This is a genomic window from Klebsiella sp. KTE92 (assembly GCF_000398905.1).
Taxonomy (GTDB): Bacteria; Pseudomonadota; Gammaproteobacteria; order Enterobacterales; family Enterobacteriaceae; genus Klebsiella; species Klebsiella variicola.
Genome location: NZ_KB976100.1, coordinates 4,615,621 through 4,672,256 on the forward strand (window position 1 = coordinate 4,615,621; position 56,636 = coordinate 4,672,256).

The 56,636-nt window shown below is 58.5% G+C and carries 52 protein-coding genes, 1 tRNA gene and 2 pseudogenes (2 of these 55 only partly in view); 35 read left to right on the plus strand and 20 right to left on the minus strand.

The window, feature by feature from the left end:
* Positions 1-29 carry the final stretch of a hypothetical protein gene (locus A1WC_RS28455; protein WP_046881937.1) on the plus strand. 67 nt of this gene lie to the left of the window's left edge, so 29 of the gene's 96 nt are visible here — the last part of the coding sequence; its start codon lies beyond the left edge, outside the window; its stop codon occupies positions 27-29.
* 10 nt (positions 30-39) lie between these two features.
* On the opposite strand, the gene A1WC_RS26705 is transcribed toward A1WC_RS28455, so the two are convergent.
* Positions 40-186, minus strand: coding sequence for a hypothetical protein (locus A1WC_RS26705; protein ID WP_012540536.1), 147 nt, complete (start codon positions 184-186; stop codon positions 40-42).
* On the opposite strand from A1WC_RS26705, the gene A1WC_RS03970 reads away from it, so the two are divergent.
* The 8 genes from A1WC_RS03970 (at position 176) to A1WC_RS03935 (ending at position 6,886) form a co-directional block, all read left to right on the plus strand.
* The gene (locus A1WC_RS03970; RefSeq protein ID WP_012540535.1) at positions 176-1,000 is read left to right on the plus strand and encodes an urease accessory protein UreD; all 825 of its coding nucleotides are present in this window, start codon (positions 176-178) and stop codon (positions 998-1,000) included. The genes A1WC_RS26705 and A1WC_RS03970 overlap by 11 nt on opposite strands.
* A 9-nt stretch (positions 1,001-1,009) precedes the next feature.
* A complete protein-coding gene (locus tag A1WC_RS03965; RefSeq protein ID WP_002916871.1) occupies positions 1,010-1,312 on the plus strand; it encodes an urease subunit gamma in 303 nt (100 codons plus the stop codon).
* Between the two features lie 9 nt (positions 1,313-1,321).
* Positions 1,322-1,642 (plus strand): urease subunit beta, encoded by a 321-nt coding sequence (locus tag A1WC_RS03960; protein ID WP_008806532.1) that lies wholly within the window; start codon positions 1,322-1,324, stop codon positions 1,640-1,642.
* A complete protein-coding gene (gene ureC, locus A1WC_RS03955; protein WP_016161844.1) occupies positions 1,635-3,338 on the plus strand; it encodes an urease subunit alpha in 1,704 nt (567 codons plus the stop codon). Before A1WC_RS03960 ends, ureC begins: the two co-directional genes overlap by 8 nt.
* 9 nt (positions 3,339-3,347) lie before the next feature.
* A complete protein-coding gene (ureE, locus tag A1WC_RS03950) occupies positions 3,348-3,824 on the plus strand; it encodes an urease accessory protein UreE (protein WP_008806534.1) in 477 nt (158 codons plus the stop codon).
* Between the two features lies 1 nt (position 3,825).
* Positions 3,826-4,500, plus strand: a complete 675-nt coding sequence (locus A1WC_RS03945) for an urease accessory protein UreF (RefSeq protein ID WP_008806535.1) — start codon at positions 3,826-3,828, stop codon at positions 4,498-4,500.
* A gap of 8 nt (positions 4,501-4,508) precedes the next feature.
* Positions 4,509-5,126, plus strand: coding sequence for an urease accessory protein UreG (gene ureG / locus A1WC_RS03940; RefSeq protein ID WP_002916877.1), 618 nt, complete (start codon positions 4,509-4,511; stop codon positions 5,124-5,126).
* A 152-nt stretch (positions 5,127-5,278) separates the two neighbouring features.
* The gene (locus tag A1WC_RS03935; protein ID WP_004181356.1) at positions 5,279-6,886 is read left to right on the plus strand and encodes a purine-cytosine permease family protein; all 1,608 of its coding nucleotides are present in this window, start codon (positions 5,279-5,281) and stop codon (positions 6,884-6,886) included.
* A 44-nt stretch (positions 6,887-6,930) separates the two neighbouring features.
* On the opposite strand, the gene tsaD is transcribed toward A1WC_RS03935, so the two are convergent.
* Complete coding sequence (gene tsaD / locus A1WC_RS03930) at positions 6,931-7,944, minus strand: tRNA (adenosine(37)-N6)-threonylcarbamoyltransferase complex transferase subunit TsaD (protein ID WP_008806537.1); 1,014 nt, start codon at positions 7,942-7,944, stop codon at positions 6,931-6,933.
* A gap of 237 nt (positions 7,945-8,181) precedes the next feature.
* Here tsaD and rpsU point away from each other — a divergent pair, with 237 nt between their 5' ends.
* From rpsU to rpoD, 3 genes are all read left to right on the plus strand, one after another.
* Positions 8,182-8,397, plus strand: coding sequence for a 30S ribosomal protein S21 (gene rpsU, locus A1WC_RS03925; protein ID WP_001144069.1), 216 nt, complete (start codon positions 8,182-8,184; stop codon positions 8,395-8,397).
* 111 nt (positions 8,398-8,508) lie between these two features.
* Positions 8,509-10,254 (plus strand): DNA primase, encoded by a 1,746-nt coding sequence (gene dnaG, locus A1WC_RS03920; protein ID WP_008806538.1) that lies wholly within the window; start codon positions 8,509-8,511, stop codon positions 10,252-10,254.
* Positions 10,255-10,472: 218 nt separating this feature from the next.
* Positions 10,473-12,314, plus strand: a complete 1,842-nt coding sequence (gene rpoD / locus A1WC_RS03915; RefSeq protein WP_008806539.1) for an RNA polymerase sigma factor RpoD — start codon at positions 10,473-10,475, stop codon at positions 12,312-12,314.
* Between the two features lie 99 nt (positions 12,315-12,413).
* Here the strand turns inward: rpoD and mug are convergent, their stop codons facing one another.
* Complete coding sequence (gene mug, locus A1WC_RS03910) at positions 12,414-12,920, minus strand: G/U mismatch-specific DNA glycosylase (protein ID WP_002917636.1); 507 nt, start codon at positions 12,918-12,920, stop codon at positions 12,414-12,416.
* 124 nt (positions 12,921-13,044) lie between these two features.
* Between mug and A1WC_RS03905 the strand changes: the two genes are divergently transcribed.
* Positions 13,045-13,120, plus strand: a tRNA-Ile gene (locus tag A1WC_RS03905).
* Between the two features lie 159 nt (positions 13,121-13,279).
* On the opposite strand, the gene A1WC_RS03900 is transcribed toward A1WC_RS03905, so the two are convergent.
* The gene (locus A1WC_RS03900) at positions 13,280-13,852 is read right to left on the minus strand and encodes a GNAT family N-acetyltransferase (RefSeq protein WP_008806541.1); all 573 of its coding nucleotides are present in this window, start codon (positions 13,850-13,852) and stop codon (positions 13,280-13,282) included.
* A 92-nt stretch (positions 13,853-13,944) separates the two neighbouring features.
* Positions 13,945-14,172: a hypothetical protein gene (locus A1WC_RS26715; RefSeq protein WP_223168545.1), complete on the minus strand. Its 228-nt coding sequence runs from the start codon at positions 14,170-14,172 to the stop codon at positions 13,945-13,947.
* 755 nt (positions 14,173-14,927) lie between these two features.
* Between A1WC_RS26715 and A1WC_RS03895 the strand changes: the two genes are divergently transcribed.
* Both A1WC_RS03895 and A1WC_RS0125370 read left to right on the plus strand, forming a co-directional pair.
* Entirely contained in the window at positions 14,928-15,773 is an 846-nt protein-coding gene (locus A1WC_RS03895) for an MBL fold metallo-hydrolase (protein WP_008806543.1), read from the plus strand.
* 309 nt (positions 15,774-16,082) lie between these two features.
* Positions 16,083-16,355: a hypothetical protein gene (locus A1WC_RS0125370; protein WP_032691249.1), complete on the plus strand. Its 273-nt coding sequence runs from the start codon at positions 16,083-16,085 to the stop codon at positions 16,353-16,355.
* A 68-nt stretch (positions 16,356-16,423) separates the two neighbouring features.
* On the opposite strand, the gene A1WC_RS03890 is transcribed toward A1WC_RS0125370, so the two are convergent.
* Positions 16,424-16,789 (minus strand): HdeA/HdeB family chaperone, encoded by a 366-nt coding sequence (locus A1WC_RS03890; RefSeq protein ID WP_163613462.1) that lies wholly within the window; start codon positions 16,787-16,789, stop codon positions 16,424-16,426.
* 300 nt (positions 16,790-17,089) lie between these two features.
* Between A1WC_RS03890 and evgA the strand changes: the two genes are divergently transcribed.
* A complete protein-coding gene (evgA, locus tag A1WC_RS03885) occupies positions 17,090-17,704 on the plus strand; it encodes an acid-sensing system DNA-binding response regulator EvgA (protein WP_008806546.1) in 615 nt (204 codons plus the stop codon).
* A 4-nt stretch (positions 17,705-17,708) separates the two neighbouring features.
* Positions 17,709-20,951: an ATP-binding protein gene (locus A1WC_RS03880; protein WP_016161848.1), complete on the plus strand. Its 3,243-nt coding sequence runs from the start codon at positions 17,709-17,711 to the stop codon at positions 20,949-20,951.
* 90 nt (positions 20,952-21,041) lie between these two features.
* On the opposite strand, the gene A1WC_RS03875 is transcribed toward A1WC_RS03880, so the two are convergent.
* Positions 21,042-21,704, minus strand: coding sequence for a YfdX family protein (locus A1WC_RS03875; protein ID WP_162493302.1), 663 nt, complete (start codon positions 21,702-21,704; stop codon positions 21,042-21,044).
* 237 nt (positions 21,705-21,941) lie between these two features.
* Here A1WC_RS03875 and A1WC_RS03870 point away from each other — a divergent pair, with 237 nt between their 5' ends.
* The 3 genes and pseudogenes from A1WC_RS03870 to A1WC_RS27665 form a co-directional block, all read left to right on the plus strand.
* On the plus strand, positions 21,942-22,517 hold the full coding sequence (locus A1WC_RS03870; RefSeq protein ID WP_012540525.1) for an HdeD family acid-resistance protein: 576 nt from the start codon (positions 21,942-21,944) through the stop codon (positions 22,515-22,517).
* A gap of 26 nt (positions 22,518-22,543) precedes the next feature.
* A complete protein-coding gene (gene hdeB, locus A1WC_RS03865) occupies positions 22,544-22,849 on the plus strand; it encodes an acid-activated periplasmic chaperone HdeB (protein ID WP_016161849.1) in 306 nt (101 codons plus the stop codon).
* Positions 22,850-22,925: 76 nt separating this feature from the next.
* A pseudogene (locus A1WC_RS27665) lies at positions 22,926-23,003 on the plus strand (cobalamin adenosyltransferase); the annotation flags it as partial.
* Here A1WC_RS27665 and dhaR read toward each other — a convergent pair.
* Both dhaR and A1WC_RS03855 read right to left on the minus strand, forming a co-directional pair.
* Complete coding sequence (gene dhaR / locus A1WC_RS03860; RefSeq protein ID WP_016161850.1) at positions 22,981-24,906, minus strand: dihydroxyacetone kinase operon transcriptional regulator DhaR; 1,926 nt, start codon at positions 24,904-24,906, stop codon at positions 22,981-22,983. The pseudogene A1WC_RS27665 and the gene dhaR sit on opposite strands and share 23 nt — an antisense overlap.
* 101 nt (positions 24,907-25,007) lie before the next feature.
* Complete coding sequence (locus A1WC_RS03855; protein ID WP_008806556.1) at positions 25,008-26,105, minus strand: glycerol dehydrogenase; 1,098 nt, start codon at positions 26,103-26,105, stop codon at positions 25,008-25,010.
* Positions 26,106-26,357: 252 nt separating this feature from the next.
* Here A1WC_RS03855 and A1WC_RS27670 point away from each other — a divergent pair.
* From A1WC_RS27670 to A1WC_RS03835, 5 genes and pseudogenes are all read left to right on the plus strand, one after another.
* Positions 26,358-26,560 (plus strand): annotated as a pseudogene (locus A1WC_RS27670) (hypothetical protein).
* Between the two features lie 155 nt (positions 26,561-26,715).
* Positions 26,716-27,786: a dihydroxyacetone kinase subunit DhaK gene (dhaK, locus tag A1WC_RS03850; RefSeq protein WP_016161851.1), complete on the plus strand. Its 1,071-nt coding sequence runs from the start codon at positions 26,716-26,718 to the stop codon at positions 27,784-27,786.
* A 10-nt stretch (positions 27,787-27,796) separates the two neighbouring features.
* Positions 27,797-28,429 carry a dihydroxyacetone kinase subunit DhaL gene (gene dhaL / locus A1WC_RS03845; RefSeq protein ID WP_008806558.1) on the plus strand — a complete coding sequence of 211 codons (633 nt, stop codon included), beginning with the start codon at positions 27,797-27,799 and terminating at the stop codon, positions 28,427-28,429.
* A 10-nt stretch (positions 28,430-28,439) separates the two neighbouring features.
* Positions 28,440-29,861: a dihydroxyacetone kinase phosphoryl donor subunit DhaM gene (dhaM, locus tag A1WC_RS03840; protein ID WP_016161852.1), complete on the plus strand. Its 1,422-nt coding sequence runs from the start codon at positions 28,440-28,442 to the stop codon at positions 29,859-29,861.
* 75 nt (positions 29,862-29,936) lie between these two features.
* A complete protein-coding gene (locus A1WC_RS03835) occupies positions 29,937-31,586 on the plus strand; it encodes a glycerone kinase (protein WP_016161853.1) in 1,650 nt (549 codons plus the stop codon).
* A gap of 203 nt (positions 31,587-31,789) precedes the next feature.
* Here the strand turns inward: A1WC_RS03835 and A1WC_RS03830 are convergent, their stop codons facing one another.
* Positions 31,790-32,566: a siderophore-interacting protein gene (locus tag A1WC_RS03830; protein WP_016161854.1), complete on the minus strand. Its 777-nt coding sequence runs from the start codon at positions 32,564-32,566 to the stop codon at positions 31,790-31,792.
* Positions 32,567-32,803: 237 nt separating this feature from the next.
* Between A1WC_RS03830 and A1WC_RS03825 the strand changes: the two genes are divergently transcribed.
* Both A1WC_RS03825 and ygjG read left to right on the plus strand, forming a co-directional pair.
* Positions 32,804-33,358 (plus strand): PadR family transcriptional regulator, encoded by a 555-nt coding sequence (locus A1WC_RS03825; protein ID WP_012967200.1) that lies wholly within the window; start codon positions 32,804-32,806, stop codon positions 33,356-33,358.
* A gap of 257 nt (positions 33,359-33,615) precedes the next feature.
* Positions 33,616-34,995 (plus strand): putrescine aminotransferase, encoded by a 1,380-nt coding sequence (ygjG, locus tag A1WC_RS03820; protein ID WP_012540512.1) that lies wholly within the window; start codon positions 33,616-33,618, stop codon positions 34,993-34,995.
* 47 nt (positions 34,996-35,042) lie between these two features.
* On the opposite strand, the gene lsrG is transcribed toward ygjG, so the two are convergent.
* The 6 genes from lsrG to lsrA are packed head-to-tail and all read right to left on the minus strand — an operon-like array spanning position 35,043 to position 40,768.
* On the minus strand, positions 35,043-35,339 hold the full coding sequence (gene lsrG / locus A1WC_RS03815) for a (4S)-4-hydroxy-5-phosphonooxypentane-2,3-dione isomerase (RefSeq protein WP_002917723.1): 297 nt from the start codon (positions 35,337-35,339) through the stop codon (positions 35,043-35,045).
* The gene (gene lsrF, locus A1WC_RS03810; RefSeq protein WP_002917724.1) at positions 35,336-36,223 is read right to left on the minus strand and encodes a 3-hydroxy-5-phosphonooxypentane-2,4-dione thiolase; all 888 of its coding nucleotides are present in this window, start codon (positions 36,221-36,223) and stop codon (positions 35,336-35,338) included. The genes lsrG and lsrF overlap by 4 nt, the downstream gene beginning before the upstream one ends.
* 11 nt (positions 36,224-36,234) lie before the next feature.
* The gene (gene lsrB / locus A1WC_RS03805; protein WP_008806564.1) at positions 36,235-37,248 is read right to left on the minus strand and encodes an autoinducer 2 ABC transporter substrate-binding protein LsrB; all 1,014 of its coding nucleotides are present in this window, start codon (positions 37,246-37,248) and stop codon (positions 36,235-36,237) included.
* Positions 37,245-38,249: an autoinducer 2 ABC transporter permease LsrD gene (lsrD, locus tag A1WC_RS03800; protein ID WP_016161855.1), complete on the minus strand. Its 1,005-nt coding sequence runs from the start codon at positions 38,247-38,249 to the stop codon at positions 37,245-37,247. The genes lsrB and lsrD overlap by 4 nt, the downstream gene beginning before the upstream one ends.
* A complete protein-coding gene (lsrC, locus tag A1WC_RS03795) occupies positions 38,250-39,284 on the minus strand; it encodes an autoinducer 2 ABC transporter permease LsrC (protein ID WP_016161856.1) in 1,035 nt (344 codons plus the stop codon).
* Positions 39,281-40,768: an autoinducer 2 ABC transporter ATP-binding protein LsrA gene (gene lsrA, locus A1WC_RS03790; RefSeq protein ID WP_016161857.1), complete on the minus strand. Its 1,488-nt coding sequence runs from the start codon at positions 40,766-40,768 to the stop codon at positions 39,281-39,283. The genes lsrC and lsrA overlap by 4 nt, the downstream gene beginning before the upstream one ends.
* Before the next feature lie 218 nt (positions 40,769-40,986).
* Here lsrA and lsrR point away from each other — a divergent pair, with 218 nt between their 5' ends.
* The 3 genes from lsrR to A1WC_RS03775 all read left to right on the plus strand — a co-directional run bounded on the left by lsrR (position 40,987) and on the right by A1WC_RS03775 (position 45,797).
* On the plus strand, positions 40,987-41,958 hold the full coding sequence (gene lsrR / locus A1WC_RS03785) for a transcriptional regulator LsrR (protein WP_012540508.1): 972 nt from the start codon (positions 40,987-40,989) through the stop codon (positions 41,956-41,958).
* A 37-nt stretch (positions 41,959-41,995) separates the two neighbouring features.
* A complete protein-coding gene (gene lsrK, locus A1WC_RS03780; RefSeq protein ID WP_016161858.1) occupies positions 41,996-43,594 on the plus strand; it encodes an autoinducer-2 kinase in 1,599 nt (532 codons plus the stop codon).
* A gap of 181 nt (positions 43,595-43,775) precedes the next feature.
* Positions 43,776-45,797 (plus strand): NADPH-dependent 2,4-dienoyl-CoA reductase, encoded by a 2,022-nt coding sequence (locus A1WC_RS03775; RefSeq protein ID WP_016161859.1) that lies wholly within the window; start codon positions 43,776-43,778, stop codon positions 45,795-45,797.
* Between the two features lie 132 nt (positions 45,798-45,929).
* Here A1WC_RS03775 and rlmG read toward each other — a convergent pair whose 3' ends face one another.
* Complete coding sequence (rlmG, locus tag A1WC_RS03770; RefSeq protein ID WP_016161860.1) at positions 45,930-47,060, minus strand: 23S rRNA (guanine(1835)-N(2))-methyltransferase RlmG; 1,131 nt, start codon at positions 47,058-47,060, stop codon at positions 45,930-45,932.
* Between the two features lie 70 nt (positions 47,061-47,130).
* On the opposite strand from rlmG, the gene A1WC_RS03765 reads away from it, so the two are divergent.
* The 4 genes from A1WC_RS03765 to sstT all read left to right on the plus strand — a co-directional run bounded on the left by A1WC_RS03765 (position 47,131) and on the right by sstT (position 51,416).
* Entirely contained in the window at positions 47,131-47,631 is a 501-nt protein-coding gene (locus A1WC_RS03765) for a M48 family metallopeptidase (RefSeq protein WP_016161861.1), read from the plus strand.
* A 73-nt stretch (positions 47,632-47,704) separates the two neighbouring features.
* Entirely contained in the window at positions 47,705-48,694 is a 990-nt protein-coding gene (locus A1WC_RS03760) for a Gfo/Idh/MocA family protein (RefSeq protein WP_016161862.1), read from the plus strand.
* Positions 48,695-48,965: 271 nt separating this feature from the next.
* On the plus strand, positions 48,966-49,937 hold the full coding sequence (locus A1WC_RS03755; RefSeq protein WP_008806577.1) for a TerC family protein: 972 nt from the start codon (positions 48,966-48,968) through the stop codon (positions 49,935-49,937).
* Positions 49,938-50,168: 231 nt separating this feature from the next.
* On the plus strand, positions 50,169-51,416 hold the full coding sequence (gene sstT / locus A1WC_RS03750; protein WP_008806578.1) for a serine/threonine transporter SstT: 1,248 nt from the start codon (positions 50,169-50,171) through the stop codon (positions 51,414-51,416).
* A gap of 15 nt (positions 51,417-51,431) precedes the next feature.
* On the opposite strand, the gene A1WC_RS03745 is transcribed toward sstT, so the two are convergent.
* The 3 genes from A1WC_RS03745 to uxaC all read right to left on the minus strand — a co-directional run bounded on the left by A1WC_RS03745 (position 51,432) and on the right by uxaC (position 55,034).
* Positions 51,432-51,986, minus strand: a complete 555-nt coding sequence (locus tag A1WC_RS03745) for a YgjV family protein (protein ID WP_008806579.1) — start codon at positions 51,984-51,986, stop codon at positions 51,432-51,434.
* A gap of 129 nt (positions 51,987-52,115) precedes the next feature.
* Entirely contained in the window at positions 52,116-53,603 is a 1,488-nt protein-coding gene (locus tag A1WC_RS03740; protein WP_016161863.1) for a UxaA family hydrolase, read from the minus strand.
* Between the two features lie 18 nt (positions 53,604-53,621).
* Positions 53,622-55,034 carry a glucuronate isomerase gene (uxaC, locus tag A1WC_RS03735; protein ID WP_012967190.1) on the minus strand — a complete coding sequence of 471 codons (1,413 nt, stop codon included), beginning with the start codon at positions 55,032-55,034 and terminating at the stop codon, positions 53,622-53,624.
* 482 nt (positions 55,035-55,516) lie between these two features.
* On the opposite strand from uxaC, the gene A1WC_RS03730 reads away from it, so the two are divergent.
* Positions 55,517-56,636 carry the 5' portion of an MFS transporter gene (locus A1WC_RS03730; RefSeq protein WP_008806582.1) on the plus strand. 182 nt of this gene lie beyond the right edge of the window, so only the first 1,120 of its 1,302 coding nucleotides appear in the window; the start codon lies at positions 55,517-55,519; its stop codon lies off the right edge, out of view.

Here is a 56,636-nt window from a genome sequence, read left to right on the forward strand (position 1 = left end):
TTGACGGCAAAGATTATCCGGGTGAATAATCCGGAGCGGTTATACCGCTTTCCCCTCGCGCCCGTCGCGACGCGCCGGGTAACGAATGACATAAGCGTTTCGTATGACCGGGATAAACTCCCGCCGATCAATACTCATTGCTGCTGTTTTATCTTGATTTTGCAGGGGCGCAACATTGCACGGCACCGTGTTACCACCACTCAAAAAAGGCTGGCAGGCTACGCTGGATCTCCGCTTTCAGCAGGCCGGAGGCAAGACCGTTCTCGCCAGCGCCCAACACGTCGGCCCGCTGACCGTCCAGCGCCCGTTTTACCCGGAAGAAGAGACCTGTCACCTCTATCTGCTTCACCCGCCCGGTGGCATCGTCGGCGGTGATGAGCTGACAATTAGCGCCCACCTTGACCCCGGCTGCCATACGCTGATAACCATGCCTGGCGCCAGCAAGTTTTACCGCAGCAGCGGTGCGCAAGCGCTATTGCGCCAGCAGTTGACCCTCGCCCCGCAGGCGACCCTGGAGTGGCTCCCGCAGGATGCCATCTTCTTTCCCGGGGCCAATGCCCGGCTGTCCACCACCTTTCATCTTTGCGCCTCCAGCACGCTGCTGGCCTGGGATCTGCTCTGCCTTGGCCGCCCGGTGATTGGTGAAACCTTCAGCCACGGCACCCTCAGCAACCGGCTGGAAGTGTGGGTGGATGAGATACCGCTGCTGGTTGAGCGCCTGCACCTGCAGGAGGGAGAGCTGTCCAGCGTCGCCGAATGTCCCTGGGTCGGCACTTTGCTGTGCTATCCGGCTACCGATGCCCTGCTCGACGGGGTGCGCGACGCGCTGGCGCCGCTCGGTCTCTACGCTGGCGCCAGCCTGACCGACCGCCTGCTGACGGTGCGTTTCCTCAGTGACGATAATCTGATTTGCCAACAGGTGATGCGCGACGTCTGGCAGTTTCTGCGCCCTCATCTCACCGGCAAATCCCCCGTACTTCCCCGAATCTGGCTGACTTAAGAGAACGTTATGGAACTGACCCCCCGAGAAAAAGACAAGCTGTTGCTGTTTACCGCCGCGCTGGTGGCGGAACGCCGCCTGGCCCGCGGCCTGAAGCTCAACTATCCGGAGTCCGTGGCCCTCATCAGCGCCTTTATTATGGAAGGCGCCCGCGACGGCAAAAGCGTGGCCTCACTGATGGAGGAAGGCCGTCACGTCCTGACCCGCGAGCAGGTGATGGAGGGCGTCCCGGAAATGATCCCGGATATCCAGGTCGAAGCCACCTTTCCGGACGGTTCGAAGCTGGTCACCGTTCACAACCCGATAATCTGAGGTAGCGCCATGATCCCCGGTGAATATCACGTTAAGCCCGGTCAGATAGCCCTGAATACCGGCCGGGCGACCTGCCGCGTGGTCGTTGAGAACCACGGCGATCGACCGATTCAGGTCGGTTCGCACTACCATTTCGCCGAGGTCAACCCGGCGCTGAAGTTCGACCGTCAGCAGGTCACTGGCTATCGCCTGAATATCCCGGCCGGCACGGCGGTACGTTTTGAACCCGGCCAGAAACGCGAGGTCGAGCTGGTGGCCTTCGCCGGTCACCGCGCTGTCTTCGGCTTCCGCGGCGAGGTCATGGGCCCTCTGGAGGCAAACGATGAGTAATATTTCACGCCAGGCCTATGCCGATATGTTCGGCCCCACCGTCGGCGACAAGGTGCGCCTGGCCGATACCGAGCTGTGGATCGAGGTGGAAGATGATTTGACCACCTACGGAGAAGAGGTCAAATTCGGCGGCGGCAAAGTGATCCGCGACGGGATGGGTCAGGGACAGATGCTGGCCGCCGACTGTGTCGACCTGGTGCTCACCAACGCGCTGATCGTTGATCACTGGGGGATCGTCAAGGCCGATATCGGCGTGAAGGACGGCCGGATCTTCGCCATCGGCAAAGCCGGCAATCCCGATATCCAGCCCAACGTCACCATCCCCATCGGCGCCGCGACGGAAGTGATTGCCGCCGAAGGCAAGATCGTCACCGCCGGCGGGATCGATACCCATATTCACTGGATCTGTCCGCAACAGGCGGAAGAGGCGCTGGTCTCCGGCGTGACCACCATGGTCGGCGGCGGCACCGGCCCGGCCGCAGGCACCCACGCCACCACCTGTACTCCGGGCCCGTGGTATATCTCACGCATGCTGCAGGCGGCCGACAGCCTGCCGGTCAATATCGGCCTGCTGGGCAAGGGCAACGTTTCTCAGCCGGATGCCCTGCGCGAGCAGGTGGCGGCGGGCGTCATTGGCCTGAAAATCCACGAGGACTGGGGCGCCACGCCGGCGGCGATCGACTGTGCGTTAACCGTCGCCGATGAAATGGACATTCAGGTCGCCCTGCACAGCGACACCCTCAATGAGTCCGGTTTTGTGGAAGACACCCTCGCCGCCATCGGCGGGCGCACTATTCACACCTTCCATACCGAAGGGGCCGGCGGCGGCCATGCGCCGGACATCATCACCGCCTGCGCCCACCCGAACATTTTACCGTCGTCCACCAACCCAACGCTGCCCTACACCCTCAACACCATCGATGAACATCTCGATATGCTGATGGTCTGCCACCATCTGGACCCGGACATTGCTGAGGACGTGGCCTTTGCCGAATCGCGCATTCGCCGGGAAACCATCGCCGCGGAAGACGTGCTGCACGACCTCGGCGCCTTCTCGCTCACCTCCTCCGATTCGCAGGCCATGGGTCGCGTCGGGGAAGTGGTCCTCCGCACCTGGCAGGTGGCGCACCGCATGAAGGTGCAGCGCGGAGTGCTGGCGGAAGAGACCGGGGATAACGACAACTTCCGTGTGAAGCGCTACATCGCCAAATACACTATCAACCCGGCGCTGACCCACGGCATCGCGCACGAAGTCGGATCCATTGAGGTGGGTAAGCTGGCGGACCTCGTGGTTTGGTCACCAGCCTTCTTTGGTGTGAAACCGGCCACCGTGATCAAAGGCGGCATGATCGCCATCGCGCCGATGGGCGATATCAATGCCTCGATTCCGACCCCGCAGCCGGTGCACTACCGTCCGATGTTTGGCGCCCTGGGCAGCGCCCGCCATCACTGCCGCCTCACCTTCCTGTCGCAGGCGGCGGCGGACAACGGCGTTGCCGAACGGCTGAACCTGCGCAGCGCGATCGCCGTGGTAAAAGGCTGCCGTACGGTGCAGAAAGCCGACATGGTGCACAACAGCCTGCAGCCTAACATCACCGTCGACACGCAGACTTATGAGGTGCGGGTGGATGGCGAACTCATCACCAGCGAGCCGGCAGACGTTCTGCCGATGGCGCAACGATATTTTCTGTTTTAAGGAGAGCGGATGCTTTATTTAACTCAACGTCTGGAGACCCCCGCCGCCGCGACCGCCAGCGTTACGCTGCCGATTGACGTTCGCGTCAAAAGCCGGGTTAAGGTCACCCTCAACGATGGCCGGGAAGCCGGTCTGCTGCTGCCCCGCGGCCTGCTGCTGCGCGGCGGCGATGTGCTCAGCAACGAAGAAGGCACCGAGTTTGTGCAGGTGATTGCCGCTGATGAAGGGGTGTCGGTAGTGCGCTGCGACGATCCGTTTATGCTGGCGAAGGCCTGCTACCACCTCGGCAACCGTCACGTGCCGCTGCAGATCATGCCGGGCGAGCTGCGCTACCATCACGATCACGTGCTGGACGATATGCTGCGCCAGTTCGGCCTGACGGTGACCTTTGGCCAGCTGCCGTTCGAGCCGGAAGCCGGCGCTTACGCCAGCGAAAGCCACGGTCATCATCATGCTCATCATGCCCACCACGCTCACAGCCACTAGCATGTCGACAGCGGAACAACGCCTGCGGCTGATGCAGCTGGCCAGCAGCAACCTGCCGATAGGCGGTTACAGCTGGTCCCAGGGGCTGGAGTGGGCTGTGGAAGCCGGCTGGGTGCCGGACGTCGCGGCCTTCGAGCGCTGGCAGCGACGCCAGATGACGGAAGGCTTTTTTACCGTTGACCTGCCGCTGTTCGCCCGCCTGTACCGCGCCTGCGAACAAGGCGATATCGCTGCGGCCCAGCGCTGGACCGCCTATCTGCTGGCCTGCCGGGAAACTCGTGAACTGCGGGAGGAAGAGCGCAACCGCGGCGCGGCGTTTGCCCGTCTGCTGAGCGACTGGCAGCCGGACTGTCCGCCGGCGTGGCGCACGCTGTGCCAGCAAAGCCAGCTCGCCGGGATGGCCTGGCTCGGCGTGCGCTGGCGCATCGCGCTGCCCGAGATGGCCCTCAGCCTGGGCTACAGCTGGATTGAGAGCGCCGTGATGGCCGGCGTCAAGCTGGTGCCCTTCGGTCAGCAGGCCGCCCAGCAGCTGATTTTACGTCTTTGCGACCACTACGCGGCCGAGATGCCCCGCGCGCTGGCCGCGCCGGACGGCGATATCGGATCGGCCACCCCGCTCGCCGCTATCGCCTCGGCCCGGCATGAAACCCAATACTCCCGATTATTCCGTTCCTAGGAGAAGCCATGAACTCTTATAAACACCCGCTGCGCGTCGGCGTCGGCGGCCCGGTCGGCTCCGGTAAAACCGCTCTGCTGGAAGCGCTGTGCAAAGCGATGCGTGATACCTGGCAGCTGGCGGTGGTCACTAACGACATCTATACCAAAGAAGATCAGCGCATCCTCACCGAAGCGGGCGCGCTGGCGCCTGAACGCATCGTCGGTGTGGAAACCGGCGGCTGCCCGCATACGGCGATCCGCGAAGATGCCTCAATGAACCTCGCCGCCGTGGAAGCGCTGAGTGAAAAGTTCGGTAACCTCGACCTTATCTTCGTGGAAAGCGGCGGCGACAACCTGAGCGCCACCTTCAGCCCGGAGCTGGCGGATCTGACCATCTACGTCATCGACGTGGCCGAAGGGGAGAAGATCCCGCGCAAAGGCGGACCGGGGATCACCAAATCCGATTTCCTGGTGATCAATAAAACCGACCTTGCCCCCTATGTGGGCGCGTCGCTGGAGGTGATGGCAAGCGATACCCAGCGTATGCGCGGCGATCGCCCATGGACCTTCACCAACCTGAAGCAGGGCGACGGCCTGAGCACCATTATCGCCTTCCTAGAAGACAAAGGCATGCTCGGCAAATAGGCCTGTTGCACCAGCCGGGCGCAGGCGCGTCCGGATGGTGCAGCCCCTGCTCTCTCTTCTATCACCCTGCACCATCCTCCCCGCCACGCCTGCCCTGCAATATGGCATAAGGTTTGCTAATTCAAGTCATGCCTAACCATTAAGGAATGACTATGTCATCACTGGATCTCAACCCTGAATTACCTGCGACAACGCGGACTTCCGGCTCCCGGGAAACCTTAGAAGATTACACCTTACGTTATGCCCCGCTGAGCTTCCGCCGCTGGGGACCGGGCGTCGTCGCGGTCACGGCGCTGGGCGGCATCGCCTACCTGGCCGACTTTTCCATCGGCGCCAGCATCGGTATGGCCTGGGGCACCAGCAACGCCATCTATTCGATCCTGGTGGCGGCGCTGGTGATCTTCCTCACCGGCATTCCGCTGGCGATCACCGCCGCGCGCTACAACATTGACCTTGACCTGATCACCCGTAGCGCCGGCTTCGGCTATTTCGGCTCGGTGATCACCAGCATTATTTTTGCCGGCTTCACCTTTATCTTCTTCGCCCTCGAAGGCTCGATCATGGCCCAGGGGCTGCTGGTGGGCCTCGGGATCCCGCTGTGGATGGGGTATCTGATCGCCACCCTGATGGTGCTCCCGCTGGTGGTCTATGGCATGAAAGCCCTGACCCGCCTGCAGGTATGGACCACCCCGCTGTGGCTGGTGCTGATGGTGGTGCCGGTGGTGTGGCTGATTGTCAAAGATCCGCAGCTGGTGGACGGCTTCCTGCATTTCGCCGGTAAAAACAGCGCGTCGACGGTGGATATCACCGCCATCATGCTCGGCGCCGGGGTATGCCTGTCGCTGATCATGCAGATTGGCGAGCAAATTGATTACCTGCGCTTTATGCCGCCTAAGACCGCGGAGAACCGTAAAAGCTGGTGGCTGGCGGTCTTTTCCGCCGGCCCGGGCTGGGTGGTGTTAGGCGCGATCAAACAGATCATCGGCGCCTTCCTCGGCTTCTATCTGTTGACCCGTTTCCCGGCGGTGCACAATACCGAACCGGTGCAGCAGTTCGTCAGCGTCTTCGATAACCTGGTGCCCGGCTGGCTGGCCCTGACGCTGGCGGTGGTGCTGGTGGTGATCTCGCAGATAAAAATTAATGTCACCAATGCCTATTCAGGCTCGCTGGCGTGGACCAGCGCCTGGACCCGCACCACCAAACGCTATCCGGGACGGATTATTTTTGTGGTGGTCAACCTGGCGATTGCCCTGGCCCTGATGGAAGGCGATATGTTCAGCGCCTTGTCGTGGATCCTCGGCTTTTACTCCAACTTCGCCATCGCCTGGGTCGTGGTGGTGGCGACCGACATCACCTTTAATAAAGGCTTGCTCAAGCTGGCGCCGGCGCAGCCGGAGTATCGTCGCGGCATGATCTACAACGTTAACCCGGTGGGCGTGGTCTCCTTTGGTCTGGCCGCCGGGCTGTCGATCTGCGCCTTCTTCGGCCTGCTGGGCGCGACGCTGGCGCCGTTCTCGCCGCTGATTGCGCTGGTCGTCGCCTTTGTCATGACCCCGCTGATGGGACTCCTTACCCGCGGGCGCTACTATATTAAGCAGGTGGATGACGGCATCGCCGAGCCGCGCTATGACGCGGCGGGGAACGCCTCCACCACCGTGTATCAATGCGTTAGCTGTGAGGAAGAGTACGAGCGCCCGGATGTGATGCACTCACACAAGCATCAGGGAGCCATCTGCTCGCTGTGTAAAAGTATGGAGTAGTCAGGAAGGCAGGCCGACGTGACGTCGGCCTGTTTCAGGATGCGTTAGGCGGCAGGCAGCTCGGCCAGCGGCCAGCGCGGGCGAACCGTCACGCCGAGCTCGGCTTTGGCGCCGGTTTGCAGACGCACCATGCCGGCGTAGGCGATCATCGCGCCGTTGTCAGTACAGAACTCAGGGCGGGCGTAGAACACCTCGCCGCCGCGTTTTTGCATCATCTCCGCCAGCTTCGCCCGCAGGGTACGGTTGGCGCTCACGCCTCCCGCCATCACCAGACGCTTAAAGCCGGTTTGCTCCAGCGCGCGGCGACATTTAATCATCAGCGTATCGACGACCGCATCCTCAAATGCCCGGGCAATGTCGGCGCGGGTTTGCTCATCGTCGCCATTATTACGAATGGTGTTGGCGGCGAAAGTTTTCAGGCCTGAGAAGCTGAAATCGAGCCCCGGGCGGTCGGTCATCGGCCGCGGGAAGACAAAGCGGCCTTCGGTGCCCTGAGCGGCCATTTTCGACAGCATCGGCCCGCCGGGATAATCCAGTCCCAGCAGTTTCGCCGTCTTATCAAAGGCTTCGCCCGCCGCATCGTCAATCGACTCGCCCAGCAGTTCATACTGACCAATACCAGTGACGCTAATCAACTGGGTGTGGCCGCCGGAAACCAGCAGCGCGACGAACGGGAACGCCGGTGGGTTATCTTCCAGCATCGGCGCCAGCAGGTGCCCTTCCATATGGTGTACCGGGATCGCCGGCACGTTCCAGGCGAAGGCCAGCGACCGGCCAACGGTCGCCCCGACCAGCAGCGCGCCGACCAGGCCAGGACCCGCCGTATAGGCGACGGCGTCGATATCTTTCGCCGTCAGACCGGCTTCTTTCAGCGCCGCCTGGATCAGCGGCACCGTTTTGCGCACGTGGTCGCGCGATGCCAGCTCCGGCACCACGCCGCCGTAGTCCGCATGCAGTTTCACCTGACTATACAGTTGGTTGGCTAACAGACCTTGCTGGTCGTCATAAATCGCGATGCCGGTTTCATCGCAGGATGTTTCAATGCCCAGTACACGCATGAGTTGTTTTACCTCGCTTCAATACCGCGCAGTGTAGGTCCAATGACCGGCGATGTAAAACTTTGCTCACCCCTGGTGCTCTCTTCGTGTATACTCCTCACCCTTATAAAAGTCCCTTTCAAAAAAGGCGCCGGTGCTTTACAAAGCAGCAGTAGTTGCAGTAAAATTCCGCACCATTTTGAAATAAGCTGGCATTGCGGCCAGCGGCAAACCGAATTAATCAAAGGTGAGAGGCACATGCCGGTAATTAAAGTACGTGAAAACGAGCCGTTCGACGTAGCTCTGCGTCGCTTCAAGCGTTCCTGCGAAAAAGCAGGTGTTCTGGCGGAAGTTCGTCGTCGTGAGTTCTATGAAAAACCGACTACCGAACGTAAGCGCGCTAAAGCTTCTGCAGTGAAACGTCACGCGAAGAAACTGGCTCGCGAAAACGCACGCCGTACTCGTCTGTACTAATCTGTTGAGAGCGACGCTCTCAATTCAGACCGAGTTGTAGTTGTAAGGCCGTGCTTCCGAAAGGAATGCGCGGCTTATTTTCGTTTATAGTCATCAGAAATAACGGGGCTTATGGCTGGACGAATTCCACGTGTATTTATTAGCGATCTGCTTGCCAGAACCGACATCGTCGATCTGATCGATGCGCGGGTAAAGCTGAAAAAGCAGGGCAAAAATTTTCACGCGTGCTGTCCGTTCCATAACGAAAAAACCCCCTCTTTCACCGTCAACGGTGAAAAACAGTTTTACCACTGCTTCGGCTGCGGGGCGCACGGCAATGCTATCGACTTCCTGATGAACTACGACAAGCTCGAGTTCGTGGAAACGGTCGAAGAGCTGGCCGCCATGCACAACCTTGAAGTGCCTTATGAAGCAGGCAACGGACCCAGCCAGATAGAGCGCCATCAACGGCAGAACCTCTACCAGTTACTGGATGGGCTGAATGCGTTTTACCAACAGTCTCTGATGCAGCCCGCCGCCGACCCTGCGCGCCAGTACCTGGCAAAACGGGGGTTAAGCAGCGAGGTGATTACGCGCTTTGCCATCGGCTATGCTCCCCCGGGTTGGGATAACGTTTTAAAACGTTTTGGCGGCAATCAGGAAAACCGCCAGTCGCTTATTGATGCCGGCATGCTGGTCACCAACGATCAGGGACGCAGTTACGACCGCTTCCGCGAACGGGTGATGTTCCCCATCCGCGATAAGCGAGGCCGGGTAATTGGGTTTGGCGGACGAGTGCTGGGCGATGCCCTGCCGAAGTATCTGAACTCCCCGGAAACCGACATATTCCATAAAGGCCGTCAGCTGTATGGCCTGTATGAAGCGCAGCAGGACAATCCCGAACCACCGCGTTTGCTGGTTGTCGAAGGGTATATGGACGTCGTGGCGCTGGCGCAATACGACATCAACTATGCCGTGGCCTCGCTGGGCACCTCGACCACGGCCGACCATATCCAGCTGCTGTTTCGGGTGACCAATAACGTCATCTGCTGCTACGACGGCGACCGGGCCGGCCGCGATGCCGCCTGGCGCGCGCTGGAGACGGCGCTGCCGTACATGACCGATGGCCGCCAGCTGCGTTTTATGTTTCTGCCTGACGGCGAAGACCCGGATACGCTGGTGCGTAAAGAGGGCAAAGCGGCGTTTGAGGCGCGGATGGAGCAGGCTCAGCCGCTCTCCACGTTCTTGTTTAACAGCCTGCTGCCGCAGGTCGATCTGAGTACCCCGGACGGGCGCGCGCAGCTGAGCACGTTGGCGCTGCCGCTGATAACCCAGGTCCCGGGCGAAACGCTGCGCATCTACTTGCGTCAGGAGCTGGGCAACAAGCTGGGCATTTTAGATGACGCACAGCTTGAACGTTTAATGCCAAAACAGTCTGAAAATGGCGCGCCGCGTCCCGCGCCACAGCTAAAACGCACGACCATGCGTATACTGATAGGACTGCTGGTGCAAAACCCGGATCTGGCGCCGTTAGTCCCGCCGCTGGAGGGACTGGACTCGCGCAAAATGCCAGGCCTTAGCCTGTTCAGCGAGTTGGTGAAAAGCTGTCTGGCGCAGCCTGGTCTGACGACCGGGCAACTTTTAGAGCAATATCGCGGCACAAAAGAGGCTGCAACCCTTGAAAAACTGTCGATGTGGGACGATATAGCAGATAAAGATATCGCTGAAAAAACCTTCACCGACTCGCTTAACCATATGTTTGATTCACTGCTGGAACTGCGACAGGAAGAGTTGATAGCTCGCGATCGCACACACGGTTTAAGCAGTGAAGAACGCCGGGAACTCTGGACCATCAGCCAGGAGCTGGCGAAAAAATAAATGACAGACAATATCCTTCACGTTGTATCAAAGCAGTAAGAAAACGCAGAACAACGTGAGGGAAAAGTATTTAACGGCTTAAGTGCCGAGTATCGATCGGGAAGCCCCCGACAGCCGCGCAGAGGCGCAGCGGCAATAATATAAGTACGCCCTCGCTTTAAATGTCGACAGCCCGCCTGCCGACACCAATCAAACGAATTAAGTGTGGATACCGTCTTATGGAGCAAAACCCGCAGTCACAGCTGAAGCTTCTTGTCCAACGTGGTAAGGAGCAAGGCTATCTGACCTATGCCGAGGTCAATGACCATCTGCCGGAAGATATCGTCGATTCCGATCAGATCGAAGACATCATCCAAATGATCAACGACATGGGTATTCAGGTGATGGAAGAAGCACCGGATGCCGATGATCTGATGCTTGCCGAAAACACCGCGGATGAAGATGCTGCCGAAGCTGCCGCGCAGGTGCTCTCCAGCGTGGAATCCGAAATCGGACGCACGACCGACCCGGTGCGCATGTACATGCGTGAAATGGGTACCGTAGAGCTGCTGACCCGTGAAGGCGAAATCGACATCGCCAAACGCATCGAAGATGGGATCAACCAGGTCCAGTGCTCCGTTGCCGAATACCCGGAAGCGATCACCTACCTGCTTGAGCAGTACGACCGCGTCGAAGCGGAAGAAGCCCGTCTGTCCGATCTGATCACCGGTTTCGTCGATCCGAACGCCGAAGAAGACATGGCGCCGACCGCCACGCACGTTGGCTCCGAGCTGTCTCAGGAAGAGATGGATGACGACGAAGACGAAGATGAAGATGACGACGCCGACGACAACAGCGATGACGACAACAGCATCGACCCAGAGCTGGCCCGTGAGAAGTTCGCCGAGCTGCGTACCCAGTACGAGCTGACGCGCGACACCATCAAAGCCAAAGGTCGTAGCCATGCCGCCGCGCAGGAAGAGATCCTGAAGCTGTCTGAAGTCTTCAAGCAGTTCCGCCTGGTGCCGAAGCAGTTCGATTACCTGGTCAACAGCATGCGCAGCATGATGGATCGCGTTCGTACTCAGGAACGTATCATCATGAAGCTGTGCGTTGAGCAGTGCAAAATGCCGAAGAAAAACTTCATCACGCTGTTCACCGGCAACGAAACCAGCGAAACCTGGTTCAACGCTGCGGTAGCAATGAACAAGCCGTGGTCCGAGAAGCTGCTGGAAGTGAAAGAAGACGTGCAGCGCGGCCTGCAGAAGCTGCAGCAGATCGAAGAAGAGACCGGCCTGACCATCGAACAGGTGAAAGACATCAACCGTCGCATGTCCATCGGTGAAGCGAAAGCCCGCCGTGCGAAGAAAGAGATGGTGGAAGCGAACTTGCGTCTGGTTATCTCTATCGCCAAGAAATACACCAACCGTGGTCTGCAGTTCCTCGATCTGATTCAGGAAGGCAACATCGGTCTGATGAAAGCGGTTGATAAGTTCGAATACCGTCGCGGCTACAAGTTCTCGACCTACGCTACCTGGTGGATCCGTCAGGCGATCACCCGCTCCATCGCGGATCAGGCGCGCACCATCCGTATTCCGGTGCATATGATTGAGACCATTAACAAGCTCAACCGTATCTCCCGTCAGATGCTGCAGGAGATGGGCCGTGAACCGACCCCGGAAGAGCTGGCTGAGCGGATGCTGATGCCGGAAGACAAAATCCGTAAGGTGCTGAAGATCGCCAAAGAGCCTATCTCCATGGAAACGCCGATCGGCGACGATGAAGATTCGCATCTGGGGGATTTTATCGAGGATACCACCCTCGAGCTGCCGCTGGATTCCGCGACCACCGAGAGCCTGCGTGCGGCAACGCACGACGTGCTGGCCGGCCTTACCGCTCGTGAAGCGAAAGTCCTGCGTATGCGTTTCGGTATCGACATGAACACCGACCACACGCTGGAAGAAGTGGGTAAACAGTTCGACGTTACCCGCGAACGTATCCGTCAGATCGAAGCGAAGGCGCTGCGTAAACTGCGCCACCCGAGCCGTTCTGAAGTGCTGCGTAGCTTCCTCGACGATTAATCGTCGCGGGACATCGTCCACAGCCGGTTAAAAAGCTCCCTGCGGGGAGCTTTTTTTATGGCGTTCAGGTGGCCATCCGGGGAAAGTCGCCTCTCTCCGCTACTGGCCGCGGGTCGCCAGGGCATCATCCAGTTCACGATAGGCCGCCACCAGCTTATCGAGCGTCGCCCGGTTTAAGCCGCTGGGATTGGGCAGCACCCAGACCTGGGTCGTCCCGATGGTCATAGCCTGTTTCCCCCACTTCGCGCCGCGCTGGTTAAAGGCGAGCTCGAAGGCCTGCTTGCCGAGCACCGCCAGCGCCTGCGGCTGATACTCCTCAATCTTCCTCACCAGCTCACGGCCACCGCTGCGCAGCTCCTGCAGGGCGACCTCGCTGGCCTGCACCGTCGGTCGCTCTACCAGCATGGTGATGCCGCAGCGCGTATCCAGCAGCTGCAGCTCCTCTTCCGGCCTGAGCTGTCGATCGGTGAATCCGGCCTGATGGATGACCTTCCAGAAGCGATTGCCAGGATGGGCAAAATGAAAGCCGGTATGGGCGGAGGACTTCCCCGGGTTGATACCGCAAAAGACAACGCGCAGGCCCGGCGCAAGGATATCGCTAATCATGTTTTCTCCGGCTGTATGGCTAAAACATGATTATAAAGGATTGAAAATGCATTGTTTATAAAAACAGCAGCTGCGCGCTTTACGCTGGATTGCAACCGTCAGTTACTTTATAATCCCTCGCCACGGCCCCTTAGCTCAGTGGTTAGAGCAGGCGACTCATAATCGCTTGGTCGTTGGTTCAAACCCAACAGGGGCCACCAGATATCAAGGGCTTACGTGCAAACGTAGGCCCTTTTCCTTTTCAGCCTTCCCTGAAGAGAACAGCGATCGGCAAACCACCGGCTTAACCTGGACCTGCGCTTATGCCGACAGGCGCCGAAGACGCCCGCCGGGTATACCGCACTATTTCAGCCCAACGCTCAGGAGGTCGGTAATGCCATCATGTGGTACTTATTGCCATTGAAGTTAAAGAAACCGACGTCTTCAAACTGGTTGCGGGTATGAAACGCATACGAGCGCGGGTTCAGTACATTGACGAAAGTAACGATGACGGGATAACGCGGGGCGAACACCTTGCGCTGATACTCAAGCAGCAACTCGCCCACGCCCTGACCACGATACTCTTCTGCGACGCAGATGGGGCCATACTGATATGAGCTAGCCGCATCCAGTTTTTTCCCCTGGTAGCGATATTCGTTGAGAATACTTGCCATATATTTAAACATGGGCCAGGGGCTGAGAAATTCCCACGATCCGCCGAGCAACAGGCCAATAACCTTGTTACATGAACGATCAACAGCGATCACTACACCACTTTCGGCTGAACTCAGTTCGCTTAATTGCTGCTGCGTCATATCGGTGGTGACAAATCCATTCGCCCGCTGCTCGCCTGCAAGATTTTTAGCGTGATAGCGCTCCAGCAATTGTTTCACCTCAGGGATGTCTACGTCTTGCGCCAGACGAATGACGATATTTTCATTGACCATTGCCATTTCATACTCCTGTAAAATATTTTACTGAAAGCGTCACCATCATCGCACCCACGGTGACAAACAGAACTTTGCGAATGATTTCACCATTGTTTTTAATGGCGGGCAGAACCATAAGCGCCATGTACCTCTGCATTTTTTGCTTCAATATAATCAGTACAGGCGGGAATGATGGAGGACTGGGTGATTTGCCGGATATAAAATTGCGGTAGTTTCCATATTACATAACAGTCCTCTTCAAGCCTTTTCCTGAATTCGTCTGTTGGTATGGGAAGCGCGTCTTTGATACGATCGGCGATTGATAGAATAATTCCATTCTTCATAAACATACCCTGTCCTGAAGCTACCAGTATAATAAGATTTGTTTCACTATTTATCTGAATAACGCATTCAGATATTTCCATTTCATTCTAAATAGTGCGGTCAATTTATAACGCAGATTTATTAACCCCTTCAAGATAGCGGATAAAATCCAGACGATCTTTTTACCTTGCGAGCTGATTACAATCCTTTAAATTTTAACTACATAATTTTTATAAAACTTTATCCTGCCGGGATAAAGCTGAATCAGTTCAGCTAAATATTGTCAACAATTCATTAATAACAAATAGAAATAAGATATATCAACATTAGCAATGCTACTGGATACGACGTTTCTCAAGTCAGTTCAGCGATGCGGGCAATTGCGCATTTCCATCCCTGCAGCCCTCAGGATCGTGGATGTCGAACGGCCCGACCTGACGGTCGCGTTCATTCGGTCTACCACGAGGGCGTGGCGTAATACCGGCATACTCATAGACAGGTTAAGTTGTCAGGAATGAAAGACAGTGATTGCCCTGCCACCGCTGCCATTGACACGATAGTTGCCGCGTCTGCATTAATAGCTAACTCAAGCAAGAAGCGGGCTTTGCGAATTTTTTAGCTGTGCCCATTCTTTTTCCTGCAGGTGGCTAGCCAGCATTAACGTGCAAGCCAAATGTTGGTGAATTGCTTATCCGCAATGAATGTGGCATAACACCGGTCCATAATAGAAAGAGTTTCCTTTTCATATTGTTGGCGCAACATCGAGGATTTGCTGATGCAATTAACGGTTCTGGTTGATAATAATACATTAATTGACAGGTATCTTGTCGGTGAGCCTGGTGTATCCTATCTGATTGAGCATGATGGACAAAAAATCCTTTTCGATACCGGATATTCGGATGTTTTTTTGCAGAATGCGCAAACGTTGCAAATTGATTTAACCACCATCGATAGTATCGTTTTATCGCATGGGCATAACGATCATACCTGGGGCCTCAATCATTTAACCCAACATTATGATCGCCTAAATTTCACGCCTGAGAGAAAGATAAACTTAGTTTGCCATCCAGATGCATTAAACCCAAAGTATTTTGATGCAAAATCTATAGGGATCAACTACAGATTCGATCAAAATGATCTCTTCTTCGATAAAATTTGCAGCAAAAAACCTTATCCACTCACTGAAAACATCATCTTTCTTGGTCAAATACCAAGGGACAATAAATTCGAGATGCTGACACCGGTAGGCCAAACGGTGGATGATAACGGCGAAATCACTGATGATTACGTTATGGATGATTCTGCGTTGGCAATAAAGACAGAAGAGGGACTGGTGGTAGTCACAGGCTGTTCTCACGCGGGAATAGCTAACATTATCGAATATGCCAAACAGGTTACCGGAGAGAATCACATTGTGTCGGTCATTGGCGGATTCCATCTGCAAAATGCCGATGAAGATCGCCTCACGCAGACAGGGGATTATCTTAAAGCATTATCCCCAGATTCCCTCTATCCATGCCATTGTACCGATCTTGCGGCTAAGATTAGCCTGGCGCGTTTTATCAAAATCAACGAGGTCGGCGTTGGGCTAAAACTAGATTTTTCTGCCGCCGGGAAATGAATGCAAAAGAAGGTAGCCGGCACGCAGGAGAGCAAACGGCAGCAGCGGCAGCAGCGGCAGCGGCAGCGGCAGCGGCAGCGGCAGCGGCAGCAACCAGGCTCGTTAAAATTCAGGTCAATATCTGAAAAATAACCATCGCCTGCGCCAGCTGATCGAAATCAATACTCCTCTCTCGCCCCTCTTATATATAACCCGTTGACTCACAAAAAGGATGAAATGATGAAAATACGGGATATATCAATCAGTACCTGTCTGGCATTGTTATTAATGGGTTGCGTAGCTAAACCGCCAATGGCGACGGAAAGTGAAATGAAAGAGGCCGCCGCCTTTGCTTTTAATGTCGATGCTTCACAGGTGACAATTTCCGATGCGAAGCAGCAGGATGTGAAAACCAATTTTGTGGCCACCATCGGCAAAACCAGCCATCGATGCTATGTGACAAAAGCCGCCGAGCCGAAACTTTACGGACTGATCCCACTGGGCGGCGGCAGTACCGTCTCGGATGCCATCTGTGCCGGCAGCAACCCGACGCCAGCGAGCAAAACCTGCGACGCCCTGTCGAAAAAAGCGGGCCGCTGCTGAGCCTTTGCGCAGGAGAAGGCCGCTGACTGCACACTTAGTCACTTTTCCTGCCGCTTTACCGCGGTCGCTTAATTCAGCGACCGCACCTGCTGATAAGAATTGAGCCGTTCACGCAGCGAAGTCAGCCAGACATCTGGCTCCTGGCGGCAGATTTCGGTGAGGATCGGCGTCAGCACCAGCTCAGCTTCATGGAAGTCGGTCCACTCCGGCGGCTGCAGAGAAAAAGGATCGTTCATCAACCAGATCACCATCGGCGTCCAGGTGCGCGGGTCCAGTTGCAGATAATCCTGACAGCGCATCATATCGCGAGTCCGTACCTCATCGGGTGCGATATTCTTTCCCGCCGCGGCGCTACTTATTGCCAGAACGATTATTCCTGCCATCAGACGTTTCCAACCCCATTTTCGCCAGAGGGCGCGCTTTTCTTTTGCCATTGTTATTATTTACCTGCCAGCTGTTGCCGGAGGGAATTCCGGGCTACTCACCTTAAAAAGAGCAGATTAATCGTTTGCATTTTTTTTAACAGCAGACAGCGCTGAAGTCAGTGAACGCCTGTTCCTACAGCTGTCATCCAGATATGCAAATATATTCGACAAGCACTCATCCACAATATTTTCCCGGCCGAAAACGATTTGTGTTACAATTGCGCCTTATTCCGGCACCGATAAAAATAACCTCCGCCGCACCTGCACCAGGCATCGCCCTTCTTTTTTCATATCAGGATTTACGCCCCCATGAATGCGATAATCATTGACGATCATCCATTGGCACGTATCGCCATTCGCAACCTTCTCGACACCAACGGCATTACCGTCGCGGCAGAACTCGACAGCGGCGCCCATGCGGTGCAGACCGCAGAAAGCATGCAGCCTGACCTGCTGATTGTCGATGTCGATATTCCGGAGCTCAGCGGCATCGACGTTCTGGAGCAGCTGCGCAAACGCCGTTACCGGGGAAAAATTATCGTCATTTCCGCGAAGAATGAACTGTTCTACGGCAAACGCAGCGCCGACTGCGGAGCAAATGGTTTTGTGAGTAAAAAAGAGGGAATGAATAATATCCTCGCCGCAATCGACGCAGCCAATAATGGCTACAGCTATTTCCCCTTTTCACTGGAACGCTTCTGCACCCACGGCATCACCGATCAGGACCGGCTGGATACGCTGTCAACGCAGGAGATGAAGGTGTTCCGCTATATTCTCAGCGGCGTCGACTACACCACCATCGGCAGCAAAATGAATATCAGCAATAAAACGGTAAGTACCTATAAGGTCCGTCTGATGGATAAATTAGGCTGCAGCACCCTGCTTGAGCTATATGACTTTGCGCAACGCAATAAAATAGGGTGATGGCATGGCGGTTCGTCTTATTTTATCCGTCGTTGTCGGGTTGGCGCTGAGTCTCTCTCCTGCCACGTATGCCATGAAACAGCTGGAGCTGAAGAGCCATTCTCATATCGCGGCGATCGATATCCCGCTTAGCGTTAAGGAGAAAGCCTGGCTTGCCGGACAACCGACGTTGACCATCGGCACCTGGCTTCCCGAAATGACACCCATCGTCTATGACGGCGACGAGAAAAGTTATCAGGGCATTAACGCCGACTATCTGGCGCTGATGGCGCACAGCCTCGGACTGAAGGTGATTATCCGCCAGTATGACACCGAGCAGCAGGCGCTCACCGCCCTGGCCGACCGGCAGGTGGATACCCTGCTCACTCAGGTGGCGCACCGGGATGCGCTCGCCCCGGGCCTGGATCAATCCGCGCCGCTGCTTAAAACCTGGCCGGCGCTGGTGATCTCGCTGAAATCCCCCCTGCCGCCGCTGACCACTGACCGCCGCGTTACGCTGGCCTGCACCCGCGAATGCGCCTTTTTCGATATTATTCAGCAGGCGTTTCCCAACGCCAAAATCACCCTTTACGATAGCGACTATCAGGCGCTTGCCTCGGTGGTCAGCGGTGAAAATCAGTATTTCATTGGCAACAACATCACCACTGGCCACTGTATCTCGAAGTATTTCTCGCAATCGTTGGTCATTGCGCACTATTTTCGTCAGCAGGAGCAACACAACCGCTTCGTCACCCGCGACGATCGGCCGGAGTTACACCAGATCCTCGATCGTTTCATTCATGCCATCGACAGCGATACCGCGATGCGGATCATGCAAAACTGGCTCAACCGCGGCGATCTGTCGTTTCTCAATACCCCCCTCCCCTTTAGCGCCGAGGAGCAGCGCTGGCTGCAGAAGCATCGTCGCGTCCGCCTGCTGGTCAACCCCTACTTTCCGCCGTTTACCCTGGTGGATGACGAAGATGAGCTGCGCGGCATCATGGCCGATATGCTGAATATTTTCTCACTGCAGACCGGACTACAGTTTGAACCCATCCTGGTGCGCAATCGCCACGATCTGGCAAAGCGCATGGAAAAAGAGGACTGGGCGATCATGCCCGCCGCCACCCTCAATTCGCAGCCGCAGGCCTACGTCACCCTCAGCGATCCGCTCATTAACGTGGCCTTTGTGCTGGTCGCTCGCGGCAGCGCGCCCGACCCGCATCTGCTGACGCGATCGGCGCGGATCGCCCTGCCGGTGGGGCCGATTGCCGCCCACGACCTGAAAACGCGCTTTCCACAGGTCAACTGGGTGGAGACAGATAACGTTGGTATCGCCATGAAGATGGTGGAAGAAGGCGAAGTGGATGCCGCCGTGGCCTCGGAACTCTCCGCCCGCTATATGATCGATCACTACTATCCGCAGGGCCTGCACTACACCCGCATCGACGGACTCCCGGTCGCTGCCATTCGGCTGGCCATCCCGCGCGATGAACCGGTGCTGGCCGCCATTCTTGGCAAAGCGCTGCAGGCGATTCCACCACGGGATATTCTGCAGATGACCGAGAAGTGGTCGAAAATATCCAGCCAGCAAATCGAGAACTGGAGCCAGTACAGCCGCCAGTTTTACCAGCTGATCGCCTTTGCGCTGGTGCTGATCGCCATCAGCCTCGGCTGGGGACTCTCCCTGTGCCGGGAAGTACGCAAACGCAAAGACTCCCAACAGCGGCTGGAAGACGAGCTGGCGCAGAAGGAGGCGCTCTCCTGTGCGCTGGAGCACGAGAAAGATAAAGCCGTTCAGGCGACAAAAGCGAAGAGTCGCTTTCTGGCCAGCATGAGCCACGAGCTGCGCACGCCGGTGAGCGCCATCGTCGGCTTTCTGGAGCTGCTGGCGAAACCGGAGCTGAACGTCGGCCAGCGTAAAGAGGCGATCGAGCTGGCGGGGTCGACGGCGCAAACCCTGCTGGGACTTATCGGTAATATTCTCGATATCGACAAGATTGAGTCGGGAAAATACCAGATCACCCCGCAGTGGAGCGATGTCGCACAGTTAGTGTCGCAGCAATGCCACACCTTCGACGCGCTGGCGCAGCAAAAGGGCATCGTTCTGCACCACCATAACGCGCTGCAGGAAGGGATCATGCTGTGGCTCGACCCGCAGGCGCTACGGCAAATCCTCAATAATCTCATCGGCAATGCGCTGAAGTTTACCGCCGAGGGTGCGATTCAGGTCAGTTGCCGGCTGGTGCAAGCGGATGAGACGCAGGGGGAGCTGACGCTCATCGTCAGCGACAGCGGCTGCGGGATCAGTGAAGCAGAGCAGGCTACTCTCTTCCACCGCTATGCTCAGGCGCGCCAGGGGCGCCAGCAGACCGGCTCCGGACTGGGGCTGGTCATTTGCAAAGAGCTGGTTGCGCTGATGCAGGGTCGACTGGAGATGGTCAGTCACCCGGGGGTGGGGACAACTTTCACCATCACCCTGCCGGTCAAGGCGAGTCACTGCGCGCTTCATGCGCCGCAGGCATTGCCCACCAGGCCGCAGGCCCTGCCCGGACTGGCGATATTGATAGCGGACGACCACCCCACCAACCGGCTGCTGCTTAAACGCCAGCTCAGCACCATCGGCTATAGCGTCGATGAAGCCTGCGACGGTGAAGAGGCGGAGAATAAGCTCGCCAGCAAACATTACGATCTGCTGATCACGGACCTCAATATGCCCAGGAAAGATGGTCTGGCGCTGGCGGCCTCGTTACGCCGTCGCTATCCGGGCCTGGTCATTTGGGGCGTGACCGCCAGCGCGCTGCCGCAGTCACGGGAGGCGTGTCTGGCCAGCGGCATGAATATGTGTCTGTTTAAGCCGGTGTCGGTTCAGACGCTGAGCCATGAGCTCAGCCGTTTAGCGGGGGGCCGCGCATCACCTAACGTCACCCGGCACCTGAAGCTCAGCGTGCTGACCGAAAATACGGGGGGAGACCAGGCGCTGATGACTGAAATACTGGAGACGTTCCGCGATGCGTCGGCCACAGATTTGCAGGCCGCCGGACAGGCTATCGCCCGGCATGAACCGCAGACCTTTCTGCGAGCGCTGCACCGTCTGCACGGTTCAGCACAAATTCTGGGGATTACTGCGCTACAACAATTGTGCGCCCCTTTTGAGGCTAAGCGACCTGATTCGCTGACGCCGGCAAGCTGTCTGGAGGTGGTACAGCACATCACCGGCGTCATGCGCGAGATCGACGGCGAAATCAACGCCCTGATCGGCCGCTAGCCGTTCCGCTCGGGCAGTCCGCCTGCCCGAGCGTTAAGGGGACATCCATGTCAGTTTCTTCCTCTGCGCTCTCTCAGGGTGGAACGAGGATCAGTTGCCTGCCACCAGCATCTCGCTATCCACCACAATGCCCTCTTCAGCGCCCTTCAGCACCAGATTCGCTTCGTAATACTTCCCGGCTTTCAGCAGTTTTTGCGCCTGCGCCACCGCTTTACGGGTCTGGTTGAGCGGCATCAGATACTGGTTCTCGATCACGCCGATGCCGGCCAGACGCAGGGTATCAATAGCCCCTTTCTGGTCACCTTTCGCCAGCTTTTCGTTGGCAGATTTAATGGCACTCTCTTTTTCCGGTGTGGCCACGTAGTCTTCAGACAGGGCGACGGTCGCGTTGATCACCACATAGCGATCGGCGATCATTTTTGCTGTGGCGTCAGTTTTCACGAACTTCGCCCAGCTGGCGTCATCGGCGGCCAGCAGCGCGGCGGCGTCGTCTGTCAGTTTTTTGGCGCTCTCCGGCTGGCCGTGGAACAGCGCCAGACGGGCGAACTGGACGTCGCGCATCGCGTTCGCGCCCTGCACCGCCACCTGCAGCACATCGGCAGCTTCTTTCTGTACCTGCGCCGTGGCTGCCGCGGTTGGCGCTGCCGTCGCGCTGTCTGCCGCCCACACCGGAGAGGTACCCATCATGGTTGCCAGCAGGCTCGCCAGAATGACTTTTTTCATTGTTAACTCCTGATTAAAATCGGTAAGCATCACCAAACGCAGCCAGCTTAAAAAATATCGTGGTTATTGAGAATCAGAGCCCGGAAGTGATATTGCGGGCCAGGTCTGACAGCTGTCAGACCCGGCGTATAAAGTGACCTCGGCGCTCTTATTTACGCCTGGCGATACCGCGGCCTACTATTTTCCTCAGACATTTCTTTTGGCCCGCGGAATAAACCATACGTTTATTTCAGCGCCAGGCCGCCTACCGGGATCTGCGGAGCAATTATGTTTATGTTTAGCCATTACACTTTAAATGCGTTTAGTCCACGCATCTTCTTACGATATAAACGGCATGCCGGCATGATGGCCGCCCTGCTGTTTATCTGCGGGGCCTGTTGCCTGGCCTGGCCGTTGGTCGCCGGTTGGTATCTCGCCGTCGTCACCGGCATGTTGTTGATGATCTGTGGCTTCTATTCACTGTACAGCTTGATTGTCTTCCGCCAGCAGCACTGGAAATCACGCCTGGTGGCGCTGATCTTCGCCATCGCCTGGATCGTGCTCGGCCTGAGCTTTGTCGTCAATCCCCTCAACGGTATGAGCAGTCTGGCCATTTTATTTGGCTTTTTATTTGTTCTCGGCGGTATTTCCCGCATCGTCAGCGGATGTCAAACCCGAAAACAAAGCGGCGCTGGCTGGAATATTTTTATCGGTTTGCTGGATTTACTTATCGCCTGCCTGTGGCTGGCAATGAACCCGCAGCAAAGCTGGTTATTTATCACCGCGTTTATCGGCGTTGAAATGATATTTAGCGCCATCGGCTTTCTGGTCCTGCGCAATAAGATGAAGCACGCCCAGGCTTAAGCCGTATTTTATCACTGGAGAAGAAAATGAATTTACCTAAAGCACTCGTGTTGACCGCGGCGGCCACCACATTCTGTCTGATGACCAGCCCGGCGTTCGCGGTTCAGGAAACCACACCGCAGAATATGACCTGTCAGGAGTTTATGGATATGAACCCGAAAAGCATGACCCCCGTGGCCTTCTGGGTCGTGAATCGCAACACCGACTTCAGCGGCGGCGACTATGTCGACTGGCATGAAGTCGAAACCGTCTCGGTACCGAAAATGCTGCAGGAGTGCCACAAGAACCCCGCAGCTAAACTTGGCGATCTCAGCGCGGTCATCAAAAAATAACCCTGCTCCCCGGCGTCAGGCCGGGGAAAGTTAACCTCGTTACCCGCCGGACCCGTCTCACTTATCGATACCGCTACGCTACAGCAATCGCCTGTCGGATGCCCTGTTCTCCATGGCGCGTATCGAGGAGACTAGGCCTGATGCTTGCGCTTGAACTGGCTGGCGTCAATATCGTACTGCTTCATTTTGCGCCACAGGGTGGTGCGGCCGATATTGAGCAGCTGCGACATCTCCTGCACCCGCCCGCTGGTCACCCGGGCGGCGTGAATAATAGCTTCCTTTTCGATGGCGCTAAAGGTCAGGCTGGCCGGCAGCAGCGATGACGTGCTATCCCCGCCCGGCCGCTCGGAAAAGAGATATTCCGGCAGATTACTCAGGCGAATGTGGCCGTTGTCGCTGCTGATGGCGATATTCTCAATGACGCTGTTGAGCTCAAAATCATTCCCCGGCCACGAGTAGGCCACCAGCTGCGCCAGCGCGTCATCGTCCACTTTCAGCCGGGAAGAAAAACGCTTCTCCAGGCTTTTCAGGCGGTTATGCACCAGCGACGGAATACTGTTGCGTCGGGCGCGCAGCGGCGGGATGACGATCTCGAACGAGTGCAGCGCATAGTACAGCTGGCGGCTAAAGCGGTTCTGCTCCACCAGGTTGGCCAGATCGACGGTGGTGGTGGCGATCACCTTCACATCCACCGGGATCAGGCGCCGGGCGTCAAGGCGGGTGAGCACTCCCTGCTTAATGACCTGCAGCAGAGCCGACTGCAGCTCCGGCGCCAGATACTCAATCTTTTCCAGAAACAGGGTGCCGCCGTTGGCCAGCTCAAGCCGGCTCAGGCGGCCATTCTCATCATCAGTGGGGGCGCTGCCCATAAAGTCCTGGCCCAACACGCTGTCGGCATACAGCTGGCAGTTGACGGCGATGTAGGGGCCGCCTGCCCGCTCGCTTTCATTGTGGATGGCCTGGCTCAGCAGCTCTTTCCCGACCCCCTCTTCGCCGCACAGCAGCACCGGGAAGCCGCCGCGCGCCGCCTGGCGGCCAAAGTGGATCAGGCGCCGGGTTTCCGGATCGTCAGCAGACATCTGCTCAAAGGTGTGGCTGACTTTACCGAGCTGGCTGGTCATCAGCTGCCGCATCTGCTCCACCGGGTGCAGGAGCAGGATAAAGCTGTTGCCTTGCGCCTCGACAATCGGTTTTAAGGTGATCACCGCGTCGACAAACTGATGCTGGCTTTCAAAGGTGACTTCGACGTGATTCAGGCCGCGGGCGTGTTTGATGGCGCGGCGCAGCAGCGCCGGGAGGGTCACCAGATCGGCGATATTTTTCCCCTGGCTGGCCTGGGCATCAAGATGCAGCAGTCTCGCCGCCTGAACATTGAGAAACTGCAGGACGCCCTGCTCGTTCCACGCCATCACCCCATCGTCCATGCTCTCCAGCAGGCCGTACATCTGATTGAGGTGGCGGTTGGATTCCGCCAGCAGGCTGTCGGTGAGCAGGGAATTGCCCACCTCGCGGGCGATGGCCAGCGTCAGGGAAAGGTCGGCGCTGGATTGATTCTCCACCAGGCAACCGAGGGAGATGGAGCCGAATAGCCGCCCGTGATTATCAAACACCGGCGTCGAACAAAAGCTCCATGGCTGCAGGGCCTGCTTAAAATGCCGATCGCCGACGGTGTTGATCGGCTGCCCCTGCATCGCGGCCAGCGACAGCGCGCAGGTGCCGATAATGCTCTCCGCGCAGTAGCTGCCGTCGCGAAATCCCAGGTCAGCCAGCTGGGCCAGCGTTTGCGGTTCGCCGCAGCGGCTCAGGATGCAGGCGGTCTCATCAAGAATAAACAGCGCGCAGGGGCGACCGTCCATAAACTCCCAGGCATCCTCCAGCGCCGCCTGACCGATGGTCAGCAGCGCGGTTTTACGCCGACAGATAGAGTCGAAGGTCAGGCCCTGGGCCTGGTGCGGCTTTTGCCAGGTTTCACGCTGCATAAACTTGCTGCAGCGATGCCATGACTGGGCGATGACGGCAGAGACCGCCTTCCCGGTATCCTGAGTCTGAACAGTCATACTGTTTTCCGCGTTTTACCATAGAGAACCCCTCCGGCAGCCACTGCCAGAGGGGAGAAAGAAAAACCGCCGACCGGCGCCAGCGGTTTAGCCACCGCGAATTAACGCGCCAGCCACTGCTGGCCTAACAGATCGGCGGTGAGGATAGCGGCGTGCACACTCTCCGGGGTCACCGCGAACGGCATATTGTGGATGGTCTCCCCTTCCGCGCAGGTGGCTTTCGCCACCGCGGCGATTTTCGCGTCGATCCCCTCTTTGACGCCCATCTGCGCGAGGGTCACCGGCAGGCCGACGCGCTGGCAGAAGCCCAGCACCGTTTCAATCTCATCCATCGGGCTGTTCTGCAGCACCAGCTGCGCCAGGGTACCGAAGGCCACTTTCTCACCGTGATACAGATGGTGGCACTCTTCGAGGATAGTGAAGCCATTGTGGATCGCATGGGCGGCGGCCAGGCCGCTGCTTTCAAAGCCGATGCCGCTGAGGTAGGTGTTCGCCTCGATGATGCGCTCCAGCGCTTCGGTCACTACCCCGGCCTGCGCCGCCAGACGGGCCTTTTCGCCCTCCGCCAGCAGCGTATCATAGCACAGGCGGGCGAGGCTCAGCGCCGCCTCGGTGGACTGCCCCCCGGCCATGCTGGTGGCGCGCGCATCGTAGCAGGCCTTGGCCTCGAACCAGGTGGAGAGCGCATCGCCCATGCCGGAGACCAGCAGGCGTACCGGCGCTTTGGCGATAATCGCCGTGTCCATCACCACCATATCCGGGTTTTTCGGATAGATCAGATACTCTTCAAACTCGCCCGCTTCGGTGTAGATCACCGACAGCGCGCTGGTCGGCGCATCGGTCGAGGCGATGGTCGGGATCACCACCACCGGCAGTTTTTGGTAGTAACCGATCGCCTTCGCGGTATCGAGGGTTTTACCACCGCCGATCCCGACCACGCCGCGGCAGCCCTGTTTTTGCAAAATCGCCATCAGCCGGTTAATTTCCGCATGGCTGCATTCGCCGTTAAACCGTTCCGCATGGCAGCGAATATCGTGGCTCTGCAGGCCATTCACCACTTTCTCTCCCGCCAGCTTCATCACGAAGTCGTCGGCGATAACGAAGAAGCTCTCCGCCAGGTTTTTGGCATATTGACCGAACAGGACAGCAGCATCAGGACCCTGAAGATATTTGGCTGGAGATTGAATAACTTTTAGCATTCCTTTCACCCTCAAATAAGTGCGCATGTAGACATGAAGAGCCCTGGCGTTATCCGCGCCGGCCGGTAAAGCGTGGCCTGAACGGAACGGTACCGGAGCAGTGCGATCACTGTAGGGCCGGCAGGAAACAAAAAAATCTTTCGCCTTTTTGTTCTGATATGAAACACAGGTTAATTTTTTACGTTCCATATTGGAACAAAAAACCCTGTTCTCTGTCAGGATTGCGATCCCGATCCGCTCATCTGCCGCATAATGCCCTTACCATCCCCCCTTTTCGGCCTTTTTTTCTCCCGCAGCCGGCAGAAAATCAGCAAAAATTTTTTTCCAACCGCTTCGCCAGCTATCCTGACCGCCGCTTATGACAGAAGAAAAAAAGCGCGCCAGCTCGCATTTTCACCGTATCCTCGGCAAAAACGTTCCATAAAGAAACAAAATCAGGAAGCAATGTTTCGTAATGAAACCCGATCGTCGGGGCATTCTTTTTTTCGTCCGCTCAGCCAGAATCATCATATCGCCAGGCACGCTCCACCGTCAGACGATACCCCTACGCGATGACCGCCTCCGCCAGCAGAGAGGCCGCATCGAACCTTCTCCAACGGAGCACTGAATAATGAAAAAGCTGATTAACCGTGTTGAAGATGTACTGAATGAACAATTACAGGGGCTGGCTAAAGCCCATCCGCAGCTGACCCTGCATCAGGACCCGCTATATGTGACCCGCACCGACGCGCCGGTGGCCGGCAAGGTGGCCTTGCTCTCCGGCGGCGGCAGCGGACATGAGCCGATGCACTGCGGCTATATCGGCCAGGGCATGCTCTCTGGCGCCTGCCCGGGGGAAATCTTCACCTCGCCGACGCCGGACAAAATGTTCGAATGCGCGATGCAAATTGACGGCGGCGAAGGCGTTCTGCTGATTATCAAAAACTACACCGGCGATATCCTGAACTTCGAAACCGCTACCGAGCTGCTGCATGAGAGCGGCATTAAAGTCACCACCGTGGTGGTCGACGACGACGTGGCGGTGAAAGACAGTCTCTATACCGCTGGTCGCCGCGGCGTCGCCAATACCGTGTTGATCGAAAAACTGGTCGGCGCCGCCGCCGAGCGCGGTGACTCGCTGGAAGCCTGCGCTGAACTGGGCCGCCGCCTGAACAATCTCGGCCACTCGATTGGTATCGCTCTCGGCGCCTGCACCGTACCGGCCGCCGGGCAGCCCTCCTTTACGCTGAAAGATGACGAGATGGAGTTCGGCGTCGGCATTCACGGCGAGCCGGGCATCGACCGCCGCCACTTCAGCTCGCTGGACCAAACCGTCGATGAGATGTTCGATACCCTGCTGGAGAATGGCGCCTACAGCCGCACGCTGCGCCAGTGGGATACCGTCAAGGGCGCGTGGCAGGAAGTGAAGCAGAGCAAAACCGCGCTGCAAAACGGCGACCGGGTCATCGCGCTGGTCAATAACCTCGGCGCCACCCCGCTGTCCGAACTGTACGGCGTGTATCACCGTCTCGCCCAGCGCTGCGAAGCGTCTGGCATCATCATCGAACGCAACCTCATCGGCAGCTACTGCACCTCGCTGGATATGTCGGGCTTCTCCATCACCCTGCTGAAAGTGGATGACGAGACGCTGACGCTATGGGACGCCCCGGTTCATACCCCGGCGCTGAACTGGGGAAACTAAGGAGCACGACATGTCACTGAACAGAACGCAAATCGTCGACTGGCTGTACCGCTGCGGCGACATTTTCACCAAAGAGAGCGATTTTCTCACCGGCCTCGATAAAGAGATCGGCGACGCCGACCACGGCCTCAATATGCACCGCGGCTTTAGTAAAGTGGTCGAAAAGCTGCCGTCGATCGCCGATAAAGACATCGGTTTTATCCTGAAAAATACCGGCATGACGCTGCTCTCCAACGTTGGCGGCGCCAGCGGCCCGCTGTTCGGCACCTTCTTCATTCGCGCCGCGCAGGTCACTCAGGCCCACCAGAGCCTGACCCTCGACGAACTGTACCTGATGATCCGCGAAGGCGCGGACGGGGTGGTCAACCGCGGCAAAGCGGAGCCAGGGGATAAAACCATGTGCGACGTCTGGCTGCCGGTGGCGGACTCCCTGCGCCAGTCCAGCGAGCAGCACCTGTCGATCGCCGCCGCGCTGGATGCCGCCTGCGAAGTGGCCGAGCGTGCGGCCCACGCCACCATCACCATGCAGGCGCGTAAAGGCCGCGCCAGCTATCTCGGCGAGCGCAGCATCGGACATCAGGATCCCGGCGCAACCTCGGTGCTATTTATGGTTCAGATGCTGGCCGCCGCCGCCAAAGAGTAAGGAAATCGCGATGGTAAACCTGGTTATTGTTTCTCATAGCGCCCGGCTGGGCGAAGGTGTCGGAGAACTGGCCCGGCAGATGTTAATGAACGATGGCTGCAAGCTGGCGATCGCCGCCGGGATCGACGATCCAGACAGCCCGATCGGCACCGATCCAATAAAAGTCATGGAGGCGATCGAATCCGTCGCCGATACCGATCACGTGCTGGTGATGATGGATATCGGCAGCGCGTTGCTCAGCGCCGAAACCGCCCTCGATCTGCTCGATCCGGCGATTGCCGCGAAGGTGCGGCTGTGCGCCGCGCCGCTGGTGGAAGGGACGCTGGCGGCCACCGTCAGCGCTGCCTCCGGCGCCGGGATCGACAAGGTGATCGCCGACGCCATGAGCGCCCTGGAGGCCAAGCGGGTTCAGCTGGGTTTACCTTCGCCAACTTCTGACGCCGCGCCGGCGCCGACGCTTGCCGACGACGGCGACACAAAATCGGTTTCAGTCATTATTAACAATCACAACGGCCTGCATGTGCGTCCGGCGTCGAAGCTGGTCGCCGCGCTGGCGGGTTTTAATGCCGATCTGCTGCTGGAGAAAAACGGGAAGTGCGTCAAACCGGACAGCCTCAACCAAATCGCGCTATTGCAGGTACGCCGTAACGATAAACTGCGCCTGCTGGCCCGCGGTCCGGATGCCGACGCGGCGCTGGCGGCGTTTCAGGCGCTGGCCGCCGATAACTTCGGTGAATCGCCTGCGGCGCAACCGGCAGCGGCTCCGGCAACGCCCGAGCGCGTCGAAGGCGTTGCCCTGCGCTATCCGCTGGCCCTGATCCAGCCGCTCCGCCCGGCTGCCGCCGATGCTGCCCGCGAGCAGCAGCGCCTGCGCCAGGCCATTGACCAGACGCTGGCGGATCTTATCGCCCTGACCGAGCTGGCGGAAAATAAATTTCACGCCGATATCGCGGCGATCTTCGCCGGGCACCACACCCTGCTCGACGATGACGATCTGTTTGATGCCGCCAACGATCGTCTGCTCACCGAACAATGCTCGGCGGAATGGGCATGGCATCAGGTGTTGATGGAGCTCAGCCAGCAGTATCGCCAGCTGGATGACCCCTACCTGCAGGCGCGCTATATCGATATCGAAGATATTTTGCAGCGCACCCTGCGCCATCTGCAGGGCGTTCAGGAGAGAGTGCCGACACCCGGCGAGCCAACAATTATTATTGCCGACAACATTTATCCCTCAACCGTCTTACAGCTGGATGCCAATCTCGTCAAAGGCCTGTGCCTGCGCGATGGCAGCGAACAGGCTCACGGCGCGATTATCGCCCGCGCCGCGGGGATCGTCTGGCTGTGCCAGCAGGGCGAGGCGCTGAAGGATATTCAGCCTGGCGAAGCCATCGCGCTCGATATGCGTAACCAACGCCTTATCCGTGACTAAAATTCACGTTGACCGTTACCGCTCCGGAGGCCTGCCTCCGGAGGGTGAGTTTTCGCTTACTCTTCAGGAACCACTATGTCTCAATTCTTTTTTAACCAGCGCGCCAGCCTCGTCAACGATGTGATTGAGGGTACCATTATCGCCAGCCCGTGGAATAACCTCGCCCGTCTGGAGAGCGACCCGGCGATCCGGGTGGTGGTCCGTCGCGATCTGAATAAAAACAACGTGGCGGTGATCTCCGGCGGCGGCGCCGGCCATGAACCGGCGCACGTCGGCTTTATTGGTAAAGGCATGCTGACCGCCGCGGTCTGCGGCGATCTGTTCGCCTCGCCGAGCGTCGACGCGGTGCTTACCGCCATTCAGGCGGTGACCGGCGAGGCGGGCTGCCTGCTGATCGTCAAAAACTACACCGGCGATCGGCTTAACTTCGGCCTGGCGGCGGAGAAAGCGCGCCGTCTCGGCTACAACGTGGAGATGCTGATCGTCGGCGACGACATTTCGCTGCCGGATAACAAGCAGCCGCGCGGCATCGCCGGGACCATTCTGGTGCATAAAGTGGCGGGCTATTTCGCCGAGCGCGGCTTCAACCTCGCCACCGTCCAGCGTGAAGCGCAATACGCCGCCAGCCATACCGCCAGCATCGGGGTGGCGCTGGCCAGCTGCCACCTGCCGCAGGAAGCCGACAGCGCGCCGCGCCATCAGGCCGGTCACGCCGAGCTGGGAATGGGCATCCACGGTGAGCCGGGCGCCTCGACGATCGCCACGCAAAACAGTGCGGAAATCGTCAACCTGATGGTGGAAAAACTGACTGCCGCCCTGCCGGAAACCGGCCGCCTGGCGGTGATGCTTAATAACCTCGGCGGCGTGTCGGTGGCTGAGATGGCGATCCTGACCCGCGAGCTGGCCAACACCCCGCTGCAGGCGCGCGTTGACTGGTTAATAGGCCCGGCCTCGCTGGTGACGGCGCTGGATATGAAAGGCTTCTCGCTGAGCGCCATCGTGCTGGAGGAGGGTATTGAAAAAGCGCTGCTGTCGGACGTGGAAACCGCCGGCTGGCAGACGCCGGTGCAGCCGCGGGCAGTTAACATCATGCCGTCCACTCTCGCCAGCGCGCGCGTCGACTTTATACCATCGGGCAATCCACTGGTGGGCGATTACGTCGCGCAGGTGACCGGCACCCTCTCCGACCTTGAAGCCCATCTCAACGCTCTGGACGCCAAAGTGGGCGACGGCGATACCGGCTCCACCTTCGCCGCCGGGGCGCGCGAGATTGCCGACCTGCTGCAGCGCCAGCAGCTGCCGCTAAACGATCTGCCAACGCTCTTTGCGCTGATCGGCGAACGTCTGACGGTGGTGATGGGCGGCTCCAGCGGGGTATTGATGTCTATCTTCTTCACCGCTGCCGGGCAGAAGCTGGGACAAGGCGCCAGCGTGGCCGAGGCGCTGAACGCCGGTCTGGAACAGATGAAGTTTTACGGCGGCGCCGATGAGGGAGACCGGACGATGATCGACGCTCTGCAGCCGGCGCTGGCGGCGCTGCTGGCCGAACCGGAGAATCTGCAGGCCGCTTTTGCCGCGGCGCAGGCCGGGGCGGATCGCACCTGCCAGTCGGGCAAAGCTGGCGCCGGACGAGCGTCCTATCTCAACAGCGATAGCCTGCTCGGCAACATGGACCCCGGCGCCCATGCGGTAGCGATGGTGTTTAAGGCCCTGGCGGAACGATAAGCCTTCCCCGGTGGCGCAGCGCTTACCGGGGCTACAAATCGGCGCCAACCGTACGCAAGCCGCTATCCGGGTTTTACTGGGGCGACGTCACACCGCCGAATAGAAGGTCGGGTAAGGCGTAAGCCGCCACCCGACAAAAAACGGCGCCAACCGTAGCCCGGATAAGGCGCAAGCCGCTATCCGGGTTTTACCACGATGGCTTTTTACTTACTGTGCCAGTACGCCTGGGAACGCACCAGCTGCTGATCGATACTCTCGTCTTCAAAGCGCGCCAGCAGCGATTTCACCACCGCGCCTTCGCCGGTCAGCCAGATGAAATAATCCTCCGCCGGCACCTTCACCTGGGCCAGACGCTCGGCGACGAAGGCCGGGTTGTGGCCCACCACCCACTCGATGTTAAAGCCGTCGAGATCCGCCAGATAATCTTTATACGACGCATCGGCGATAGTAACGATGGCCGTCACCTGCGGCCTTGCCGGCAGCTGGCGTAATCCCAGCAGACGACGGCGCAGCGCCGGCATGCCGGACTCATCGCAAACATACAGCTGCCAGGCATAATCTTCCGGCACCACCAGCGAGCCGCGCGGGCCGCCGATCACCAGCTTATCGCCCACTTTTGCTTCCAGCGCCCAGCGGCTGGCGATACCGCCATCGTGGATATAGAAATCGTAAGTCAGCTCGTGACGTTCGGCATCGTACAGCGGCGTATAGTCACGAGTGGCAGGCCGCACGCCCTCGCCCCAGTCAATCCCCTCCTCGGTCACCTGCGGCGGGGTAAATGCCGCGCCCGGCTCGGGGAAAAAAAGCTTGGTATGATCGTCAAAGCCGTGAGAAGCGAAGCCTTCCAGCGCCTCGCCTCCCAGCACGATACGCTGGAACGCCGCGCCTGCGCGCTCCACGCGCAGCACCGTCAGCTCACGGAAACGCAGCTCATTGCGGACACGCTGCGGGTACTTGTCTGCTTTGGTTTTTGTCATCATCGATTGCCTTCGTGAACGGTAAATAGATATATCTAAACTTGATGCAAATGATAATGATTGCCAACTAAAAAGAATGCAAGTCTTTTTTTGATATAGTCAAAACAAACCGCATCAAAATCCACAGCCAGAAAATAATTACATATATATCAATATATTAAAAAATAAATAGCAACCAGCATTGCGAACATTCATTTTTTAGATATAAATTAGATATATCAAAAACAGCAGGAGGTAACCATGCGACATCATCATGAAGAGGGGCGTGGGCCACGCGGGCGCCACGGTGATCCCAGCGAACACGGCGACCATGGCCGCCGCGGCGGCGGACGTCGCCAGCGTTTCTTTGGCCACGGTGAACTGCGGCTGATCATTCTGGATATCCTCAGCCGCAACGCCAGCCATGGCTATGAGCTGATCAAAGAGATCGAAACGCTTACCCAGGGGAACTACAGCCCCAGCCCGGGGGTAATCTACCCGACGCTGGATCTGCTCCAGGACCAGGGCCTTATCAGCGTGGAAGATGACAACGGACGTAAAAAAATCGTTATCAGCGAGGAAGGAAAACAGCTGCACGCCGAGAACCAGGAGCACCTGGCCCATATCCAGGAGCGTCTGCAGGCGCGGATGGTCGGCTGCGAGCTGCGCCGGGATCCGCAGATGAAGCGCGCGCTGGAAAACTTCAAAGCGGTCCTCGACCTGAAAGTGAACCAGCAGGCCAGCAGTACCGCCCAGCTCAAGCAGATCATCGGCATTATCGACCGGGCGGCGATGGAGATCTCTCAGCTCGACTAAGCCTCTTTTGTTACCACCGGCTGCCCCGCCCTGGGGCAGCTCGCACCACGACGGATCGCCCCGTTCATCGCCGCCAGGCAGAAAATCTCGTCAGCTCAGGAATAAAACGTGCCAATAGTGGCGCAATGAGATTAAATTTTACACATTTCGTCTTTTACTTTGCATTTATCCCGATTTTCACCGCTTCTGCCGAACTGGCGTAATCCCTGCAATACTTAATCCAGTATCGTGTGATACGTCCGCCCCAGGAGCACATTTTGAACAGGTTACCTTCCAGCGCATCGGCTCTGGCCTGCAGCGCACACGCACTGAATCTCATTGAAAAGCGCACGCTTGATCATGAGGAAATGAAAGCACTTAACCAGGAGGTCAGGGAATACTTTAAAGAGCATGTGAATCCGGGGTTTTTAGAGTATCGAAAATCGGTCACAGCCGGCGGGGATTACGGAGCCGTAGAGTGGCAAGCGGGAGGGTTAAATACGCTTGTCGACACCCAGGGACAGGAATTTATCGACTGCCTTGGTGGGTTTGGCATCTTCAATGTAGGGCACCGTAATCCAGTTGTGGTATCCGCCGTCGAGAATCAACTCGCGAAACAACCGCTTCACAGTCAGGAACTGCTGGATCCGCTACGCGCGATGCTGGCGAAAACCCTGGCAGCCTTAACGCCCGGCAAACTAAAGTACAGTTTCTTCTGCAACAGCGGTACCGAATCGGTAGAGGCGGCCATCAAGCTGGCGAAAGCCTATCAGTCGCCGCGCGGTAAATTTACCTTCATCGCCACCAGCGGCGCCTTCCACGGTAAATCGCTGGGCGCGCTGTCGGCCACCGCCAAGTCGACCTTCCGCAAACCCTTTATGCCGCTACTGCCGGGCTTCCGCCACGTGCCGTTCGGCGATATCAACGCCATGCGCACCATGCTGAGCGAGTGCAAGAAAACCGGCGACGACGTCGCGGCGGTGATCCTCGAGCCGATTCAGGGCGAAGGGGGCGTGATCCTCCCGCCGCAGGGGTATTTGCCGGCGGTGCGTAAGCTGTGCGATGAGTTTGGCGCCCTGCTGATCCTCGACGAAGTGCAGACCGGCATGGGCCGCACCGGCAAGATGTTCGCCTGCGAGCATGAGAACGTTCAGCCCGATATTCTGTGTCTGGCGAAAGCGCTCGGCGGCGGTGTGATGCCGATCGGCGCGACGGTGGCGACGGAAGAGGTCTTCTCGGTGCTGTTCGACAACCCGTTCCTGCACACCACCACCTTCGGCGGCAACCCGTTGGCCTGTGCGGCGGCGCTGGCGACGATCAACGTGCTGTTGACGCAAAACCTGCCGGCGCAGGCGGCGCAGAAAGGCGATATGCTGCTGGACGGGTTCCGCCTGCTGGCGCAGGAGTATCCGGACCTGGTGAATGAAGTGCGCGGGAAAGGCATGCTGATGGCCATCGAGTTTGTCGATAACGAGATTGGCTACGACTTTGCCAGTGAGATGTTCAGACAGCGGGTGCTGGTCGCCGGGACGTTAAACAACGCCAAGACGATCCGCGTTGAACCGCCGCTGACCCTCACCCTGGAGCAGTGTGAGCAGGTGCTGAAAGCGGCGCGTAAGGCGCTGGCGGCCCTGCGCGTCTCGGTTGAAGAAGCGTAATAAGTGCCCTTCCCCCTCTCCCACAGGGAGAGGGGGAAGGAAAATCCTCATACCTGCGGCAACAGGCCTATAAAGCTGCGTTTCTGCCGCGGCTGCGACATCATCTCCTCCAGCTTTTCGACGCAGGCTAAATAGTGCGGCGTCTTCTTATGCGCCAGCACCGCCTCATCGTCTTTATAGGCTTCGTAGATAAAAAAGCGGGTTTTCACCTCGGGATCCTGCAGGACATCAAAGCGCAGGTTGCCCGGCTCCTGCAGCGCGCCTTCGTGGTTGGCGCGAAACACCTCGAGAAACTCATCCACCCGCTCGGGTTTAATATTGATCTCCACCAGCGTCACGTTCATTTCAGCTCTCCCTGTTTCTCTTCCTGCCAGAACTGATACGCTTCGCGCGCGTTCAGATTCTCATGCACCACCTTTTTCACCGCCTTCAGCATCGCGCGCGGGGCGCTGGACTGGAAAATATTGCGCCCCATATCCACCCCGGACGCCCCCTGATCGATCGCCCGCCAGCACATCTCCAGCGCCTCATGCTCCGGCAGTTTTTTACCGCCGGCAATCACGATCGGCACCGGACAGCTGGCGGTCACTTTTTCAAAGCCTTCCTCAACGAAATAGGTCTTCACAAACTGCGCCCCCATTTCGGCGGCAATCCGGCTGGCCAGCGAGAAGTAGCGCGCATCGCGGGTCATCTCTTTGCCGACGCCGGTAACCGCCAGGACCGGCATACCGTAGCGATTGCCGGCATCCACCAGTTTGATGATGTTATTGATCGACTGATGTTCGTATTCGCTGCCGATATAGACCTGCGCCGCCACCGCGCAAACGTTGAGACGCAGCGCGTCTTCCATCGCCACCGCCACGCATTCGTTGGAGAGTTCGCTCAAAATCGAATTGCCGCCGGAGGCGCGGAGCACCACCGGCTTATTGGTGGCCGCCGGTACCTGGCTGCGCAGTACGCCGCGGGTGCACATCAGCACATCGGTGTCGGCAAACAGCGGCGCAATCGACAGGTCGATACGCTCCAGCCCGGTGGTTGGCCCCTGGAAGTAACCATGATCGAAGGCCAGCATCACCGTGCGGTTGCTGTGCGGATTAAAGATGCGCGCCAGCCGCGACTGCATGCCCCAATCCAGTGAACCACAGCCTTTCAGGGTATACAGCGTATTCTGCTGCGGGCGGTCGATGCCGAAGTCCTTACCCTCTTTGATATCGTCTAAATCAGCCATCTTTTCCTCCGTCAGAAGTCGTAGTTGTTGATGTTCTCTTTGCTGAACACCACGCGCTCCGGCAGCAGCACGATACCGTTGCCCTTCGCCTCATACTGGTAGCCCTGCACGCTATTCGGTTCGACCTTCAGCGAGCCGATATCTTTCACCTCAACGCTGTCGCCGACGTTAAGATCGCCCTTTTTCAACAATCGATCGGCGACGTTAACCGCAATTTTGCCCTGCTGAACCACATCCCACAGGCCGAACGCTTTCACCGTGCCGCGCTCAACGTACGGGCGCATCACGTTCGGTGTACTAAAGCCGACGATCGCCACGCCCTGACGCTTGAGGTTCTCCGCCGCCTGCGCCGCCGCCGGCAGCGCATTGGCATCCGGCGCGATAATGGCGTCGAGATCCGGATACGCTTTTAAGATCCCCTCGGCGGTTTGCAGCGATTTGGTGGCATCGTTATAGCCAAACTGGGTGGTGACGATTTGCCACTGCGGATGCTCTTTTTCGATTTTGGCTTTGGCTTCCTTCACCCACTGGTTCTGGTCGGTCACCGTCGGGCTGGAGTAGAAAAACGCGACTTTGGCGGCAGGTTTGCTGACCTGCTTTTCCGCCATCTCCACCAGCAGGCCGCCGAGCTGCTGCGGCGTGCCCTGGTTGATATAGATGCTGCGGCACTCCGGTTTGGTATCGGAATCCCAGGTCAGGACTTTCACCCCGCGCTGCATCGCCCGCTTCAGCGCCGGGCACAGGCCGTCCGGCGAAACGGCGGAGACGATAATCGCGTTGTAACCCTGGTTGACGAAGTTGTTGATAAGCTGCACCTGGCCGGAGACGCTGGGCTCGGTGGGGCCGTCATAGGTGACATCCACACCCAGCGCTTTCCCCGCCTCTTTCGCGCCGTTGCCGCCGCTGGTAAAGAAGCCGACGCCGACCAGCTTAGGAATAAAGGCGATGCGGTCCGCCGCTTGCGCGGTAACCACGCTCATCGCCAGCGCCAGCGCGCTGACCTGCAGGATACGTTTTGTTTTCATTGTTGTGCTCCGATTGTTCTATGCGAGAAAAGACGCCGCCAGGTCGCGCGCACCCATTCACGGTGCAGGCTCAGCGAACGCCCCATCACCACCACAACCAACAGCGCCCCTGACAGCGCGCTCGACACCTGGTTGGGGATGCCGACCATCTGTAAACCCTGTTGCAGATACCCCACCAGCAATGCCGCCAGCGCGGTACCCAGTATCGATCCCGAGCCGCCGTAAATATTGGCCCCGCCGAGCACCGCCGCGGTCAGCGCCGGCATCAGCAGGTCGCGGCCTAAATCCGAACGCGCCGAGCCGAAATAGGAGGCCATCACCAGCGCCGCGACCGCCGAGGCGACGCCAACCAGGCCATACAGCACGTACGGGATGCCGTTCACCGACAGCGCGGCATAGCGCGCGGCGCGCGGGTTTTGCCCGAGTAAAAAGAGATGGCGGCCAAAGCGCCCGCGATGGGCCAGCAGCCAGAAGAGAAAGGTGATAATCGCGAACAGCACCAGCGGTAGCGGCAGTCCGGCGAGGGTTAAATTGGCGAAGGCGGTGAAGCTATCGGGAAAACCGCCAATCCCCTCGTAACCGGTCGCGCCGGCCATCCCGGAAAGCAGCAGCGCGCCGCCGCCGTACAGATACAGCGTGCCAAGCGTGATCACCAGCGGGCTGATGCCGGTGTAGTGAATCAGCGCGGCGTTAAATAACCCGCACAGCAGCCCCAACAGCAACGTCAGCGATACCGCGAGCCACAGCGGCCAGCCCGCCTGGGTCATCACCCCGAGGGCGATGGCGCACAGGCCGATGGTCGAGCCCAGCGAAATATCAATCCCGCCGCTGATGATCACCAGCGTCAGCGGCAGTGCGACGATGCCGATGCAGATAAAGTCGCTGGTGCTAAAGAGCAGCATATTGAGATCCAGCATGCGCGGATTCAGCGCGCCGAATAGCAGGATTTCCGCGATCAGCAACGCCAGCAGCGCGCTTTCCCAGTTAAGCTTCAGCTTCATTTAAGCCACCTCTTTGCTTTTGCGTTCGGGAAAGCGGGCAACCTGTTTGCCCCCTTTATTACCGGGCTGGAAACGGCTGTACTTTAGCGCCCGCTGATGGCGGGCCAGCGCCTGGCGCAGGCGGCCATCGAGCACCAGCACGCCGAGCAGCACCAGGCCGGCGATAAAGTCATTCCACCAGGCGGGAAGGCGGAACAGCACCAGCACGGTGTCGATTTGGGTAAGGAAAAAGGCGCCGAGAAACGCGCCGAGCAGCGTGCCGGTACCGCCGAGCAGCGAGATCCCGCCCAGTACGCAGGCGGCGATGGCTTTCATCTCCAGCCCGCTGCCGGTCTGATTAGGCACAAAACCAATCTGCGCGGCGAAGACAATCCCGGCGCAGGCCGCCAGCATGCCGTTGAGGGTAAAGGCCAGCATCCGCGTGCGATTGACCGCCACGCCCAACTGGCGCGCGGCGGCGAGGTTATCGCCGACGGCGTAAAAATCACGACCAAAGGCGGTGCGCGACAGCAGCCAGCCGCCCGCCAGCAGCAGCGCCAGCACCAGCCAGCCCAGCGGCGACACGCCGATAAACGCCGGCTCCGAGAGCGACTTCAGGCTGTCGGGCAAGCCCTCGATCCATTTCCCGCCGGTCCACAACAGCATCACCCCGCGATACAACCCCAGCGTGCCGAGGGTGGCGACGATCGCCGGAATGCGCAGTCCCACTACCAGCAGGCCGTTAAACGCCCCGGCCAGCGCGCCAATCGCCAGCGCGAAGGCGATAGCCGTCGCCAGCCCGTAACCGTTGTTCAGCGCCACGCCGACGGCGATGGCGCACAGCCCAACGGTGGAGCCTACCGACACGTCAATATTGCGGGTCAGCATCACCAGCGTCGCGCCCAATGCCAGCAGGCAAAGGATCTGCGAGCTGGCGAAAATCATCGCCAGGGTCTGCAGGCTGAAATAGGCTGGATTGAGCGCCACCAGCACGGCAAAGAGCGCCACGATGGCAAAGAAGGCGCTCAGTTCGCGATTCTTCAGTAACGTTTTCATGCCTGCCCTCCGAAGGCCAGGGTCATCATGCGATCGACGGTCACCGCCTGTCGCGCCAGCTCACCGCTGTAGCGGCCCTGATGCATCACCAGCACCCGGTCGGCCAGGCCAACGAACTCATCCAGATCGCTGGAGATCATCAGCACCGCCACGTTTTGCGCGGCAACGCTTTTTAGCAGTTGATAGATATCGGCGCGGGCGGAGACATCCACGCCGCGCGTCGGCTCATCGACAATCAGCAGCAACGGATTAGCTTCCAGACAGCGCGCCAGCAGCACCTTCTGCTGGTTGCCGCCAGAGAGAGTGCGCACCGGCTGATCGCCATCGGCCAGCTTGATCCCCAGCGCCCGGTGATAGCGCTCAACCACCGCCGCCTCCCGTTTCCCCTGCTGCCACCACGACGGCTGATTGAACATCACCGTGTTCCAGCGCACCGGCGCATCGAGAAACAGCCCCGAGACCTGGCGGTCTTCCGGGAGATAGACCAGCCCGCTGGCTAGCCTGGCGCGGGTGCTGTCGCGGCTAATCTCGCGGTTCTCCAGCCAGATCCGCCCGGCGCGCGGTGGACGCAGGCCGTATAGGGTTTCGGCAAATTCGGTGCGCCCGGATCCTACCAGCCCGGCCAGACCGACGATCTCTCCGGCGCGGATCTCCAGATTGAGATCGATAAAACCTTCTCCGGTGAGATCCTCCACCCGCAGCACGGGAAAGTCCTGCGGTTGCGTACGGCGGTTACCCGGTAGCGACAGCCACAGCTTTTGCGTGTCGCTCAGCGCATGGTCGCGGCTGACCGGCGTCATCGCGTTAATCAGTTGCTCGTCGCGGTATGCCGCGGTCTCGCCGCTCAGCACCACCGCGCCATCGCGCATCACCGAAATATGGCTGGCAAGCTGGCGGATTTCGGGCAATTTGTGTGAGATAAAGACGATCCCAACGTCCAGCGCCTGTAACGCGCGGATCTGGCTAAAGAGCTTCTCGGTTTCACCCGGCGTTAAAGAGGCGGTGGGCTCATCCAGGATCAGGATCTTGGCCTCGCGCATCAGCCCGCGCAGGATCTCGACCATCTGTTGATCGGCCACTTCAAGCGTGCTGGCGCTGGCATCGAGGTTGATCTGGCAGTTCAGCTGCCGCAGTTTTTCCTGCAACCGCGGGGCGGTATCCGCCCGCTTCGGCAAACGAAAGAGAATGTTCTCGCGCACGCTGAGGTTGGGAAACAGCATCGGCTCCTGTGGCACCAGATAGATGCCCAACTGGTGCGCCAGCGCCGGGCTGAGACGCGCAAACGCGCGGTCGCCGATCGTCAGTTCACCGCTATCCGGCGTTTCAACGCCGGCGATGATCTTCATCAACGTCGATTTACCCGCGCCGTTGCCGCCCATCAGCGCATGCACCTGGCCCGCGCCTAGCGTGAAATCAATGCCCTTGAGCACCGCAACGCCGGAGAACTGTTTGCAAATCTGGCGAGCTTCAAGCAGTGGCTTCATCATCGCGCCTCGATTGAACAAATGATTTTTAAATTTAATAATGTTCAAAAGCGTAGACGGTGAACTATATTTACAACCGTGCGAAGATCACAGTTTGGCGCTTTAGATCCTCAGGAAAAAATGGGCCAGCGATGAAAGATCCGTTTTGCCAGTCGGCTCACACTTTCCGACCGCGCAATAGCGAACATATGATCTAAATTTTTATAAGAGTTCAATTTATGAGCGAAAAACGCATTACGGAAGAGAACCGCTACGCCGGGCTGGCGTTAGCCGAGGAAGAGCTGGTGGCGCGGGTGGCGTGGTGCTACTACCACGACGGCCTGACGCAAAATGACATCGGCGAGCGTTTGGGGCTGCCGCGGCTGAAGATTTCCCGTCTGCTGGAGAAAGGCCGCCAGTCCGGGGTGATCCGCGTGCAGATCAACTCGCGCTATGAGGGCTGTCTGGCGCTGGAAAGTGAACTCCAGCAGCGCTTTGGCCTCAAGATTGCCCGCGTGCTGCCGGCGCTCAACACCCCGCCGATGAATACCCGGTTGGGGATCGGCGCGGCGCAATCGCTGATGGGCATTCTGCAGCCGGGACAGCTGCTGGCGGTCGGCTTCGGTGAGGCCACCATGAGCTGCCTGCAGCATCTCAGCGGCTTTATCGGCTCGCAGCAGGTGCGGCTGGTGACCCTCTCCGGCGGCGTCGGCCCCTATATGACCGGCATCGGCCAGCTTGATGCCGCCTGCAGCGTCAGCATTATTCCGGCGCCGCTGCGGGTCTCTTCAGCGGAGGTCGCCGAGATCCTGCGCCGTGAGTCGAGCGTGCGCGACGTGATCCTCGCGGCAACGGCGGCGGACGCGGCGGTGGTCGGCATTGGCGCCATCGATCAGCGGCGCGACGCCACGATTTTACGCTCCGGCTATATCAGCGAGGGCGAACAGCTGATGTACGCGCGCAAAGGCGCGGTCGGCGACATTTTAGGTTATTTCCTGCAGGCCGACGGCCGGCCGGTAGAAGGACTGGAGATCCATCGGGAACTGCTCGGCGTAACCCTGGATGAGCTGGCGCAGCTGCCAACCATCGTCGGCGTCGCCGGGGGAGAAGAAAAAGCGCAGGCGATTTATGCCGCTCTGACTGGAAAGCGCATTAATGGCCTGGTAACGGAAGAGACAACAGCACGCGCGGTACTCGCGCTGGCCTCCTGACGGCCAGGCGCCGCGCGACAACAGCGAGGCGCATGTCATGAGTTACCTGTTAGCGTTAGATGCCGGGACCGGCAGCATTCGGGCGGTCATTTTCGATCTTAATGGCCGCCAGCTGGCGGTAGGCCAGGCCGAATGGAAACACCTGAGCGTCGATAACGTCCCCGGCTCGATGGAGTTCGACCTTACCACCAACTGGCAGCTGGCCTGCCAGTGTATTCGCCAGGCGCTCAACGCCGCCGGGCTCTCTGCCGCCGATATTCAATCCGTCGCCTGCTGTTCGATGCGCGAAGGGATCGTTCTCTATGACCGCGACGGCGAGGCCATCTGGGCCTGCGCCAACGTCGATGCCCGCGCCAGCCGCGAAGTGGCGGAGCTTAAGGAGATCCACGACTATCGTTTTGAATCCGAGGTATACGAGGTCTCGGGACAAACCCTGGCGCTTAGCGCCATGCCGCGCCTGCTGTGGCTGGCGCACCACCGCCCCGATATCTACCGCAAAGCGGCAACCATCACCATGATCAGCGACTGGCTGGCGGCGAAGCTATCCGGCGAGCTGGCGGTCGACCCGTCAAACGCCGGCACCACCGGCATGCTCGACCTGTTCAGCCGCGACTGGCGTCCGGCGCTGCTGGATATGGCCGGGCTGCGCGCCGATATGCTGTCGCCGGTCAAAGAGACCGGTACCCTGCTGGGCGCCGTCACCGAAGCGGCGGCGCATGAGAGCGGCCTGCGCGCCGGGACGCCGGTGGTGATGGGCGGCGGCGACGTCCAGCTCGGCTGCCTGGGCCTTGGGGTGGTGCGCGCCGGGCAAACTGCGGTACTCGGCGGCACTTTCTGGCAGCAGGTGGTCAACCTGCCGCAGGTGCGCACCGATCCGCAGATGAATATTCGTGTTAATCCTCATGTCATTCCCGGCATGGCGCAGGCGGAATCGATCAGCTTCTTTACCGGCCTGACCATGCGCTGGTTTCGTGACGCCTTCTGCGCTGAAGAAAAACTGATTGCCGAGCGGCTCGGCGTCGATGCCTATTCGCTGCTGGAGGAGATGGCCAGCCGCGTCCCCGCCGGTTCCCACGGCGTGATGCCTATTTTTTCCGACGCCATGCACTTTAAGCAGTGGTACCACGCCGCGCCGTCGTTTATTAACCTCTCCATCGATCCGGAGAAGTGCAACAAAGCGACCCTGTTCCGCGCGCTGGAGGAGAACGCAGCGATTGTCTCCGCCTGCAACCTCGCGCAGATCTCCCAGTTCTCCGGGGTGACATTCGAGAGTCTGGTGTTTGCCGGCGGCGGCTCTAAAGGCGCGCTGTGGAGCCAGATCCTCAGCGACGTCACCGGCCTGCCGGTGCGGGTGCCGGTGGTTCGCGAAGCCACCGCGCTGGGCTGCGCCATCGCCGCCGGAACCGGCGCCGGACTGTATGGCGATATGGCCAGTACAGGAGAACGGTTAGTGAGCTGGCACCGGGAGTTCACCCCGAATCCGCAGCATCGCGAGCTGTATCAGGAGATGATGAGCAAGTGGCAGACGGTGTATGCCGATCAGCTTGGCCTTGTCGATAGCGGGCTGACAACGTCGATGTGGCAGGCACCGGGCCTGGAGCGCCGCCAGCGCGTAGCGTCTTCCCCGTCACCCTAACCACCGGTACCGATCCGCCTTTCCCCCTCTCCCTTTGGGAGAGGGCCGGGGTGAGGGACAACGAGTTCCGTTCTTTGAATCCCATCACAATCACCGCACTCCCCTTTTCCCTTTTTCTTCGCGACGGCTAAATTAGTAACTCATCCGACCACATAACAATAATTTTACATTGGAAGCCACTATGAGCCGCTATCCGTCGCTTTTCGCCCCGCTTGAGCTGGGCTTCACAACGCTCAAAAACCGCGTGTTGATGGGCTCGATGCACACCGGGCTGGAAGAGCTGCCGGACGGCGCGCAGCGGCTGGCGGCCTTTTACGCCGAGCGCGCCCGCCACGGCGTGGCGCTGATCGTCACCGGCGGCATCGCTCCGGCACCCTCTGGCGTCACCATGGCCGGCGGCGCGGTACTCAACGATGCCAGCCATCTGGCGCACCATCGCCATATTACCGACGCGGTACATCAGGAAGGCGGCAAAATCGCCTTGCAGATCCTGCATACCGGCCGTTACAGCTACCAGCCCGCGCTGGTGGCCCCCTCGGCGCTACAGGCGCCGATTAACCGTTTTACGCCCCATGAACTGAGCCACGATGAGATCCTGACGCTGATCGATGATTTTGCCCACTGCGCCCAGCTGGCGCGTGAAGCGGGCTATGACGGCGTCGAAGTGATGGGTTCAGAAGGCTATCTGATTAACGAATTTCTCGCCGCGCGCACCAACCAGCGCGACGACCAATGGGGCGGCGATTATGCCAGGCGCATGCGTTTCGCCATTGAAGTGGTTAAGGCGGTGCGCCAACGCGCCGGCCACGATTTCATTATCATCTACCGCCTGTCGATGCTCGATCTGGTCAACGACGGCAGCACGCTGGCGGAAGTCACCGAACTGGCTAAAGCGATTGAAGCGGCGGGGGCGACAATTATCAACACCGGGATTGGCTGGCACGAAGCGCGCATTCCGACTATCGCCACGCCGGTACCGCGCGGCGCCTTTAGCTGGGTCACCCGCAAGCTGAAAGGCGCGGTGTCGATCCCGTTGATCACCACCAACCGCATCAACGATCCGCAGGTCGCGGAGGATATTCTCGCCCGCGGCGATGCCGATATGGTATCGATGGCCCGCCCGTTCCTCGCCGACGCCGAATTTATGTCGAAAGCGCAGCGCGATCGCGCCGGGGAGATCAATACCTGCATCGGTTGCAACCAGGCGTGTCTCGATCGGATCTTCGCCGGCAAAGTCACCTCTTGTCTGGTCAACCCGCGCGCCTGTCATGAAACCCTGATGCCGGTCCTGCCTGCCAACGAGCCTAAACGGCTGGCGGTGGTCGGCGCCGGGCCGGCCGGTCTGGCCTTCGCCGTTAACGCCGCCGCTCGCGGTCATCACGTCACGTTGTTCGATGCGCTCCCGGAGATCGGCGGCCAGTTTAATATCGCCAAACAGATCCCCGGCAAAGAGGAGTTTCACGAGACGCTGCGTTACTACCGCACCATGCTCGATCTTCATGGTGTCGATCTACGCCTGAACACCCGCGTCACGGCAGACGATCTGCTGACGTTCGATGAGACGATCCTCGCCACCGGTATCGCCCCGCGCCTGCCGGCGATCGACGGGATCGATCATCCCAAAGTGCTGAGCTACCTGGATGTCTTGCGTGATAAAGCGCCGGTTGGCGCGAAGGTGGCGATTATCGGCTGCGGCGGCATCGGCTTCGACACCGCGATGTTTTTAAGCCAGTCGGGCATGGCCACCAGCCAGGATATCGGCGAGTTCTGCCGCGAATGGGGTATCGATACCAGCCTGCAAACGGCGGGAGGGCTGCATCCTGAAGGCCCGCAACTGAGTAAAAGCCCGCGACAGATTGTGATGCTACAGCGCAAAGCCAGCAAACCGGGCGAAGGGCTCGGCAAAACCACCGGTTGGATCCACCGCGCGACGCTGCTGGCGCGCGGCGTGAAAATGATCCCGGCGGTCAGCTATGAAAAGATCGATGATGAAGGGTTACATGTCACTATCGGCGGCGAGCGCCAACTGTTGGCGGTCGATCAGGTGGTGATCTGCGCCGGTCAGGAACCGCGCCGCGAGCTGGCGGAACCGCTGCGCGCGGCAGGGAAAACGGTGCATCTCATCGGCGGTTGCGACGTGGCGGCGGAGCTGGATGCGCGCCGGGCGATTGCCCAGGGCACTAAACTGGCGCTGGCGATTTAGCCGTGTCCCGGGGGCGGCGCGATGCGCCTTCCCCGGGCTACCACGATAATCCCGTACGCTAGCCCGGCTAAGGCGACAGTCGGTAGCCCGGCTAAGGCGACAGCCGCGAGCCGGGGGAAACCGCGACAAAAATCAGCGCTGCTTACGCACCTTCGTTGCTTTCAAAATGACAAACTTATTGTTCGTCGCAATCGTCGTGCAATTACCAAAAGCGCGCTTCAGCTTACGGAAGTAATCGAGGTGGCGGTTGCCGACGACGTACAGCTCGCCGCCATATTTCAGGCTGCGGCGGGCATCGTTAAACATCTGCCAGGCAATATGGTCGGTAATCGCGTGCTGCTGATGGAACGGCGGATTACACAGGATCGCCGTAAAGCGATCCGGCTCAATGCCGGAGAGCGAGTTATTGACCATAAATTCACAGCGTGCGATATCGTCCGGCAGGTTGCGCTCGACGTTCAACCGGCTGGAAGCCACCGCCATGTGCGACTCATCGGTAAACATGACCCGCGCGTTCGGGTTTTGCGCCAGCGCCTGCAGGCCAATCACCCCATTGCCGCAGCCGAGATCGGCGATCTCGCCTTCTAAATTAGACGGTAAATGCTGCAGGAAGAAACGCGCGCCGATATCCAGTCCGCTGCGGGCAAAAACGTTGGCGTGGTTATGGATGGTCCACGGCGTGCCGTCCAGCTTCCAGCTGTAGGTTTGCGGCGCATCGGCAAGCTTGGGGGCGGTGAAAACGCAGTGGATCAGACGCGCTTTTTTCCACGCCAGCGAGGTGGTGGTGGTGCCGAGGATTTTTTCAAACAGCGCCAGCGTCGAGTTGTGCACATCACGGGCTTTCGCCGCGGCGATAATGCGGGTTTCCGGCGTGACCACTTCGCGCAGGGCGCGCAGCTGCTGTTCCAGCAGCGCCAGCTGTTTTGGCACCTTAATCAGCACCAGCGCCGGCGCGGCCGGTAACGGGCTCAGGCTATCCTGAAAGCGCACGCTCTCTTCATCGATACCGTTCATCCGCAGGTTGTGGCGGGTCGCCAGCTCGGAAATAAAGGAGTCGCTGATGCTGACCGGGTTGCGCGCCGCCAGCGCGCAGGCGAGCGCGCCGAAGCCGTCGTTGAAGATGAGCGTCAGGCCGTCGACGTCATTCACCTGTTGCAGCAGATATTCATCCGCCGCTTCCCATGCCTGTAGCGCTTCTTCTTCAGCGTTAGGTGGGAACCGCTCTAATGTGAATAACTCACCGTTTAACTCTGCCTGGCTCATCGCCCCTCCGAAATGCTAAAATTCGCGCGTGTTATCGCTCAATTCTCCGGAGAAGTAAACTTTTTTCACCATGAACACGCTACCTTACCTTCAGGGCTACCCTGAATCGCTGCTGTCGCAGGTCACGGCTTTAATCGAGCAAGACCGCCTCGGCGAGGTGCTGCAAAAGCGTTATCCGCAGGGGCATGACGTTAACAGCGATAAAGCGCTGTATCAGTACACCCAGGATCTGAAGGCCCGCTTTCTGCGCGGAGCGGCGCCGATCAACAAAGTGATGTACGACAGTAAAATCCACGTGCTGAACAATGCGCTCGGCCTGCATACCGCGATTTCCCGCGTTCAGGGCGGTAAGCTGAAAGCCAAAGCGGAAATTCGCGTGGCGACGGTGTTTCGCGACGCGCCGGAGGCCTTTCTGCGGATGATCGTGGTCCATGAACTGGCGCATTTGAAAGAGAAAGATCACAACAAAGCCTTTTATCAACTGTGCTGCCATATGGAGCCACAGTACCATCAACTGGAGTTCGATACCCGCCTGTGGCTGACGCACCTTTCGTTAAATCGTTCTGCGTAGTGACGCACTGGTTTTGTCATGATGGCATGATAGAGTGACGACAGGTTCCCTTTAATGGAGTTCGTCAACGTTTATGATACGTTTCGCAGTTGTTGGCACAAACTGGATCACCAAGCAGTTTGTCGATGCCGCCCATGAAACCGGCAAATATAAACTTACCGCCATCTACTCCCGCAGCCTCGAACAGGCGCAAGCCTTCGCCAATGACTATCCGGTCGAGCATCTGTTTACCTCGCTCGATGAACTGGCACAGAGCCCTGACGTTGACGCGGTCTATATTGCCAGCCCGAACTCGCTGCACTTCCCGCAGACCCGGCTGTTCCTGAGCCACAAGAAGCACGTCATTTGCGAAAAGCCGCTGGCATCGAACCTGCAGGAAGTCGAGGCGGCGATAGCGCTGGCGAAAGAAAATAACGTTGTGCTGTTTGAAGCCTTTAAAACCGCCAGTCTGCCTAACTTTCTGCTACTCAAAGAGACGCTCGCTAAAGCGGGCAAACTGCGCAAAGCCTTCATCAACTATTGTCAGTACTCATCGCGCTATCAGCGCTACCTTGACGGCGAAAACCCCAACACCTTTAACCCGGCGTTCTCTAACGGTTCGATTATGGATATCGGCTTCTATTGCCTGGCGTCCGCTGTGGCGTTATGGGGCGAACCGCGGGCCGTTCTTGCCACCGCCAGCCTGCTGGACAGCGGCGTAGACGCCCAGGGCACCGTGGTGCTGAGCTATGGCGACTTCGACGTGACGCTGCATCACTCCAAAGTTAGCGATTCCGCGATCCCCAGTGAAATTCAGGGCGAAGACGGCGCGTTAGTGATCGAAAAAATCTCCGAATGTCAGAAGCTGGCGTTTGTGCCACGCGGCGGCAAAGCCCAGGACCTGACGCAGCCCCAGCACATTAATACTATGCTGTATGAGGCGGAGACCTTTGCGCGCCTGGTGGAGACACAGGATGTCAATCACCCGGGTCTGACCGTGAGCCGTATTACGGCAAAACTGTCGAGCGAAATTCGTCGCCAGACCGGAGTGATCTTCCCGGCCGATACGCAGCCGCTGGCGTAAAAGAGTGTAAAGGCCGGACCGGCCGCCATTGACGAAAACCGCCCTGTGACATATTTTGTTACGTGCAAAGGGGAGTAACTTCCTTGCCGGTTGATCGTCATTACGATGCGTGCAATACCGCATCCGGTCGCCGGGCAATAACCAAAGCCCATCGCGATGTACTTTGGTTGTTGTAAGTGAGACCTTGCCGGAAGGCGAGGTCTATGCATAAAAGCGCAGCGGCTGCCGTCTTCCGACGTCAGCCGTTTTGTTTTTATGTAAGGAATATCAAATGAATACTGTCGGCACGCCGTTGCTATGGGGTGGATTCGCTGTCGTCGTCGCGATCATGTTGGCAATCGACCTGCTGCTTCAGGGACGACGCGGTTCGCATAGCATGACCATGAAGCAGGCCGCGGGCTGGTCAATCCTTTGGGTCACGCTTTCTCTGCTGTTCAACGCCGCCTTCTGGTGGTATCTGGTACAAACCCAGGGCCGGGCCGTCGCTGACCCGCAGGCCTTAGCCTTCCTCACCGGTTATCTGATTGAGAAAGCGCTGGCGGTCGATAACGTCTTCGTCTGGTTGATGCTGTTCAGCTATTTCGCCGTACCGCCTGCTCTGCAGCGCCGGGTACTGGTGTATGGCGTGCTGGGCGCGATTGTTCTGCGTACCATCATGATCTTCGCCGGCAGCTGGCTGATTTCCCAGTTTGACTGGCTGCTGTACGTCTTCGGCGCCTTCCTGCTTTTTACCGGCGTGAAGATGGCGCTGGCGAAAGAAGATGACTCCGGCATCGGCGATAAACCACTGGTGCGCTGGATCCGCAGCCATCTGCGAATGACGGATAAAATCGAGAGCGAGCGCTTCTTCACCCGTAAAAACGGTGTGCTGTTCGCCACGCCGCTGCTGCTGGTGCTGATCCTGGTGGAACTGAGCGATGTGATTTTCGCCGTCGACAGTATCCCGGCGATCTTCGCGGTCACCACCGATCCGTTTATCGTCCTGACCTCAAACCTGTTCGCGATCCTCGGCCTGCGCGCCATGTACTTCCTGCTGGCGGGGGTCGCCGAGCGCTTCTCGATGCTCAAATACGGTCTGTCGGTGATCCTGGTGTTTATTGGCGTGAAGATGCTGATCGTCGACTTCTACCATATCCCGGTCGCCATCTCGCTGGGCGTAGTAGGAGGCATCCTGGCCGTCACGCTGCTGATTAACGCCTGGGTCAACAAGCAACACGACAAGCAGCGCAAACTGCCTGAGTAATCTGCACAACGCGCCGTCGGCCATCGCCGACGGCAATCTCTGCTCATGTCACAGTTATGTTACTACATAGTTAAAAAACAAGATCCAGATTAAAATCACAGCATTTTACGCTTCCCGCCCGCCATTCTTTCCGTATACTCGACTATGCAAACATCTACTTACATCCTGACATAAACGTAACAAATAATACGTGGCTGGGATGGCTTGCTACATCACTGGAAGGAATGAATTATGACCACACGCACTCCCCCATCGGGGTGGATCTCACGCCTGGCGCAAGGCAGCCTGGTGAAACAAATTTTAATCGGTCTGGTGCTTGGCGTGCTGCTGGCGCTGGTCTCTAAGCCAACGGCCATTGCCGTCGGTCTGCTGGGGACCCTGTTCGTCGGCGCGTTAAAGGCGGTGGCGCCGGTGCTGGTATTGATGCTGGTGATGGCCTCCATCGCTAACCATCAGCACGGACAAAAAACCAGTATTCGCCCCATTCTGTTTCTCTATCTGCTGGGCACCTTCAGCGCGGCGCTGACCGCGGTGTTGTTTAGTTTTGTCTTTCCGTCGACTCTGCATTTAACCACCGCCGCCGACAGCATCACGCCGCCGTCGGGGATTGTCGAAGTGCTGCGCGGCCTGCTGATGAGCATGGTATCTAACCCGATCGACGCCCTGCTGAACGCCAACTATATCGGCATTCTGGTGTGGGCGGTGGGGCTGGGCTTCGCCCTGCGTCACGGTAACGACACCACCAAAAACCTGATCAACGATGTCTCCCATGCGGTGACCTTCATCGTCAAAGTGGTGATCCGTTTTGCACCGCTGGGGATCTTCGGTCTGGTCTCTTCCACCCTGGCGACCACCGGTTTCGAGACCCTGTGGGGCTACGCCCAGCTACTGCTGGTGCTGGTCGGCTGTATGCTGCTGGTAGCGCTGGTGATTAACCCGCTGCTGGTGTTCTGGAAAATCCGCCGTAACCCCTATCCGCTGGTGCTGACCTGCCTGCGCGAAAGCGGCGTCTACGCGTTCTTCACCCGCAGCTCCGCCGCCAATATTCCGGTGAATATGGCGCTGTGTGAAAAGCTGAATCTGGATCGCGATACCTATTCGGTCTCCATTCCACTGGGGGCGACCATCAATATGGCGGGCGCGGCGATCACGATCACCGTGCTGACGCTGGCGGCGGTGCATACGCTGAATATTCCGGTGGATCTGCCGACGGCGCTGCTGCTGAGCGTGGTCGCTTCGCTGTGCGCCTGCGGCGCCTCCGGCGTGGCGGGCGGTTCGCTGCTGCTGATCCCGCTGGCCTGTAATATGTTTGGGATCCCGAACGATGTGGCGATGCAGGTGGTTGCCGTCGGCTTTATTATCGGCGTGCTGCAGGATTCCTGCGAAACGGCGCTCAACTCCTCAACCGACGCCCTGTTTACCGCCGCGGCCTGCATAGCAGAAGATGACCAGCTGGCGAAAAACGCCCTGCGCAGCTAATGCCTTTCCCCTCCGCTATCGGGCGGAGGGGCTCTCTTCCTGGACTGCGTTTTCAACCTTAAACGGATCGATACCGCGCTTTTGCATCCGGCGGAAGCGAATGATATTCAGCCCGTTGACGATCAGAAAACTGCCTTCAATCAGCGTCCCACCAATCGAACCCAACCACAGATTATGCGTGACCCAGCAGGCGGTGGAGCACCACATCACGCAGCGGACGGTCAGCCCTTTGCAACGAAACAGCGCCCAGGTGCTGGCGACGGTGCCAATGATCGGCAGCAGCTCCATGGCATGCTGCAGTTTGCCCAGGCCGAGGATCAGCGTCAGGAGGATAAAGACGGTCATCACCCACAGGCTACGGGTGCGTAAGGAAATGACCGTACGTAGCGCATTGAGCCCGGCGCTCATTCCGGCCGACCCGGCGCCCATCAGGAAAAAATGAACGCCGATAATAGCGCTATAGACCGCCAGCTGTAGCCTGAAACGGCGTTCATCGCGGTTGATAAAGGTGGTAATGCCGATAAGAAAGGCGATGACGCCGACCCCCTGGGCCAGCCAATACGCGGTCATGAAAGCTCCCTGACTGAAAAAAACAAACGGCGCTTCACTGGCTGAAACGCCGCTGTTACGAGCCCGATGGCGTTACGCTATCAGGCCGATACACGTTCTACGCCCCTGGGCGCCAATGTGAATACACCTTTACAGGGTAACACCGCTTTTAAAGATGGCCAGTTCGCGGAAGTCATTCTGTTCATTACAGGTCGGTTTACCGTTAGCGAAAGCCACAATGGCATCCACAAACTCCTCCAGCAGCTGCGGCATCGCTTTGCCATGGATCAGCTGCCCGGCATCAAAGTCGATCCAGTGCTTTTTCTTCGCCGCCAGTTCGCTGTTGGTGGCGATCTTCACCGTCGGCACAAAGCCGCCGTACGGCGTGCCGCGTCCGGTGCTAAACAACACCATATGACAGCCGGCGCCGGCCAGCGCGCTGGTGGCGACCGCGTCGTTGCCCGGCGCGCTCAGCAAATTCAGACCATGAACCTTCAGGCGCTCGCCGTAGCGCAGGACATCCACCACCTGGCTGGAACCCGCTTTCTGAGTACAGCCCAGCGACTTATCTTCCAGGGTGGTGATCCCCCCGGCTTTGTTACCCGGGGAAGGGTTTTCGTAAATAGGCTGGTCGTGTGCGATAAAGTACTGCTTAAAGTCATTGACCATGGTCACCAGCTTGTCGAAGGTCGCTTCGTCACGGCAGTGACTCATCAGCAGCTGTTCAGCACCGAACATCTCCGGCACTTCGGTCAGCACGGTGGTGCCGCCGTTGGCGATCACATAGTCTGAGAAGCGGCCCAGCATCGGGTTAGCGGTAATGCCCGACAGGCCGTCCGATCCCCCGCACTCGAGACCAAACTTCAGCTCGCTCAATTTACCCGGCTGGCGTTTATCCTGACGCATCACTTCATACAGCTGATGCAGATGCGCAACCCCCGCTTCCACTTCATCGTCCTGGTGCTGGCAAACCATAAAGTGCACACGCTGCGGGTCAAACTCGCCCAGCGTTTCGCGAAAGGCATCCACCTGGTTGTTTTCACAGCCAAGGCCAACCACCAGTACCGCCCCGGCGTTCGGGTGACGAACCATATTTTGCAGCATGGTGCGAGTGTTGATGTGGTCATCCCCAAGCTGCGAGCAGCCATAGGTGTGGCTGAAGAGATGCACCCCATCGATATCCTCAGCGCCATACGCCTCTTTCAGGAAACGGTTCTGCATTTGTCTGGCCATCGCGTTGACGCAGCCGACGGTCGGCAGGATCCACAGCTCATTGCGCACGCCGACGTCGCCGTTAGCGCGACGATAAATCTGCACTTCGCGATCCGCAGGCTGTGGCGGTTGGGCAACCCGGTCCGGTTGATAGCGATACGCGTCAAGGTCGCTGAGATTGGTGCGCGTATTGTGCGCATGAACATGCTCGCCCGGCGCGATATCCGCCAGCGCATGGCCAATCGGCAACCCGTACTTAACGACGTTTTCCCCTTTCGCGATAGCGCGCAGTGCAAACTTGTGGCCGCGAACGATATCCTGGCCGAGGGTGACCGAATCCTTATCAATCGTCACCACACTACCGGCAGCGATATCCGCCAGCGCGACCGCGACGTTATCCTGCGAATGGATTTTAATGTATTGCATATCAACCGACCTCTGGCCTTAGTTCAGTTCAATGGCGAAATAGTCACGCGCATTGTTAAAGCAAATGTTTTTCACCATCTCGCCCAGCAGCGCGATATCCGCAGGCGCTTCGCCGGCAGCCACCCAGCGGCCGATCATCTGGCACAGAATGCGGCGGAAGTATTCGTGGCGCGTGTAGGAGAGGAAGCTGCGGCTGTCGGTCAGCATCCCGACGAAGCGGCTCAGCAGGCCGAGCTGCGCCAGCTGGGTCATCTGCCGCTCCATGCCGTCTTTCTGATCGTTGAACCACCAGCCGGAGCCGAACTGCATCTTGCCTGGCATGCCTTCACCCTGGAAGTTACCGATCATGGTGCCCAGCACTTCGTTATCACGCGGGTTCAGGCAGTAGAGAATGGTTTTCGGCAGCAGGTTTTCTTCGTTCTGCTTGCTCAGCAGCTTAGACAGCTCTTCCGCCATCGGGCGATCGTTGATCGAATCGAAGCCCACATCCGGGCCTAACAGTTTGAACTGACGCAGGTTGTTGTTACGCAGCGCACCGATATGGTACTGCTGTACCCAACCGCGACGGGCATATTCTGCGCCGAGGAACACCAGCACCGCGGTTTTGAACTGCGCCACTTCGTGTTCGCTGAGGGTCTCGCCAGCCAGACGGCGCGCCAGAATGGCGTCCAGCTCGGCGTCGGTCGCTTCCGCAAACAGCACCACGTCCAGCGCGTGGTCGGAGACCTTGCAGCCGTGTGCGGCAAAGTGGTCCAGACGTTTGGTCAGAGCGCTTTGCAGGTCCGCAAAACGGCGAATATCGGTATCGGACACCTCACCCAGCTTCGCCATGTAGTCATTAAAGGTCGCCTGTTCAATGTTGAATGCTTTATCCGGGCGCCAGCTCGGCAGCACTTTGATATCAAAGGAGGTATCTTTGGCGACAACCGCATGGTGCTCGAGAGAATCAATCGGATCGTCGGTGGTACCGACCATCTTCACATTCATCTGCTTCATGATCCCGCGGGCGGAGAAGGCGTCCTGAGCCAGTAAATCATTGCACTGGTCCCAGATCTCATCGGCGGTGGATGGAGACAACAGCTTACCTGTAATACCAAAAGGGCGACGCAGCTCTAAATGGGTCCAGTGGTATAACGGGTTGCCAATAGTGTGCGGCACCGTTGCCGCCCAGGCGTCAAATTTCTCGCGATCGGACGCATCACCGGTACACAGACGCTCCGGTACGCCGTTAGTGCGCATTGCGCGCCATTTGTAGTGATCGCCTTTCAGCCAGATGTCATACAGATTTTTGAAGCGATAGTTTTCGGCAACCTGCTGCGGCGGAAGGTGGCAATGGTAGTCGAAAATCGGCTGATCTTTGGCGTAATCGTGGTACAGACGGCGAGCAAATTCGGTATCGAGTAGAAAATCTTCAGTCATAAACGGTGTCATTCGCGTGTCCTCTTCGCTCCGTAGCGGGAGCCTTTCAGATGATTGACTACAATGCTGACAAAGTTATCACACCAATTTCTACAGACCGAGCTGTTTTTCGTGAGTTAGATCAATAAACGTCGATAAAAAAACGACCGCCTCATTGGAAAACACCCCGGCAGGGCGCGCCATCTCTGGCTTTCCCGGTAAGGGCTAAAGACCACACTAACTTTCCCACTTTTGTGACAGCACTCAACTTTTAAAGTTGTATGACAAGTTATCTTTCTGCCGTCGCAACATATAAACCGACGGAATGCATTACCGGTGTTTATGGCATCGGCTTATACGGAATGGACACCGACTTTCAACATAACAACTGATGGTAAGGTTCGGGCCAGAGGGGGATCCCCCCTCCTGAACCCTCCGTTTCGCTTTCCCGACCGCGTATTGCCGTCAGGAAAGGCCGCACCTGATGCGGAAAGATAACAGACGATGAGGTTTACATGCGTAAAATTAAAGGGTTACGTTGGTACATGATTGCGCTGGTGACGCTAGGCACCGTGCTGGGCTACCTGACCCGTAACACCGTGGCGGCGGCCGCGCCGACGCTGATGGAAGAGTTACACATCTCGACTCAACAGTACTCCTATATCATTGCAGCCTATTCCGCTGCCTACACCGTCATGCAGCCTGTCGCGGGTTACGTCCTCGATATTCTCGGGACCAAAATCGGCTATGCCTTCTTTGCTATCGCCTGGGCGATATTCTGCGGCTCAACCGCGCTGGCAGGCAGCTGGGGCGGCCTGGCGCTGGCTCGCGGCGCAGTCGGCGCAGCGGAAGCCGCGATGATCCCTGCCGGGCTGAAAGCCAGTTCTGAATGGTTCCCGGCAAAAGAGCGCTCTATCGCGGTGGGCTACTTCAACGTCGGTTCCTCTATTGGCGCCATGATCGCGCCGCCGTTGGTGGTGTGGGCGATTGTCATGCACAGCTGGCAGATGGCGTTCATCATCTCCGGGGTATTGAGCTTCGCCTGGGCCATCGCCTGGCTTATCTTCTACAAACACCCGCGCGACCAGAAGAAATTATCTGACGAAGAACGCGACTACATCATTGGCGGTCAGGAGTCTCAGCATCAGACCAATAACGCGAAGAAAATGTCGCCGTGGCAGATCCTGCGCAACCGTCAGTTCTGGGGTATCGCCCTGCCGCGCTTCCTCGCCGAGCCGGCCTGGGGGACCTTTAACGCCTGGATCCCGCTGTTCATGTTTAAGGTTTACGGCTTTAACCTGAAAGAGATCGCGATGTTCGCCTGGATGCCGATGCTGTTCGCCGACCTCGGCTGCATCGTGGGCGGTTACCTGCCACCGCTGTTCCAGCGCTGGTTTGGCGTCAACCTGATCGTGTCGCGTAAAATGGTGGTCACCATGGGCGCCCTGCTGATGATTGGCCCGGGGATGATCGGCCTGTTCACCAGCCCGTACGTGGCGATTGCCCTGCTGTGCATCGGCGGGTTCGCTCACCAGGCGCTGTCCGGGGCGCTGATCACCCTCTCTTCCGACGTCTTTGGCCGTAACGAAGTCGCTACCGCCAACGGTCTGACCGGGATGGCCGCCTGGCTGGCGA

What these genes read in the sequence shown, in the direction of transcription:
- A1WC_RS03965 (WP_002916871.1), top strand. Translation starts at nt 1,010, where the DNA reads ATGGAACTGACCCCCCGAGAAAAAGACAAGCTGTTGCTGTTTACCGCC.
- A1WC_RS03960 (WP_008806532.1), top strand. Translation starts at nt 1,322, where the DNA reads ATGATCCCCGGTGAATATCACGTTAAGCCCGGTCAGATAGCCCTGAAT.
- ureC (WP_016161844.1), top strand. Translation starts at nt 1,635, where the DNA reads ATGAGTAATATTTCACGCCAGGCCTATGCCGATATGTTCGGCCCCACC.
- ureE (WP_008806534.1), top strand. Translation starts at nt 3,348, where the DNA reads ATGCTTTATTTAACTCAACGTCTGGAGACCCCCGCCGCCGCGACCGCC.
- A1WC_RS03945 (WP_008806535.1), top strand. Translation starts at nt 3,826, where the DNA reads ATGTCGACAGCGGAACAACGCCTGCGGCTGATGCAGCTGGCCAGCAGC.
- ureG (WP_002916877.1), top strand. Translation starts at nt 4,509, where the DNA reads ATGAACTCTTATAAACACCCGCTGCGCGTCGGCGTCGGCGGCCCGGTC.
- A1WC_RS03935 (WP_004181356.1), top strand. Translation starts at nt 5,279, where the DNA reads ATGTCATCACTGGATCTCAACCCTGAATTACCTGCGACAACGCGGACT.
- tsaD (WP_008806537.1), bottom strand. Translation starts at nt 7,944, where the DNA reads ATGCGTGTACTGGGCATTGAAACATCCTGCGATGAAACCGGCATCGCG.
- rpsU (WP_001144069.1), top strand. Translation starts at nt 8,182, where the DNA reads ATGCCGGTAATTAAAGTACGTGAAAACGAGCCGTTCGACGTAGCTCTG.
- dnaG (WP_008806538.1), top strand. Translation starts at nt 8,509, where the DNA reads ATGGCTGGACGAATTCCACGTGTATTTATTAGCGATCTGCTTGCCAGA.
- rpoD (WP_008806539.1), top strand. Translation starts at nt 10,473, where the DNA reads ATGGAGCAAAACCCGCAGTCACAGCTGAAGCTTCTTGTCCAACGTGGT.
- mug (WP_002917636.1), bottom strand. Translation starts at nt 12,920, where the DNA reads ATGATTAGCGATATCCTTGCGCCGGGCCTGCGCGTTGTCTTTTGCGGT.
- A1WC_RS03900 (WP_008806541.1), bottom strand. Translation starts at nt 13,852, where the DNA reads ATGGCAATGGTCAATGAAAATATCGTCATTCGTCTGGCGCAAGACGTA.
- A1WC_RS26715 (WP_223168545.1), bottom strand. Translation starts at nt 14,172, where the DNA reads ATGAAGAATGGAATTATTCTATCAATCGCCGATCGTATCAAAGACGCG.
- A1WC_RS03895 (WP_008806543.1), top strand. Translation starts at nt 14,928, where the DNA reads ATGCAATTAACGGTTCTGGTTGATAATAATACATTAATTGACAGGTAT.
- A1WC_RS0125370 (WP_032691249.1), top strand. Translation starts at nt 16,083, where the DNA reads ATGAAAGAGGCCGCCGCCTTTGCTTTTAATGTCGATGCTTCACAGGTG.
- A1WC_RS03890 (WP_163613462.1), bottom strand. Translation starts at nt 16,789, where the DNA reads ATGGCAAAAGAAAAGCGCGCCCTCTGGCGAAAATGGGGTTGGAAACGT.
- evgA (WP_008806546.1), top strand. Translation starts at nt 17,090, where the DNA reads ATGAATGCGATAATCATTGACGATCATCCATTGGCACGTATCGCCATT.
- A1WC_RS03880 (WP_016161848.1), top strand. Translation starts at nt 17,709, where the DNA reads ATGGCGGTTCGTCTTATTTTATCCGTCGTTGTCGGGTTGGCGCTGAGT.
- A1WC_RS03875 (WP_162493302.1), bottom strand. Translation starts at nt 21,704, where the DNA reads ATGCTTACCGATTTTAATCAGGAGTTAACAATGAAAAAAGTCATTCTG.
- A1WC_RS03870 (WP_012540525.1), top strand. Translation starts at nt 21,942, where the DNA reads ATGTTTATGTTTAGCCATTACACTTTAAATGCGTTTAGTCCACGCATC.
- hdeB (WP_016161849.1), top strand. Translation starts at nt 22,544, where the DNA reads ATGAATTTACCTAAAGCACTCGTGTTGACCGCGGCGGCCACCACATTC.
- dhaR (WP_016161850.1), bottom strand. Translation starts at nt 24,906, where the DNA reads ATGACTGTTCAGACTCAGGATACCGGGAAGGCGGTCTCTGCCGTCATC.
- A1WC_RS03855 (WP_008806556.1), bottom strand. Translation starts at nt 26,105, where the DNA reads ATGCTAAAAGTTATTCAATCTCCAGCCAAATATCTTCAGGGTCCTGAT.
- dhaK (WP_016161851.1), top strand. Translation starts at nt 26,716, where the DNA reads ATGAAAAAGCTGATTAACCGTGTTGAAGATGTACTGAATGAACAATTA.
- dhaL (WP_008806558.1), top strand. Translation starts at nt 27,797, where the DNA reads ATGTCACTGAACAGAACGCAAATCGTCGACTGGCTGTACCGCTGCGGC.
- dhaM (WP_016161852.1), top strand. Translation starts at nt 28,440, where the DNA reads ATGGTAAACCTGGTTATTGTTTCTCATAGCGCCCGGCTGGGCGAAGGT.
- A1WC_RS03835 (WP_016161853.1), top strand. Translation starts at nt 29,937, where the DNA reads ATGTCTCAATTCTTTTTTAACCAGCGCGCCAGCCTCGTCAACGATGTG.
- A1WC_RS03830 (WP_016161854.1), bottom strand. Translation starts at nt 32,566, where the DNA reads ATGATGACAAAAACCAAAGCAGACAAGTACCCGCAGCGTGTCCGCAAT.
- A1WC_RS03825 (WP_012967200.1), top strand. Translation starts at nt 32,804, where the DNA reads ATGCGACATCATCATGAAGAGGGGCGTGGGCCACGCGGGCGCCACGGT.
- lsrG (WP_002917723.1), bottom strand. Translation starts at nt 35,339, where the DNA reads ATGAACGTGACGCTGGTGGAGATCAATATTAAACCCGAGCGGGTGGAT.
- lsrF (WP_002917724.1), bottom strand. Translation starts at nt 36,223, where the DNA reads ATGGCTGATTTAGACGATATCAAAGAGGGTAAGGACTTCGGCATCGAC.
- lsrB (WP_008806564.1), bottom strand. Translation starts at nt 37,248, where the DNA reads ATGAAAACAAAACGTATCCTGCAGGTCAGCGCGCTGGCGCTGGCGATG.
- lsrD (WP_016161855.1), bottom strand. Translation starts at nt 38,249, where the DNA reads ATGAAGCTGAAGCTTAACTGGGAAAGCGCGCTGCTGGCGTTGCTGATC.
- lsrC (WP_016161856.1), bottom strand. Translation starts at nt 39,284, where the DNA reads ATGAAAACGTTACTGAAGAATCGCGAACTGAGCGCCTTCTTTGCCATC.
- lsrA (WP_016161857.1), bottom strand. Translation starts at nt 40,768, where the DNA reads ATGAAGCCACTGCTTGAAGCTCGCCAGATTTGCAAACAGTTCTCCGGC.
- lsrR (WP_012540508.1), top strand. Translation starts at nt 40,987, where the DNA reads ATGAGCGAAAAACGCATTACGGAAGAGAACCGCTACGCCGGGCTGGCG.
- lsrK (WP_016161858.1), top strand. Translation starts at nt 41,996, where the DNA reads ATGAGTTACCTGTTAGCGTTAGATGCCGGGACCGGCAGCATTCGGGCG.
- A1WC_RS03775 (WP_016161859.1), top strand. Translation starts at nt 43,776, where the DNA reads ATGAGCCGCTATCCGTCGCTTTTCGCCCCGCTTGAGCTGGGCTTCACA.
- rlmG (WP_016161860.1), bottom strand. Translation starts at nt 47,060, where the DNA reads ATGAGCCAGGCAGAGTTAAACGGTGAGTTATTCACATTAGAGCGGTTC.
- A1WC_RS03765 (WP_016161861.1), top strand. Translation starts at nt 47,131, where the DNA reads ATGAACACGCTACCTTACCTTCAGGGCTACCCTGAATCGCTGCTGTCG.
- A1WC_RS03760 (WP_016161862.1), top strand. Translation starts at nt 47,705, where the DNA reads ATGATACGTTTCGCAGTTGTTGGCACAAACTGGATCACCAAGCAGTTT.
- A1WC_RS03755 (WP_008806577.1), top strand. Translation starts at nt 48,966, where the DNA reads ATGAATACTGTCGGCACGCCGTTGCTATGGGGTGGATTCGCTGTCGTC.
- sstT (WP_008806578.1), top strand. Translation starts at nt 50,169, where the DNA reads ATGACCACACGCACTCCCCCATCGGGGTGGATCTCACGCCTGGCGCAA.
- A1WC_RS03745 (WP_008806579.1), bottom strand. Translation starts at nt 51,986, where the DNA reads ATGACCGCGTATTGGCTGGCCCAGGGGGTCGGCGTCATCGCCTTTCTT.
- A1WC_RS03740 (WP_016161863.1), bottom strand. Translation starts at nt 53,603, where the DNA reads ATGCAATACATTAAAATCCATTCGCAGGATAACGTCGCGGTCGCGCTG.
- uxaC (WP_012967190.1), bottom strand. Translation starts at nt 55,034, where the DNA reads ATGACACCGTTTATGACTGAAGATTTTCTACTCGATACCGAATTTGCT.